Annotated in this window: 52 protein-coding genes, 1 tRNA gene and 1 riboswitch (2 of these 54 cut by a window edge); of the genes, 25 read left to right on the top strand and 28 right to left on the bottom strand. The window is 73.8% G+C overall.

Annotated elements, in window-relative coordinates; all coding sequences use genetic code 11:
• From arc to H9624_RS08385, 5 genes are all read right to left on the bottom strand, one after another.
• A protein-coding gene (gene arc, locus H9624_RS08405; protein WP_251839446.1) for a proteasome ATPase crosses the window boundary here: on the bottom strand, positions 1-438 show its 5' end (the start). It extends 1,200 nt beyond the left edge of the window; 438 of the gene's 1,638 nt are visible here — the first part of the coding sequence; it begins with the start codon at positions 436-438; the stop codon falls past the left edge of the window.
• A gap of 68 nt (positions 439-506) precedes the next feature.
• The gene (locus tag H9624_RS08400; protein WP_251839544.1) at positions 507-1,508 is read right to left on the bottom strand and encodes a tRNA (adenine-N1)-methyltransferase; all 1,002 of its coding nucleotides are present in this window, start codon (positions 1,506-1,508) and stop codon (positions 507-509) included.
• A 104-nt stretch (positions 1,509-1,612) separates the two neighbouring features.
• Positions 1,613-1,894: a DUF2277 domain-containing protein gene (locus tag H9624_RS08395; RefSeq protein ID WP_251839445.1), complete on the bottom strand. Its 282-nt coding sequence runs from the start codon at positions 1,892-1,894 to the stop codon at positions 1,613-1,615.
• A gap of 39 nt (positions 1,895-1,933) precedes the next feature.
• Entirely contained in the window at positions 1,934-2,371 is a 438-nt protein-coding gene (locus tag H9624_RS08390) for an MmcQ/YjbR family DNA-binding protein (RefSeq protein WP_504740249.1), read from the bottom strand.
• Between the two features lie 57 nt (positions 2,372-2,428).
• Positions 2,429-3,553 (bottom strand): site-2 protease family protein, encoded by a 1,125-nt coding sequence (locus H9624_RS08385; protein WP_251839443.1) that lies wholly within the window; start codon positions 3,551-3,553, stop codon positions 2,429-2,431.
• Positions 3,554-3,640: 87 nt separating this feature from the next.
• Between H9624_RS08385 and H9624_RS08380 the strand changes: the two genes are divergently transcribed.
• The gene (locus tag H9624_RS08380; protein ID WP_251839442.1) at positions 3,641-4,573 is read left to right on the top strand and encodes a RecB family exonuclease; all 933 of its coding nucleotides are present in this window, start codon (positions 3,641-3,643) and stop codon (positions 4,571-4,573) included.
• Between the two features lie 22 nt (positions 4,574-4,595).
• Here H9624_RS08380 and H9624_RS08375 read toward each other — a convergent pair whose 3' ends face one another.
• The gene (locus tag H9624_RS08375) at positions 4,596-5,429 is read right to left on the bottom strand and encodes an aldo/keto reductase (RefSeq protein ID WP_251839441.1); all 834 of its coding nucleotides are present in this window, start codon (positions 5,427-5,429) and stop codon (positions 4,596-4,598) included.
• A gap of 227 nt (positions 5,430-5,656) precedes the next feature.
• Between H9624_RS08375 and H9624_RS08370 the strand changes: the two genes are divergently transcribed.
• On the top strand, positions 5,657-6,043 hold the full coding sequence (locus H9624_RS08370; protein WP_251839440.1) for a hypothetical protein: 387 nt from the start codon (positions 5,657-5,659) through the stop codon (positions 6,041-6,043).
• 15 nt (positions 6,044-6,058) lie between these two features.
• On the opposite strand, the gene H9624_RS08365 is transcribed toward H9624_RS08370, so the two are convergent.
• Entirely contained in the window at positions 6,059-6,772 is a 714-nt protein-coding gene (locus H9624_RS08365; RefSeq protein ID WP_251839439.1) for an HAD family hydrolase, read from the bottom strand.
• Positions 6,773-6,916: 144 nt separating this feature from the next.
• Complete coding sequence (locus H9624_RS08360) at positions 6,917-7,564, bottom strand: class I SAM-dependent methyltransferase (protein ID WP_251839438.1); 648 nt, start codon at positions 7,562-7,564, stop codon at positions 6,917-6,919.
• A 143-nt stretch (positions 7,565-7,707) separates the two neighbouring features.
• Here H9624_RS08360 and H9624_RS08355 point away from each other — a divergent pair, with 143 nt between their 5' ends.
• Positions 7,708-8,604 carry a PAC2 family protein gene (locus H9624_RS08355; RefSeq protein ID WP_251839437.1) on the top strand — a complete coding sequence of 299 codons (897 nt, stop codon included), beginning with the start codon at positions 7,708-7,710 and terminating at the stop codon, positions 8,602-8,604.
• Here the strand turns inward: H9624_RS08355 and H9624_RS08350 are convergent.
• From H9624_RS08350 to H9624_RS08335, 4 genes are all read right to left on the bottom strand, one after another.
• Complete coding sequence (locus H9624_RS08350) at positions 8,547-9,806, bottom strand: YihY/virulence factor BrkB family protein (RefSeq protein ID WP_251839436.1); 1,260 nt, start codon at positions 9,804-9,806, stop codon at positions 8,547-8,549. The two genes, H9624_RS08355 and H9624_RS08350, sit on opposite strands and share 58 nt — an antisense overlap.
• A gap of 4 nt (positions 9,807-9,810) precedes the next feature.
• Entirely contained in the window at positions 9,811-11,085 is a 1,275-nt protein-coding gene (gene mshC / locus H9624_RS08345; RefSeq protein WP_251839435.1) for a cysteine--1-D-myo-inosityl 2-amino-2-deoxy-alpha-D-glucopyranoside ligase, read from the bottom strand.
• A gap of 17 nt (positions 11,086-11,102) precedes the next feature.
• A complete protein-coding gene (locus H9624_RS08340; protein WP_251839434.1) occupies positions 11,103-12,017 on the bottom strand; it encodes a VOC family protein in 915 nt (304 codons plus the stop codon).
• A 66-nt stretch (positions 12,018-12,083) separates the two neighbouring features.
• Positions 12,084-12,947 (bottom strand): undecaprenyl-diphosphate phosphatase, encoded by an 864-nt coding sequence (locus tag H9624_RS08335; protein ID WP_251839433.1) that lies wholly within the window; start codon positions 12,945-12,947, stop codon positions 12,084-12,086.
• A gap of 43 nt (positions 12,948-12,990) precedes the next feature.
• Between H9624_RS08335 and H9624_RS08330 the strand changes: the two genes are divergently transcribed.
• Positions 12,991-13,929 carry an aldo/keto reductase gene (locus H9624_RS08330; RefSeq protein WP_251839432.1) on the top strand — a complete coding sequence of 313 codons (939 nt, stop codon included), beginning with the start codon at positions 12,991-12,993 and terminating at the stop codon, positions 13,927-13,929.
• Between the two features lie 3 nt (positions 13,930-13,932).
• Here the strand turns inward: H9624_RS08330 and H9624_RS08325 are convergent, their stop codons facing one another.
• A complete protein-coding gene (locus tag H9624_RS08325; RefSeq protein WP_251839431.1) occupies positions 13,933-14,202 on the bottom strand; it encodes a DNA primase in 270 nt (89 codons plus the stop codon).
• A gap of 80 nt (positions 14,203-14,282) precedes the next feature.
• Between H9624_RS08325 and H9624_RS08320 the strand changes: the two genes are divergently transcribed.
• Positions 14,283-14,516 (top strand): DUF5703 family protein, encoded by a 234-nt coding sequence (locus H9624_RS08320; RefSeq protein ID WP_251305346.1) that lies wholly within the window; start codon positions 14,283-14,285, stop codon positions 14,514-14,516.
• 5 nt (positions 14,517-14,521) lie between these two features.
• Here H9624_RS08320 and H9624_RS08315 read toward each other — a convergent pair whose 3' ends face one another.
• The 3 genes from H9624_RS08315 to H9624_RS16875 all read right to left on the bottom strand — a co-directional run bounded on the left by H9624_RS08315 (position 14,522) and on the right by H9624_RS16875 (position 18,787).
• Positions 14,522-15,835: a M20/M25/M40 family metallo-hydrolase gene (locus tag H9624_RS08315; protein ID WP_251839430.1), complete on the bottom strand. Its 1,314-nt coding sequence runs from the start codon at positions 15,833-15,835 to the stop codon at positions 14,522-14,524.
• Between the two features lie 250 nt (positions 15,836-16,085).
• Positions 16,086-18,146, bottom strand: coding sequence for a M3 family metallopeptidase (locus H9624_RS08310; protein WP_251839429.1), 2,061 nt, complete (start codon positions 18,144-18,146; stop codon positions 16,086-16,088).
• Positions 18,143-18,787, bottom strand: a complete 645-nt coding sequence (locus tag H9624_RS16875) for an L-2-amino-thiazoline-4-carboxylic acid hydrolase (protein ID WP_251839428.1) — start codon at positions 18,785-18,787, stop codon at positions 18,143-18,145. The genes H9624_RS08310 and H9624_RS16875 overlap by 4 nt, the downstream gene beginning before the upstream one ends.
• A 184-nt stretch (positions 18,788-18,971) precedes the next feature.
• Between H9624_RS16875 and H9624_RS08300 the strand changes: the two genes are divergently transcribed.
• Positions 18,972-21,071, top strand: coding sequence for an RCC1 domain-containing protein (locus H9624_RS08300; protein ID WP_251839427.1), 2,100 nt, complete (start codon positions 18,972-18,974; stop codon positions 21,069-21,071).
• Between the two features lie 6 nt (positions 21,072-21,077).
• Here the strand turns inward: H9624_RS08300 and H9624_RS16870 are convergent, their stop codons facing one another.
• Positions 21,078-22,136 carry a GNAT family N-acetyltransferase gene (locus tag H9624_RS16870; protein ID WP_307784947.1) on the bottom strand — a complete coding sequence of 353 codons (1,059 nt, stop codon included), beginning with the start codon at positions 22,134-22,136 and terminating at the stop codon, positions 21,078-21,080.
• 110 nt (positions 22,137-22,246) lie between these two features.
• Here H9624_RS16870 and H9624_RS08285 point away from each other — a divergent pair, with 110 nt between their 5' ends.
• From H9624_RS08285 to H9624_RS08275, 3 genes are read left to right on the top strand one after another with little or no spacing between them, the layout of a single operon-like run.
• Positions 22,247-23,113, top strand: a complete 867-nt coding sequence (locus tag H9624_RS08285) for an SDR family oxidoreductase (RefSeq protein WP_251839426.1) — start codon at positions 22,247-22,249, stop codon at positions 23,111-23,113.
• A gap of 1 nt (position 23,114) precedes the next feature.
• Positions 23,115-24,263 (top strand): PQQ-dependent sugar dehydrogenase, encoded by a 1,149-nt coding sequence (locus H9624_RS08280; protein ID WP_251839425.1) that lies wholly within the window; start codon positions 23,115-23,117, stop codon positions 24,261-24,263.
• Between the two features lie 13 nt (positions 24,264-24,276).
• Complete coding sequence (locus H9624_RS08275; protein WP_251839424.1) at positions 24,277-24,987, top strand: NUDIX hydrolase; 711 nt, start codon at positions 24,277-24,279, stop codon at positions 24,985-24,987.
• Between the two features lie 2 nt (positions 24,988-24,989).
• Here H9624_RS08275 and H9624_RS08270 read toward each other — a convergent pair whose 3' ends face one another.
• Positions 24,990-25,472, bottom strand: coding sequence for an NUDIX hydrolase (locus H9624_RS08270; RefSeq protein ID WP_251839423.1), 483 nt, complete (start codon positions 25,470-25,472; stop codon positions 24,990-24,992).
• A 27-nt stretch (positions 25,473-25,499) separates the two neighbouring features.
• Positions 25,500-26,534: an Rv2578c family radical SAM protein gene (locus H9624_RS08265; protein WP_251839422.1), complete on the bottom strand. Its 1,035-nt coding sequence runs from the start codon at positions 26,532-26,534 to the stop codon at positions 25,500-25,502.
• A 143-nt stretch (positions 26,535-26,677) separates the two neighbouring features.
• Between H9624_RS08265 and H9624_RS08260 the strand changes: the two genes are divergently transcribed.
• Both H9624_RS08260 and H9624_RS08255 read left to right on the top strand, forming a co-directional pair.
• Positions 26,678-26,986 (top strand): ArsR/SmtB family transcription factor, encoded by a 309-nt coding sequence (locus H9624_RS08260; protein WP_286010996.1) that lies wholly within the window; start codon positions 26,678-26,680, stop codon positions 26,984-26,986.
• Complete coding sequence (locus H9624_RS08255) at positions 26,983-28,728, top strand: SulP family inorganic anion transporter (RefSeq protein ID WP_251839420.1); 1,746 nt, start codon at positions 26,983-26,985, stop codon at positions 28,726-28,728. The genes H9624_RS08260 and H9624_RS08255 overlap by 4 nt, the downstream gene beginning before the upstream one ends.
• Here the strand turns inward: H9624_RS08255 and hemQ are convergent.
• Both hemQ and H9624_RS08245 read right to left on the bottom strand, forming a co-directional pair.
• Complete coding sequence (gene hemQ, locus H9624_RS08250; protein ID WP_110853095.1) at positions 28,725-29,375, bottom strand: hydrogen peroxide-dependent heme synthase; 651 nt, start codon at positions 29,373-29,375, stop codon at positions 28,725-28,727. The genes H9624_RS08255 and hemQ overlap by 4 nt on opposite strands.
• 64 nt (positions 29,376-29,439) lie before the next feature.
• Complete coding sequence (locus tag H9624_RS08245) at positions 29,440-30,537, bottom strand: ferrochelatase (protein ID WP_251839419.1); 1,098 nt, start codon at positions 30,535-30,537, stop codon at positions 29,440-29,442.
• Positions 30,538-30,705: 168 nt separating this feature from the next.
• Here H9624_RS08245 and H9624_RS08240 point away from each other — a divergent pair, with 168 nt between their 5' ends.
• On the top strand, positions 30,706-31,479 hold the full coding sequence (locus H9624_RS08240) for a FadR/GntR family transcriptional regulator (protein ID WP_251839418.1): 774 nt from the start codon (positions 30,706-30,708) through the stop codon (positions 31,477-31,479).
• 6 nt (positions 31,480-31,485) lie between these two features.
• Here the strand turns inward: H9624_RS08240 and H9624_RS08235 are convergent, their stop codons facing one another.
• The 3 genes from H9624_RS08235 to H9624_RS08225 form a co-directional block, all read right to left on the bottom strand.
• Entirely contained in the window at positions 31,486-32,289 is an 804-nt protein-coding gene (locus H9624_RS08235) for a hypothetical protein (protein WP_251839417.1), read from the bottom strand.
• Between the two features lie 82 nt (positions 32,290-32,371).
• Entirely contained in the window at positions 32,372-33,802 is a 1,431-nt protein-coding gene (locus H9624_RS08230) for an HNH endonuclease (RefSeq protein ID WP_251839416.1), read from the bottom strand.
• Between the two features lie 58 nt (positions 33,803-33,860).
• Positions 33,861-34,688, bottom strand: coding sequence for a DUF429 domain-containing protein (locus tag H9624_RS08225; protein ID WP_251839415.1), 828 nt, complete (start codon positions 34,686-34,688; stop codon positions 33,861-33,863).
• 50 nt (positions 34,689-34,738) lie between these two features.
• Here H9624_RS08225 and H9624_RS08220 point away from each other — a divergent pair, with 50 nt between their 5' ends.
• From H9624_RS08220 to H9624_RS08190, 7 genes are all read left to right on the top strand, one after another.
• Positions 34,739-36,193: a protein adenylyltransferase SelO gene (locus tag H9624_RS08220; RefSeq protein ID WP_251839414.1), complete on the top strand. Its 1,455-nt coding sequence runs from the start codon at positions 34,739-34,741 to the stop codon at positions 36,191-36,193.
• Positions 36,194-36,221: 28 nt separating this feature from the next.
• Entirely contained in the window at positions 36,222-36,953 is a 732-nt protein-coding gene (locus H9624_RS08215) for a TSUP family transporter (RefSeq protein ID WP_251839413.1), read from the top strand.
• A 93-nt stretch (positions 36,954-37,046) separates the two neighbouring features.
• Positions 37,047-38,489, top strand: a complete 1,443-nt coding sequence (locus tag H9624_RS08210; protein WP_251839412.1) for an alanine/glycine:cation symporter family protein — start codon at positions 37,047-37,049, stop codon at positions 38,487-38,489.
• A 51-nt stretch (positions 38,490-38,540) separates the two neighbouring features.
• A riboswitch (TPP riboswitch) is annotated at positions 38,541-38,648 on the top strand.
• Positions 38,649-38,695: 47 nt separating this feature from the next.
• Positions 38,696-39,373 carry a YkoF family thiamine/hydroxymethylpyrimidine-binding protein gene (locus tag H9624_RS08205; RefSeq protein ID WP_251839411.1) on the top strand — a complete coding sequence of 226 codons (678 nt, stop codon included), beginning with the start codon at positions 38,696-38,698 and terminating at the stop codon, positions 39,371-39,373.
• Complete coding sequence (locus tag H9624_RS08200; protein ID WP_307784946.1) at positions 39,370-39,984, top strand: ECF transporter S component; 615 nt, start codon at positions 39,370-39,372, stop codon at positions 39,982-39,984. Before H9624_RS08205 ends, H9624_RS08200 begins: the two co-directional genes overlap by 4 nt.
• Positions 39,977-41,701 carry an ABC transporter ATP-binding protein gene (locus tag H9624_RS08195; RefSeq protein WP_251839410.1) on the top strand — a complete coding sequence of 575 codons (1,725 nt, stop codon included), beginning with the start codon at positions 39,977-39,979 and terminating at the stop codon, positions 41,699-41,701. The genes H9624_RS08200 and H9624_RS08195 overlap by 8 nt, the downstream gene beginning before the upstream one ends.
• Positions 41,698-42,483: an energy-coupling factor transporter transmembrane component T family protein gene (locus H9624_RS08190; protein ID WP_251839409.1), complete on the top strand. Its 786-nt coding sequence runs from the start codon at positions 41,698-41,700 to the stop codon at positions 42,481-42,483. Before H9624_RS08195 ends, H9624_RS08190 begins: the two co-directional genes overlap by 4 nt.
• 2 nt (positions 42,484-42,485) lie before the next feature.
• Here H9624_RS08190 and H9624_RS08185 read toward each other — a convergent pair whose 3' ends face one another.
• Positions 42,486-44,564 carry a peptidoglycan recognition protein family protein gene (locus H9624_RS08185; protein WP_251839408.1) on the bottom strand — a complete coding sequence of 693 codons (2,079 nt, stop codon included), beginning with the start codon at positions 44,562-44,564 and terminating at the stop codon, positions 42,486-42,488.
• A gap of 167 nt (positions 44,565-44,731) precedes the next feature.
• Here H9624_RS08185 and H9624_RS08180 point away from each other — a divergent pair, with 167 nt between their 5' ends.
• Positions 44,732-46,297, top strand: coding sequence for a cation:proton antiporter (locus H9624_RS08180; RefSeq protein WP_251839407.1), 1,566 nt, complete (start codon positions 44,732-44,734; stop codon positions 46,295-46,297).
• A gap of 94 nt (positions 46,298-46,391) precedes the next feature.
• Complete coding sequence (locus H9624_RS08175; protein WP_251839406.1) at positions 46,392-47,243, top strand: MBL fold metallo-hydrolase; 852 nt, start codon at positions 46,392-46,394, stop codon at positions 47,241-47,243.
• Between the two features lie 92 nt (positions 47,244-47,335).
• On the opposite strand, the gene H9624_RS08170 is transcribed toward H9624_RS08175, so the two are convergent.
• Positions 47,336-47,421, bottom strand: a tRNA-Leu gene (locus H9624_RS08170).
• A 326-nt stretch (positions 47,422-47,747) separates the two neighbouring features.
• On the opposite strand from H9624_RS08170, the gene H9624_RS08165 reads away from it, so the two are divergent.
• The gene (locus H9624_RS08165; RefSeq protein ID WP_251839405.1) at positions 47,748-49,013 is read left to right on the top strand and encodes an AI-2E family transporter; all 1,266 of its coding nucleotides are present in this window, start codon (positions 47,748-47,750) and stop codon (positions 49,011-49,013) included.
• 1 nt (position 49,014) lies between these two features.
• Here H9624_RS08165 and H9624_RS08160 read toward each other — a convergent pair whose 3' ends face one another.
• Positions 49,015-52,317, bottom strand: a complete 3,303-nt coding sequence (locus H9624_RS08160) for an error-prone DNA polymerase (RefSeq protein WP_251839404.1) — start codon at positions 52,315-52,317, stop codon at positions 49,015-49,017.
• Positions 52,318-52,400: 83 nt separating this feature from the next.
• On the opposite strand from H9624_RS08160, the gene H9624_RS08155 reads away from it, so the two are divergent.
• Positions 52,401-52,610, top strand: coding sequence for a hypothetical protein (locus H9624_RS08155; RefSeq protein WP_251839403.1), 210 nt, complete (start codon positions 52,401-52,403; stop codon positions 52,608-52,610).
• Between the two features lie 20 nt (positions 52,611-52,630).
• The gene (locus H9624_RS08150; RefSeq protein ID WP_251839402.1) at positions 52,631-53,206 is read left to right on the top strand and encodes a protein-L-isoaspartate O-methyltransferase family protein; all 576 of its coding nucleotides are present in this window, start codon (positions 52,631-52,633) and stop codon (positions 53,204-53,206) included.
• A gap of 59 nt (positions 53,207-53,265) precedes the next feature.
• Here H9624_RS08150 and H9624_RS08145 read toward each other — a convergent pair whose 3' ends face one another.
• On the bottom strand, positions 53,266-55,641 hold the full coding sequence (locus tag H9624_RS08145; RefSeq protein WP_251839401.1) for an alpha/beta hydrolase domain-containing protein: 2,376 nt from the start codon (positions 55,639-55,641) through the stop codon (positions 53,266-53,268).
• A 122-nt stretch (positions 55,642-55,763) separates the two neighbouring features.
• On the opposite strand from H9624_RS08145, the gene H9624_RS08140 reads away from it, so the two are divergent.
• Positions 55,764-55,839, top strand: partial view of an ROK family transcriptional regulator gene (locus tag H9624_RS08140; protein ID WP_251839400.1) — the beginning only. It continues 1,088 nt past the right edge of the window; only the first 76 of its 1,164 coding nucleotides appear in the window; it begins with the start codon at positions 55,764-55,766; its stop codon lies off the right edge, out of view.

Raw genomic sequence — 55,839 nt, 5'->3', positions numbered from 1 at the left:
GAGGCGCAGCACGCGCTCGTCGTCGGAGCGGGCGACGACGAGGACGCGGGTGTCGTCGACGACCTCCTTGATCGCGACGAGCTCGCCGGTGTCCTCGAAGCCGCCCGCCTGGACGGCGACGAGCGACTCGTTGAGGCGCACGTGCTGCCCAGGACGCAGCGCACCCAGCGGCAGGGAGGGTGCGGCGGCCACGCGCAGGCGGCGGCCGGAGGACAGCACCTCGAGCTCACGCTCGGTGACGTGGACCGACAGGACGGTGGCGATGCTGGCGGGCGGGCGGGAGAGGGCGTCGAGCTGCTCCTGCATGGTGGCGAGCTGGTCGCGCGCGCCCTGGAGCGCCGTGGCGAGCCGCTCGTTCTTCGTCGCGAGGCTGATCGCCTGCTGCTCCAGCTCGCGCACGCGGTTCGCGCGGAAGTCGTCCATCCCAGCCTCGGCCATGTCGGCCCCTTCCCTGCTCGGTACGGCCCCCACGGTAGGTCACCCACCGTGGGGGCCGCAGGCGCGGGTCAGAGGGTGGGCGGCGCGGCCTCGTCCTGGCCGAGGTCCTCGACCGGTGCGGTGTCCCCGGGCTGCCCGGAGGCCCGCAGCTGCTCGGCGCGGTCCTGGTCGCGGCGCACGCGGCGCAGCTTCTTGTCCGAGACGGTGCGCTCGCCCAGGTCCTCGGCCCAGTCCTCCTCCACCGGGTAGGAGCCCTTGGCGGGGCGGCGCTTGCGCAGCGGAGGCGTGACGCCCGGGGCCATCCGCCGCGTGGTGACGAGGAAGCCGGTGTGGCCGATCATCCGGTGGTCCGGGCGCACGGCCAGGCCCTCGAGGTGCCAGCCGCGCAGGAGCGTCTCCCACGCGCGCGGCTCGGTGAACTGCTCGGTGGCCTTGGCGTCCTCGACGAAGCGGGAGAGCTGGGTGGTCGTGGCGACGTAGGCGATGAGGACGCCGCCCGGCGCGAGCGCGTCGGCCGCGACGGCGAGGTTCTCCCACGGGGCGAGCATGTCGAGGACGATGCGGTCCACCGACCCGGGCTCGACGGCGGTGGGCAGGACGTCGGCGAGGTCACCGATGACGACCTCCCACGCGGGGTGGTCCTCCCCGAACCAGGCCCGCGCGTTGGACTGGGCGATGTCGGCGAAGTCGGCGCGCCGCTCGATGGACAGCAGCCGCCCCTGCGGGCCCACGGCCTGGAGCAGGGACATGCTCAGCGCACCGGAGCCGACGCCCGCCTCGACGACCCGCGCCCCGGGGAAGATGTCGGCCATCGCGACGATCTGCGACGCGTCCTTGGGGTAGATGACGGCGGCGCCGCGCGGCATCGACAGGACGTGGTCGGCCAGCAGCGGGCGCAGCACGAGGTACTCGACCCCGCCGGTGGTGGCGACGACGACGCCCTCGTCCCCGCCGATGATCGCGTCGTGGCGCAGGTAGCCGCGGTGCGTCTGGAAGGTGGCCTGGGGGTCGAGGGTGATCGTGTGCAGGCGGCCCTTCGGGTCGGTCAGCTGCACCCGCTCCCCGATCATGAGGGGTCCGCGACGGCGTGCGGGGCCGAGCGGGCGGTCGGTGGCGGGTTCGGAAGTCACGGTCGACGAGTCTACGGGCCGTGACCGGAGGGCCTTCCGGGCGGTCAGGCGGTCTGCTGCTCGGGGAAGCGGAGCCGGCTGCGTTCGCGCGCCTTGGCGGCCTCGACCTCCCGGTCCTTGGGCGGGGCGTGGGTGACGAGCGAGTCGAGGAGCTCGCGGGTGGCGGCGGCGACGTGCTCCACCGCGTGCTCGAAGGCCTCGGCGTTGGCCTGCGAGGGCTTGGTCATGCCGGCGACCTTCCGCACGTACTGCAGGGCGGCGGCGTGGACCTCGTCGTCCGTGGCGGGCGGCGCGTAGTTGTGCAGGGGGTGGATGTTGCGGCACATGCCTCCAGGGTGGCACCGCGCGGGTCCACCGGGAAGACCTCAGGCGCCTCCTCTCCCGGCGGGTCCGCCGTCCTCGTCCAGGCGCCGCACGAGGCGCGGCCCGGCGACCTGCCGGTAGGAGCCGTCGAGCAGCTCGGCGACCTCCTGCCAGTCGACCTCCTCCGGCGCGGCGGCAGCGAGGTCGATCCCCACCCAGCCGAAGGGCCCGTAGTACGCGGGCACGAAGGCGCGCGGGTCCTCCTGGAGGGCGGCGAGCTCCTCCTCCCCGTCCGGGACCACGATGAGACCGTGCTCGTACTGCCGGCGGGTGCCGGCCGGCCCCTTCGTGCCGCCGCCGTAGATCGCAAACATCTTGCGCGCCCGGAAGGTGGGCCGCCCGAAGGTCTCGACCTCCGTGGCGGCGGGGAAGCCGAGCGCGAGGGGACGCAGCCGGGCGAGGTAGGGATCGTCGTCGTCGTACATCCGCGGGTGCGGCACTGTCACCACCTCCTCATGACGGGAGAGTAGGACCGGCCACCGACATCGCGGGCCGGTTCACCGCGGGGCGTGGCGCAGGGCCTCCTCGAGGCGGTCGACGGTGAGGACGCCGACGATCCCGGCCGGCCCGTCGGCGAGGACGACGACGGGGCTCGTGCGGGCGGCCCGGGCGGCGGCGCCCACGCCGTCGGCCCCCAGGAGCTCGGTGACGACGCTCTCGGCCGGGAGCACGGACGCGACGGCCGACAGCGGCGTCGTCGGGCGGGCGTGCGGCGGGACCTGGGAGAGGACCGAGGGGTCGACGAGCCCACTGACCCGCCCGCCGTCGTCGAGCAGGACGATGCGCCGCTGTCTGACCGTGTCGGCGGCCGCGACGGGGGCGGAGGCGGGCAGGGCGAGGGCGGGCTCGGCGATGAGACGCAGGTCGATGTGCGCGGCGTTGCGGCGGGCGCGCGCGAGGTTGACGGCCTGGCTGGAGGCGGTCCACAGGTAGCCGGCGAGCAGCACCACCCACAGGACGGTGAAGATCGTCGGGCGCAGACCCACCATGAGGGGGCGTCCCAGCCCGACGACGACGACGAGGACGGCGACGACGCGCCCGCCCCAGCCGGCGACGCTCGTCCCGGTGAGGCGGTCCCCCGTCACCTTCCAGACGATCGCCTCGAGGATGCGGCCGCCGTCGAGCGGGTAGCCGGGCAGGAGGTTGAAGATCGCGACGACGGCGTTGCTCAGCGCGGCGATCTGCCACACGACGGAGGCGAGCGGGGAGTCCACCTGGAGGACAGCGATCCACGAGAGGCCCGCGAGGACCGCGTTGGCGAGGGGACCGACGACGGAGACGAGCGCGGAGGCGCCGGGGCTGCGCATGTCGGAGGTGAACTGGGTGTGCCCGCCCCACAGCGTGAGGACGTACTCGCGCGGCGGCGAGCCGACGGCGTGGCCGGCCATGCCGTGGGCGAGCTCGTGGGCGAGCACGCCGAGCAGGAGCATGAGCGGGACGCTGGCGGCCGCCAGCACGGTGGCTGCGGTCCCGGCGCCCGGGACGACGCGGGTGATCGTCGGCGCGACGAGCGCGCCGAGGACGATCGCCATGACGAACCAGGACGGGGCGAAGACGACCGGGACGCGGCGGACGTGCCCGATCACCCAGCCCGAGGATGTGCGCTGCCCCAGCCGTGCCATTCCTGCACCTTATGTCCCCACGCGACCTTCCCCACAGCGTGGGCGGGGCTTCCCGGCCGTGTCGGACCCTCGACATACAGTGGCGCCATGGCAGTGAGCAGCACCGAGTCCCCCGCCCAGGCCGCCCCCGCGGCGGAGCCGGCGGCGCTGCGCCCGGTGGCCCTGTCGCCCTCGCGCGCCAAGGACTTCATGCAGTGCCCCCTGCTCTTCCGCTTCCGGCTGGTCGACCGTCTGCCCGAGCCGCCGAGCCCCGCCGCGGTCAAGGGCACCCTCGTCCACAGCGTCCTCGAGCGGCTCTACGACCTGCCCGCCGCGCAGCGGGACCCGGCCGCCGGCGTCGAGCTCCTCGCCCCGGCGTGGGAGGAGCTGCGCGCCGAGCGGCCCGAGGTCGAGGAGATGTTCGGGACGCCGGAGGAGCTCCAGGCGTGGCTCGTCTCGGCGCGCGAGCTCGTCGAGCGGTACTTCCAGGTGGAGAACCCGCAGCGGCTGGAGCCGGCGGAGCGGGAGAAGCTCCTCGAGGTCGAGCTCGGCTCGGGCATCATGCTGCGCGGCTTCGTCGACCGGATGGACGTCGCGCCGAACGGCGCGGTGCGGGTGGTCGACTACAAGACCGGCCGCTCCCCGCGGCCGCAGTACGCCGCGGACGCCCTGTTCCAGATGCGCTTCTACGGCCTCATGCTGTGGCGCCTCACCGGCACCCCGCCGCGGCGCCTCCAGCTCGTCTACCTGGCCGACGGTCAGGTCCTCACGCTCGACCCCACCGAGAACGAGCTCCTCGCCACCGAGGACCAGGTCGAGTCGATCTGGGGTGCCATCACCCGCGCCGCGCAGACCGGTGACTTCCGCCCGCGCGTCTCGCGGCTGTGCGACTGGTGCAGCTTCCGGGACAAGTGCCCGTCCTTCGGCGGCACGCCCCCGCAGCCGCCCGAGGAGGGCATGGACCGCCTGCTCGCCGCCGTCGGGCGGACGGCGGCCGGCGCGACGGCCGTCCCTGCCGGCGCGGGCGCGACGACGGCGTAGCGCCGCCGCCGCGAGCCGCCGCTCAGGCCTGCGGCAGGTCCATCGTCGCGGGGTCCCAGCCGGTGCGCTCACCGGCGTCGAGGGCGTCGATCGCCGCGAGCTGGTCCTCGTCGAGCTCGAAGCCGAAGAGGTCGATGTTCTGCTGGATCCGCTCGGGCGTGGCCGACTTGGGGATGACGATGCGCCCACGCTGCAGGTGCCACCGCAGCACCACCTGGGCGGGCGTGACACCGAGGCCCTTCGCCGTGCGCGTGACCTCCGGCTTGTCCAGCGCGGCGCCCCGGCCCAGCGGCGAGTACGCCTCCACGGCGATGCCGGCCCGCTCGGACGCCTCGGTCACGGCGCGGTTCTGGAACCCGGGGTGCACCTCGACCTGGTTGACGGCAGGGAGCACGTCGGTCTCCGCACCCAGCCGCTCCAGGTGCTCGGGCAGGAAGTTGGAGACGCCGATCGCCCGGACGGCGCCGTCGGCGTGGAGCTTCTCGAGGGCGCGCCAGGTCTCGACGTAGCGGTCCTGGCTCGGCACCGGCCAGTGGATGAGGTAGAGGTCGACGACGTCGAGCCCGAGCGCGCGGCTGGAGGCGTCGAAGGCGGCGAGGGTCTCCTCCAGGCCGTGGTCCTTGTTGCGGACCTTGGTCGTGACGAAGACGTCCTCACGGGGCAGTCCGACCGCACGCAGCGCGGCTCCCACGCCCTCCTCGTTGCGGTACGCCGCAGCGGTGTCGATGTGGCGGTAGCCCGCCTCGAGGGCGGTCTCGACGGCCCGCTGCGTCTCCTCGGACGGCACCTGGAACACGCCGAAGCCGACCTGGGGGATCTGGACGCCGTTGTCGAGGGTGAGGGCGGGAACGGTCATGGGTCCTCCTGGACTGTCGGGGAGCGGATCTCAGGCCACGACGGTGGCACGCCCCGTCAGTGTCGGCCCCGCGAGTGTCCTCGGCATGCCGGGACCAGGTCCGGAACGCTCTCGGCGCGGAGCGCCTCAGCTCGTCGAAAACCGTCCCTCTCCTCACCCCTCGCCCATAGCCTTGGCCCACTTCCCCGGGGTCGCGAGGACGACGGGGCCTCGTGAGGGGGTCGGGCATGGACAGAAGGCACTGGTTGGTGGCCGTTGGTGCTGCATCCGTCGTCGTCGTCGGCGCAGGTGCCGCGATCGCGGTGGGAGGCGGTGACGTTCCCCGCGATCTCTCTCGCGATGTCCCGCGCGACGATGACTTCGTTTTCATGGACGACCTTTCCCCGGAGGAGCAGGTCGCCTACCGCCGCATCGAGATCGAGAACCTCATGATCCAGGGTGGCGAGCCGTACACCCAGGAGGACGTCGACAGGGAGCTGGCCGCGTTGCTCGAGGCCGAGCGAATGTTCCCGCAGGGGGTACACGACATCCCGCTCCCAGAGGTTCCGAACATCCCCCTCGAGGACACCGGCGACGCCGACATCACCAACATCATCGTCGACGACGGCCGGTGAGACGCGCGACCGCTGCTACCGGACGAGCGGCTCGCCGGACGCGACGGTCGCGAGCTCGCTGAGAGTGAGCCCCTCGAGCGTCCTCAGCATGCTGAGCCCGGGCTCCGGCGCGATCTCGACCATGAGCGGCACCGCGATCGTCGCGGCGCCCGAGGCCAGCGCCGAGGCGACGCCCGGCACGGAGTCCTCGACGGCCACGCACTCGCGGATGTCGACGCCGAGCATGTCGGCGGCCCGCAGGTAGGGCTCGGGGTGCGGCTTGCTGTGGGTGACCTCGTCCCCGGTGACGACGGCGGAGAAGGTGCCGGCCGGCAGCATCTCGATGACGGCCTCGGCCATCGACCGGTAGGACATCGTCACGAGCGCGCAGGGCACGCCGGCCTCGACCAGGGCCGTGAGGATCTCGCGGGCACCGGGCCGCCACGGCGGGCCGTCGGTGCGGATGTGCTGGGTGACGCGGCGGACGAGCTCGGCCGCGACCTCGTCGTCGGTGCCCGGCACCCCCAGCTCACGGAGCTTCGCCGCGGTGTGGGTGATCGGCTTGCCGACCATCGCCAGGCCCTGCTCGTGGGTCCAGGTCCCACCGTGCTCCGCGGCCAGCGCGGTCTCGGTGGCGATCCAGTACGGCTCGGTGTCCACGAGGGTGCCGTCCATGTCCCACAGGACGGCGGCCGGGAGCCGCAGCGCGTGCTCGGGGCGTGCGGACGTGGCTGAGTTCGCGAGGGTCAAGCGAGGCTCCATCGGTCAGCGACGGCACCACGACCGACCGGTCGTCGGCGCTGCGTCGCACGGCAGGTCTTCGTCCAGGCTACCTGGGCTGACCATGTCGGCCAGGAGGCCGGGCCACATCGCATGAGCGCACGGATGTGGGGCTCAGGCTCGGTGGAGCTCGGCACGCCACGACGGGCGCCCGTCGGCGACGATCTCCTCGACCGCGACGGTCGTGAGTCCCTGCGTCCCGAAGGACTCGAGCTCGGCCCGGGTCAGCGGCCAGGGCGGGCCCTCGTCGTCGGGCTCCTCCACGGCGGCCTGGACGACGAAGAGGGTGCCGCCCGGCGCGACGAGCGAACGCACGCCGTCGACCATCGGGCGGCGGACGTCGCGACTCACCGCCTGGACGGTGTAGATCTCCACGACAAGGTCGAAGGCGCCGGCCCAGGCGGGCGGCAGGTCGAGGAGGTCGGCGACGGCGTACGTCACCGGCGAGCCGACGTTCCTCGTCCGCGCGGCGGCGACGGCGGACGGGGAGACGTCGAAGGCCGTCGTCGCGTACCCGAGCCGCGCGAGGTGCTCGGCGTCCGCCCCCAGGCCACAGCCCACGACGACGGCGGCGCGGCCGGGACCGTCAGGCGGCCTCGCCCAGGAGGCGAGGGCGGGGTGTGGATCGGTCCGGTCCCACGGCGTCGTCACCTCCCCGCGCCGCGCGGCTGACCAGAGCCGCTCGAACCAGGCCGTCGGGTGGGCGGGGTCGGCGTTGCCGAGCAGGTCCGCCTCTCCCTGCCACGCGCGTCGGTCGGACATCCCAGTCTCCCGAGGGTCAGTGCGGAACGGGCGTGCCCGTGGGAACACTGTCCCGGAGGCCTGCGGCCCGGACAAGACCCCAGCACGCGCGCGTGGACGGACCGTGCACCACCCCTGCCCTGCCGCGCGCATAGGCTGAGGGGATGACCGAGCAGCCCGAGCCCAGCACGGCGCCCGAGAAGGACGCCGAGCGCACCCCTGCCATCCTCCTCGCCGCGTTCGAGGGCTGGAACGACGCCGGCTCCTCCGCGAGCCAGACGCTGCAGGTGGTCGCCGAGGCGTGGGGCGCGCACGACGTGCACGACCTCGACCCGCAGGACTTCCACGACTTCCAGGTCAACCGCCCGATGAGCGTGCGTGACGAGGACGGCGTGCGCGTCCTCAAGTGGCCGACGACGACGATCTCCGTGGCCCGCACCCCGGTGGCCGGCCGCACGGTGGTGCTCGTCCAGGGCATCGAGCCGTCCTTCCGCTGGCTCGACTTCTGCGAGGAGATCCTCGACATCGCCGAGGAGTGGAAGGTCGGCAGCGTCGTGAGCATCGGCGCCCTCCTCGCCGACGTCCCGCACACCCGGCCGGTCCCCTGCCAGGTGACGAGCGACGACCCCGGCGTCCAGGCCCTCCTCGGCGTGGAGAGCTCGGAGTACGAGGGGGCCGCCGGCATCGTCAGCGTCCTCGCCCAGCTCGCCCAGGAGCGCGGGATGCACGCGATGTCGCTGTGGGCCGCCGTGCCCCACTACGTCGCCCAGCCGCCGTCCCCGAAGGCCACGCTCGCGCTCCTCGGTGCGCTGGAGGAGCTCGTCGGCGAGCCCCTCCCCCTCGGTGACCTCGTCGAGGAGGCGCGCGCCTGGCAGGCGGGCGTCGACGAGCTGGCCGAGCAGGACCCGGAGGTCGCCGAGTACGTCCGCCAGCTCGAGGAGGCCAAGGACACGGCCGAGCTCCCCGAGGCCACCGGCGAGGCGATCGCCCGCGAGTTCGAGCGCTACCTGCGCCGCAGGGAGGACAAGGGCGGGGGCACCCCTCCCCCGCCCGTGCGCTGAGCTGCCGCCAGCTCGGCGTTGACCACGCCGCCGGCCAGCGTGACGATGCTGCTCAGCCACAGCCACACCACCCCGGCGAGCACGAGCCCGATCGTCTGCGCCGCGGCGGTCACCGCCGCGCCCTCGACGTTCTCGCCGCCCGGCGCGCCAGGACCTGCGAGACGGAGGTAGGCGCTAAAGCCGACCGACACGAGCACGAGCCCCACCGTGCCGACGGCCGCGCCCGGCAGGCAGCGCCGCCACGTCGTCGTGATGTTCGGGCCGTAGCGGTAGACGATGGTGAGGTACGTCGTCGTCACGACCGCCAGCGCGGGCCAGCGCAGCACCGACCAGGACACCTGGAAGAAGGCGCCGAGCCCGAGCTGGTCGGCGATCTGCTGCCCGTCGCCGAGCAGCGGGCCGATGACGACGAGCGCGAGGATGACGAGCAGCGTGAAGACGGCGCCCAGCGCGAGGGCGATGCCGAGCGCGTACTGGCCGACGAGGCCGCGCCGCTCGGGCACCCGGTAGGCGTCGTCCAGCGCCCGGATCGCCGCGCGGAACATGCGGCTGGCGAGCCACAGGGCCACGAGCACGCTCCCGAGGGCGACGCCGGCGCGCTCCTCGCGCAGCAGCCCCTCGATGAGCGGGGCGAGCACGTCGGAGGCCACCTGCTCGGCGAAGACGGTGGAGACGGCGTCGACGAGGGAGTCCTCGATCCGCGTCACGGCCTCGGCGCCGACGAGCCGCTCGAGGAAGCCGAGGCTCGCCCCCAGCGCGGTGAGGAGCGGCACGAGGGAGATGAGCCCGTAGTACGTCATCTCCGCGGCGAGCCCGGTCACCCGCACGTCGATCGCGCGCGTCGACGCGCCGACGACGACGGCGAGCAGGTTGGTCCCGCGCGGCCCGACGTGGTGCCGCCCGGCCCAGGCCTCGGCCCGTTCGGCCAGGGTCGGTCCCTCGGCCGACCGTTCGTGCAGCGGCGCGAGCCAGCGCCCGTTGACGACCGAGCCGAGTGCGACGAGGGCGGCCGTGCCGGCCGCGGCGGGCACGAGCACCCACCATCCGCCACCGCCGGCGAGCAGCGGCAGGCCGGCGACAGCCGCGCCGAGGAGGGCGAGGATCGTCGTTGACGCCGTGCTCAGCCGCGCGCGGATCGCGTCCAGCTGGCGCGCGAGCACCGCGCCGCCCAGCCCGACGAGGAGGACCGCGACGGGCAGCACGGGATCAGGGGGTGACGGCCACGCCGAGGAGGGCGTCGACGGTCCGGGCGGCGAGCGCGGGGCCGCGGTCGGGGCCGGTGTGGGCGGCGCCGTCGTCGTACTCGGACGCCGCCACCCACGCGTCGACGGCGTGGAGGGCGGTGGGCGCGTCGAGGTCGTTGGCGAGGGCCGTGCGGACCTGCTCGAGCATCCCGGTGGCGTCGAAGCCGCGCTCGGCGCTCATCGCCCGGCGCCACAGCGCCAGGCGCTCGGTGGCGGTCTCGAGCTGGGCGTGGGTGTACTCCCAGTCCTCGCGGTAGTGGTGGGCGAGCATGACCAGACGCACGGCCATCGGGTCCACGCCCGAGGCGACGAGCTGGGAGACGAGGACGAGGTTGCCCAACGACTTGCTGATCTTGGCGCCGTCGTAGGCGACCATGCCGCCGTGCGCGTGGACGCCCACGGCGCTGTCGCGGCCGGTGAGCATCCGCAGGTGGGACTCGCTGCACGCGTGGTGCGGGAAGACGAGGTCGCTGCCGCCGGCCTGGACCTCGACGGGGACCCCGAGGTACTCCCGGACGATGCTCGCGCACTCGATGTGCCAGCCGGGACGGCCGGCGCCCAGGCTCGCACCGTCCCACTGCGGCTCGCCTGGACGGGCGGTGCGCCACAGCAGCGGGTCGAGGGGCTGACGCTTGCCGGCGCGGTCGGGGTCACCGCCGCGCTCGGCGAAGAACTCGGCCATCTCGGCGGCGCCCAGGCCGCTCTCGGTGGCGAAGAGCGGGTCGGCTGCGGTGTCGGCGTAGACGTCGCCCACGCCGTGGCCCTGCGCGTCGGGCTGCTCCACGCGGTAGGCGGCGCCGCTCGCGAGCAGCTGCTTCACGGCGTCGACGACGAGCGGGATCGTCTCGACCGCGCCGACGTAGTGGGCCGGCGGGACGATGCGCAGCGCCGTCATGTCGCCGCGGAAGAGCTCGGTCTGCTCGGCGGCGAGGTCACGCCAGTCGACGCCGGTGGCCGTGGCCCGCTCGAGGAGCGGGTCGTCGACGTCCGTGACGTTCTGCACGTACCGGACCTCGCGCCCCGCGTCGCGCCAGGCGCGGACGAGGAGGTCGAAGGCGAGGTAGGTGTTCGCGTGCCCCATGTGCGTCGAGTCGTAGGGGGTGATCCCGCAGACGTAGAGGCTCGCGGGTCCCTCCGCCGCCGTCGCGACGAGCTCACCGCTGCCGGAGTCGGTGAGGTGGACCTGGTGGCCACGTCCGGGGAGATCGGGAAGGTCAGGGGCGGGCCAGGAGTGCACGAGGGGCAGCCTAACCGTCAGCGCGCGGCGGCCACGACTCGGACGAGGTTGCGCCACGGGTCCTCGACCTCGAGGGTGCGACCGTCGTCACGGAAGGACCACTTCCGGGAGCGCAGCCGGTCGGTGAGCGCACCGATGTCCTCGGCGTCGGGCACGACGATGTCGACGACGCCCAGCCCGAGCGCGGGGACCCGCGGGCCTGCACCGGCGCTGTTCCAGGTGTTCATCGCCATGTGGTGGTGGTAGCCGCCGGCCGAGACGAACAGGGCGCTGGGCATCTCGAAGGTCGGTTCGAAGCCGAGCGTGTCGACGTAGAACTGCTTCGCCGTCGTCGTGTCCCCCACCTGGAGGTGCACGTGCCCGACGACGGCGGGGTCCGCCGTCGCCGTGGACAGGCGGCCGGCGTCGAGGTGCTCGCCGAGGTAGGCGTTGGGGTCCAGGGCGATGGTGTCCATCGCCACCTGGCCGTCGGTCCAGCGCCACGTGTCGCGGGGGCGGTCGAGGTAGAGCTCGATGCCGTTGCCCTCGGGGTCGGTGAAGTAGAAGGCCTCGGAGACGAGGTGGTCCGAGCTCCCGACGAAGCTCTGCGGGGCCAGGCGCGCGAGGGAGGCGACGGCGGAGGCGAGGGCGGCGGGGTCCTCGAAGAGGATCGCGGTGTGGAACAGGCCGGCGTCGCGGCGGCTGCCGCGCGGCAGGCTGGGGTCGTGACGGAGCACGACGATGGGGCGCGTGCCGCGGCCGAGCACGGTCTCGTTGCCCTCCGCGCTGATGACGGTGAGGGCCAGACCCTCGACGTAGTAGCGGGTGAGCAGGTCGAGGTCACCGACGAGCAGGGTGACGGGACCCATCTCTGTGTCGGCGGCGAGCAGGTCGCGGTTGGCGGCTGCACGCGTGTTGGTGCCGGGCAGGGAGGGCGTCGCGGTGTTCTTCATGCCCCCATCATAGTTGATGCGTCAACTATTGGCGGGAGAGGTCGGTCACGTCGCCCGTCCGAGCCCCTACTCGGCGCCGGCCGCGGCCCCCAGCGGGTCGAGGACGCCGGCGGCCACGCCCGCGACGACGAGGGCCGCCAGGACGATCCGGTAGACGACGAAGGGCATGTAGGAGTACGTCGAGACGATCTTGAGGAAGGCGATGATGACGAGGAAGCCGACGCCGAAGGCGACGACGGTGGCGATCGCCGTCGCCCCGGCTCCGGGTGCGCCCGGGGCGGGGTCGGCGCCGAGCAGCTGGTAGAAGCCCGAGCCGAAGACGGCCGGGATCGCCAGGAGGAAGGAGTAGCGCGCAGCGGCCTCACGCGTGTAGCCGAGCAGCAGCCCCATGGTGATCGTGCCGCCGGAGCGCGAGACCCCGGGCACGAGGGCGAGGGACTGCGCGAGACCGAAGAGCAGGCCGTCGCGCAGGGTGAGCTCGCGCAGCTCCTTGCGCTTGCGGCCCAGCCGGTCGGCAACGCCGAGGAGGATCGCGAAGCCCGCGAGCATGGCGGCGGTGATGTAGAGGTGGCGCAGCGAGGTCTCGATCGCGTCCTGGAAGAGCAGGCCGAAGACGACGATCGGCACCGAGCCGATGATGATGTACCAGCCCATCCGGGCGTCGGGGTCGTTGCGCGGCACCGTGCCGCGCCACGGGCCCACCGGCAAGGCCCCGAACCAGGCGCGGATGATGCGCCAGATGTCCTTGCGGAAGTAGATGAGCACCGCCGTCTCGGTGCCGAGCTGCGTGATCGCCGTGAAGGCCGCCCCGGGATCACCCCCACCGGGCACCAGGTCCCCCACGATGCGCAGGTGCGCACTGGAGGAGATGGGGAGGAACTCCGTGAGTCCCTGGACCACGCCGAGCACGATTGCTTCCCACCACGTCACGAGGGATCACCTTACGTGCCGCGGGCGCCGGTAGCGTGAGCGCATGGAACTTCGTAGGGCCGGGCGCAGCGGGCTGCTCGTGTCGTCACTCGGGCTGGGCACGTTGACCTGGGGGCGGGACACCGACGAGCACGAGGCGGCCGAACAGCTCTCGCTGTTCCTCGACGCCGGCGGCACGCTCATCGACACCGCCGCGTCCTACGGCGACGGCGCTGCCGAGGCCCTACTCGGGAGCCTCCTCGCGGAGGTGGACCGCCGCGACGTCGTCCTGTGCTCCAAGGCGGGCGTGCGGCGCACCTCACGCGGCAACCGGCTCGACGCCTCGCGCACCACGCTCCTGGACACCCTCGACGAGACGCTCGCCGCCCTGGGCACCGACCACCTCGACCTGTGGCTCGTCCAGTCCCACGACCCCGAGGTCCCCGTCGAGGAAACGCTCTCGGCGCTGCGGCACGCCGTCGCGACCGGGCGCACCCGGTACGCCGGCCTGTCGAACCACCCCGCCTGGTACCTCGGCTACGCCGCCGCGAGCCTGGACGCGGACGCGACCGGGCTGGCCGCCGTCGAGGTCGAGTACTCGCTCCTCGAGCGCGGCGTCGAGCACGAGGTGCTCCCTGGCGCGGAGGCGCTGGGGACGGGGGTGCTCGCGTGGTCGCCGCTGGGCCGCGGGGTGCTCACGGGCAAGTACCGCAGCACGATCCCGGCGGACTCGCGTGCGGCGTCGCCGCACCTGCGCGGCTTCGTCGAGCCCTACCTCACCGACCGCTCACGCGGCATCGTCGAGGCCGTCGCGACGGCGGCCGACGGGCTGGGACGCACGCCGCTGGAGGTCGCCCTCGCCTGGGTGCGTGACGCGCCGGGGGTGAGCTCGGCGATCGTCGGGGCGCGGACCGCCACGCAGCTGCGCGGGGTGCTCGCGGGCACCGACCTCGAGCTGCCCGGCGCGATCCGCCGGGCGCTCGACGACGTCAGTGCCGAGTGAGCCCTACTCCTCCTCGGCCTCGTCGAGGCTGAAGTCCTCGAGGTCGTCGTCCTCGTCGAGGTCGTCGTCGTCGTCGCCGTACGCCTCGAGGGGAACCTCGACCTGGTAGGCGGTGTACAGGGCGTCGTCGTAGGTGAAGAACGCGTCCTCCACCGTGGCGGCGGCGTCCTCGATGGCGGGGGACTCAGGGTCCTGCGCACTGCTGGCGAGCTCGAAGTGCGCTTCGAGCGCGGCGATGAAGCGATCCAGAGCGGCGCGCGGGTCGATTGACATGGGATGACCGTATCGCGCCTGGTAGGAATGGGCACAGCCCGCCCGGGCGGCGGTGACGATGGGAGACAATGGGTTACGACATGGTCTGGTACACCCCTGAAACTTCGCCGCGTCCCGATGTCCGCAGCGCCTCCCAGTACGAGTTCCGCGTGCTGTCGCTGCCGCCGACAGCCAGCCGCTCGCAGGTGCGGCAGCTCCTCACCGAGGAGGCCGAGTACGGCCGCTGGGAGCTCGCCCGCACCCGCCTCTACATCGGCGGCAGCCGCAAGGTGTGGCTGCGCCGCAAGATCATCAAGGTCCGCAGCACCCTGTAGCCGCGTCAGGCGGTGCGCAGCAGCCGCTCGAGCACGCGCACGCCGAAGCGCAGGGCGTCCACCGGCACGCGCTCGTCCACGCCGTGGAACATCCCGGCGAAGTCGAGCTCGGGCGGGAGCTGGAGCGGCGCGAAGCCGTAACCGGTGATGCCCAGGCGCGCGAGGGACTTGTTGTCGGTGCCGCCGGAGAGCATGTACGGCAGGACGACGGCGCCCGGGTCCTCGGCGTCGATGGCCGCGACCATGTGGTCGACGAGCTCGCCCTCGAAGGGCACCTCGAGCGCGCGGTCGCCGTGGATCGGCTCGATGCGCACGCCCGGCCCGGCGAGCTCGCTGAGCGTCGCGCGCACCGCCTCCTCCTCCCCGGGCAGGAAGCGGACGTCGACGGCCGCCTCCGCGCTTCCGGGGATGACGTTCGCCTTGTACCCGGCGCTCAGCTGGGTGGGGTTCGCGCCGGTGCGCAGCGTGGCCCCGACGAACTTCTGCGCCGGACCGAGCGCCCGGACGAGGCGGTCGATGCCCTCGGGGTCCTCGGGGTCGAAAGTGGTGCCGGTGAGGTCGGCGACGCCGCTGAGCAGCTGGCGCACCGTGCCGGTGAGGTGCAGGGGCCAGGAGTGCGCGCCGATCCGGGCGACGGCGCCGGCGAGCCGGGTGACGGCGTTGTCGGTGTTGACCTGGGAGCCGTGGCCCGCGGTGCCCCCGGCGATCAGCTTGAGCCAGGCGATGCCCTTCTCCGCGGTCTGGAGGAGGTAGACGCGGCGGCCGTCGATCTCCACCGAGTAGCCACCCACCTCGCTGATCGCCTCGGTGGCCCCCTCGAAGAGCTCGGGGCGGTGGTCGACGAGCCAGCGCGCGCCCTTGGCGCCGCCGGCCTCCTCGTCGGCGAAGAGGGCGACGACGACGTCGCGCCGGGGCCGCCAGCCGGTGCGGGCCATGTCGCGGACGACCGCGAGGATCATCGCGTCCATGTCCTTCATGTCGACGGCGCCGCGGCCCCAGATCATGCCGTCGCGCACCTCGGCCCCGAAGGGGTCGACCTGCCAGTCCTCGGCCTGCGCGGGGACGACGTCGGTGTGTCCGTGGAGGACGAGGGCGGGCAGGGAGGGGTCGGTGCCCTCGATGCGCAGGACGACCGACGCGCGGCCGGGCTCGGACTCGATGAGCTCGGGCTCCCAGCCGACCTCGGTGAGGAGCTCGGCGACGTACTCCGCGGCCTTCCGCTCCCCCGGCCCCGAGCCGTCGCCGTAGTTCGACGTGTCGATCCGGATGAGCCGCCGGCAGATCTCGACGACCTCGTCAGTGGGAGCGGGAGCAGTCATGCCCCGACCCTAACGCGGGTACCGGACCCACCCCCTCTCGCGCCGAGCGCTGAGTTGTGACGGGCGTCCCCTCGCGCCGAGCGCTGAGTTGTTACGGCGTCCTCGCGCCGAGCGCCGAGTTGTTACGGGCGTCGCCTCCTCCTGCGCCGAGCGCTGAGTTGTTACGGGTAACAACTCAGCGCTCGGCGCACGAGTGAGTGAGGGCGCGGGCGAGATCCAGCTGTCGGCGTGAGAAGGAAGGCGACGGCGGTCAGGTGGTGAGGCCGCGACGCTCGAGGAGCGGGCGGATGTCGGCGTCGCGACCGCGGAGCTCCCGGTAGAAGCTCAGCGGGTCGGCGCTGTGGCCGCGCGACAGGAGCACCTCGCGGAAGCGCTGGCCGGCGGCGCGACCGGGCAGGCCGCCGTCGTCCTTGGGTGCGTCCGCCTCGAACCACCGCACGGTGTCGGCGTCGAGGACCTCGCTCCAGATGTAGGAGTAGTAGCCCGCGTCGTAGCCGCCGCCGAAGGTGTGGTTGAAGTAGGTCGAGCGGTAGCGCGGCGGCACGAGCCGCACCGACGCGCCGGCGCGCTCCAGCGCCCGGGTGGAGAAGTCCTCGACATCCGCAGGGTCGGTGGGGACGTCGTCGGGGCCCACCTGGTGCCAGGCCTGGTCGAGGAGCGCGGCGCCGAGGTACTCGGTGGTCGCAAAGCCCTCGCCGTACTGGGCGGAGGCGAGCAGCGCGTCGAGCAGCTCGGTGGGCATGGGCTCGCCGGTCTCGTGGTGGCGGGCGTAGCGGGCCAGCACCTCCGGGTCGCGCGCCCACATCTCGTTGACCTGGGAGGGGTACTCGACGAAGTCGCGGGGCACGTTGGCGCCGGACAGCGAGGGGTGGTGGACGTCGGAGAAGAGCCCGTGCAGGGCGTGACCGAACTCGTGGAACGCAGTGATGACCTCGTCCCAGGTGAGCAGCGTGGGCTCCCCCGGCGCCGGGCGGGTGATGTTGAGGTTGTTGACGACGACGGGGCGCTGGCCGAGCAGGTGGGACTGGTCGACGAGGTTGTGCATCCACGCCCCGCCCCGCTTGCCCTCCCGGGCGTAGTAGTCCCCGACGAAGAGGCCCAGCGGGCTGCCGTCCTCCTCGGTCACCTCCCACACCCGCACGCCGTCGGCGTAGCCGGCCAGCCCGGGCCGCTCGGTGAGCGTGATCCCGAAGAGCCGGTGGGCGGCGTGGAAGACGCCGTCGCGCAGGACGCGCTCGAGCTCGAGGTAGGGGCGCAGGACGGAGTCGTCGATGCTGAAGCGCTCCTGGCGCACCTTCTCGGCGAGGAAGGACCAGTCCCAGGGCTCGACCGGCGCGCCGTGGGCCCGGGCCAGCTCCTCGGCCTCCGCCGCGGCGTTGGCGACGGCGGGCGGGGCGAGGCGCGCGAGCATCTCGTTGACGGCGGCGGTGGTGCCGGCCGTGCCGTCCTCGGCGACGTAGGCGGCGTGGTGCTCGTAGCCGAGCAGCCGGGCGCGCTCGGCGCGCAGCCGCGTGATCTCGAGGAGCGTCGCGCGCGTGTCGCTGGCCTCGTCGACGCCGGTGCCGCGCAGCGCGGAGGCGGTGAAGAGCTCCTCGCGCAGGGCGCGCTCCTCGGCCTGCGCGAGCAGGGCCTGCTGGGTCGGCAGCTGGAGGGTGATGAGGTGGCCCTCGCGGCCGCGGTCGGCGGCGGCCTGGGCGAGGCCGGCGACGGTGCCCTCGTCCAGTCCGGCGAGGCGGGAGGCGTCGGTGACGTGGACGGCGCCCGCGTCCATCGCCTTGACCACGCGCTGGGAGAACTCCGTCTCCAGGGTGGTGAGGCGCGAGTTGAGCTCGCGCAGGCGGGTCTGGCTCTCGTCGTCGAGCTGGACGCCGGCGCGGACGAAGTCCTTGCGGTAGGTCCGGAGCAGCCACGCGGTCTCGGCGTCGAGGTCCTGCGCGGTGAGCGCCTCGAGCCGGTCGAAGATCCGGCGGTCGAGGTAGAGGGCGTCCCAGTGCGCCGACTGGAGCGGGGCGAGCTCGGCCTCGAGCTCGCGCAGCTCGTCGTTCGCGCAGGAGGAGACGAGGGTGCTGAGGACCGGACCCACGCGGCGCAGCAGGCTGCCGGACAGCTCGAGCGCCTCGAGGGTGTTGGCGACGTCGGGCTCGGCCGGGTCGGAGGCGATGGCCTCCCACTCGGCCCGCTGCTCCGCGAGCCCGGCGAGCATGGCGGGACGCAGGTGCTCGTGGCGTACGGCGGCGAAGTCGGGAAGCTCGAAGGGCAGGTCCGAAGGGCCCGCGAAGGGGTTGTCCGCGGCGAGGGTGGTGTCGGTCATGGGGCCATTGTCTCCCTGCCCGCAGGCCGCGCGGGCTGCAGGAGGAAGTCGCAGCGAGCGGCACCGGTCGCCAGGGTGCCGGCCCGGGTGAGGCGCACGCTGCGTGGCATCTGCTCGAGGACCACCTGATCGCCGTAGCAGAACACCCCCGTCAGCTCGGGGGCGCCGTAGTGACGCAGCACCCGGAGGTAGAAGCAGGAGGTGACGTCGAACCGCAGGCCGGCGTCGTCGTCCTTGCCCCAGCCGATGGTGAACCCCGCCGGCGGGAACGCACGCGGGACCAGCCACCGCGTCACGCGGCGCAGCCGCCCGAAGGGCACACCGACCCGGTCGAGGAGACGGACGACCCGCAGCACCGGCAGCAGCTGCGCCGTCATGAGGTCGCGCACCACTCCCCTGGCCACCGCGGCGTCACCGCGCTCACGGCTCAGCACCCGGTAGGCCGCGAGGTCCGGGAGGATCGCCTGCCGGACGTGGAAGCGCAGCGCCCGGCTGCCCTCAGCCCACGGTGGACGCGTCGCAAGGAGCGCGCCGTACTCGGCGTCGACCGCCCGGGCGAGCTCGCGGCCACGCGCGCCGTACCGGGCGACGAGGGCGCGGCGCCACCAGCGGCGTCGCGGCACGTGAACTGATGAGGGCACAGGGGGCTCCCCTCGCCGACGGGACGCCGGCCGCGGGACGGTGCGGCCGCCTGCGGCCAGGCTACGTCTCGGGCACATCTGGCCGTTCCGGGACCGCGGGCGGCCGCCTATCCGGGCGGGCCACGCCGGCACGGCAGGAGTACCGTCGAGGTGTCGGGCTCGTGCGGGACGGGAGATCCACGGCATGCGAGCGATCATCGGCAGGTCCCTGGTAGTCCTGGGGCTCCTCACGGCCACGACGGCCGTCGGTGGCCCGCCCGTCCCAGCCGACGGCGCGCCCGCAGCTCCGTCGATCAGCGCGGGCGGTCTGCACACCTGTGCGGTGACGGCTGCCGGCGCCGCCACGTGCTGGGGACTCAACGAGGACGGGCAGGTCGGTGACGGCACGACCCGCGACCGTCACGAGCCGAGCGACGTCGTCGGGCGGGCCACCGGGACCGCCGCCGTCACCGCCGGCGACAGGCACACGTGCGCCCTCGCCGACGACGGCGGCGTGCAGTGCTGGGGCGGCAACGAGACCGGGGAGCTCGGCACCGGCGTCACCGGGTACGGCACCGGCTCCACCGTGCCGGTGGACGTGGTCGGGCTGGGCGAGGGTGTCGCCGCCGTCAGTTCCGGCCACGGGTTCACCTGCGTGGTCACCGTCGACGGCGGGGCGCAGTGCTGGGGCAGCAACAGCCGCGGACAGCTGGGCAACGGGGTCGACGTCGAGATCCCCGCAAACCCGAGCTCCCCCGTCCCGGGGGACGTCGTCGGGCTCGACCGCGGGGTGGCGGCCCTCAGCACCGGCCAGGCCCACGCCTGCGCCCTGACCGACGGCGGCGCGGTGCTGTGCTGGGGCGGCAACGCGGACGGCCAGCTGGGCGACGGCGGCACCGACGGATCCTCGGTGCCCGTGCACGTCGTCGGGCTCGACCGAGGCGTCGCCGCGGTCAGCGCCGGCGGTCAGCACACGTGCGCCCTCACGGAGGACGGCGCGGTGCTGTGCTGGGGACGCAACGGTGAGGGTCAGCTCGGGACCGGCAGCAGGAGCAGCAGCAACGTCCCGGTGCCGGTGACGGGGCTCGACGGCGGGATCACCGCCACCAGCGCCGGGCAGCACCACACGTGCGCGCTGACGGACGCGGGCGACGTCGTCTGCTGGGGGTCGAACACCTTCGGCGAGCTGGGCAACGGCTACGAGGACCAGGACCCCAGCGAGACCCCGGAGGACCATGTGCTGACCCCCGTGCCGGTGCTCGGGCTGGACGGTGACGTTGCGGCCGTCAGCGCGGGCGGCGGCCACACGGTCGCGCTCACCACGTCGGGTGAGGTGTGGGCGTGGGGGGACAGCTACTACGGCCAGCTGGGCGACCGCACGCTGCAGAACCGCAACGTGCCGAGCCGGGTGCACGCGCTCGACCTCGACGGGCCCCTCGTGGCGACCCCCGGGCGAGGCGGGCAGTGCGTCGCAGCCGGCGCCACCGTGGCCCTCACGGTGGCCGGTGCCACCGGGCAGGACGTCGTTCTCTCGGCGACGTCCTCGGATGAGTCCGTCGTCCCCGCCCGGAGCATCAGGTTCGGCGGTGAGGACGCGAACCGGACGGTCTCCCTGAGCGTCTCCCCCGGCGCAGGGGTACGAGAAGCGACGGTGGAGGTGACCGCCGAGGCGCCGTCGGGGACGTCCACACTCACCGTGAGCGTCCGCGCGGGCGCGAGCGGCCCGGACGCCCTCAGGGGCACGCCCGGCGCGGACCTCCTGCTGGGCGGGCGCGGGGACGACACCCTCACCGGGCGTGACGGCGCGGACACGCTGTGCGGCGGCCTCGGCGACGACCGGATCGTGGGCGGCGGCGGGGAGGACACCCTGGTCGGTGGCGACGGTCGCGACGACCTCCGCGGAGGCGACGACGGCGACCTCGTGGCCGGCGGCGACGGGGACGACGTCCTGCGCGGCCAGGACGGTGAGGACACACTCGCCGCCGGCAACGGTGACGACGACCTCCGGGCTGGCGACGGGAACGACGTGCTGCGCGGCGAGAGAGGGCGTGACCGGCTCGCGGGCAACGACGGCGACGACCACCTCGACGGCGGGCGCCACGACGACGAGCTCCGGGGCGGGAACGGCAACGACCAGCTGGGCGGCGGCCCGGGCGAGGACGGTCTCGACGGCGGTCGCGGCGCCGACGTCCTCTACGGCGACACGGGCGCGGACCACTTCCGTGGCGGCCCCGGCGTCGACGCCGCCTACGACTTCGGCACGGAGGAGGGCGACACCAAGGACCGGACGGTCGAGAACACCTGAGACCGGTCAGGAGGTCGTGGCGTCGCTGCCCGTGAGGCGGTCGGCCGCCCGTCGCGCGAGGACGGCGGCCACGTCCGGGGGCCGGTAGCCGGCCGCCTTGAGGACCTTCCCGTCCGCCCGCAGCAGCGGACGGCCGTCCGCGCCGAGCTTGGACAGGTTGGCGGCGTGGACCTCGGCGAGCACCTCGGGCAGCGGGACCCCGCACTCCTGGGCCATGCCGTAGAGGACGTAGACGAGGTCGGCCAGCGCGTCGGCGGCCGCCACGGTGTCGCGGGAACCGTCGTCGGCGGCGACGGCGCGGGTGAAGGCCGCCTCCATCTCCTGTCCCGCCGCGTCGCCGTAGACGGCGGTGACGAGCTCGGCGAGCTCCTCGGCGACGAGCGCCATGCGCAGGTGGACGCGGTCGCGGTCGACCGACGGCGCGTCGTCGGCGACCGGGACGCCGAAGTGCGCGTGGAACTGGCGCACGAGCGCGTCCGGGTCGCGCGGGTCCGCGGGGACGACGCCCGCAACCGGCCCGTCCCACGGGTGGGCGGGCTCGCGCGGGTCCTCGCGCAGGAGCGTGCCGATCCACTGGTCCACGCGGCGCTCGCCGTGCATGCCCATCCCCCGCACCTGGCCCTCGCGGCGGAAGCCGTGGCGCCACACCACCTTCCAGGACGGCCAGTTGCCGACGTCGGCGCGCCACTCCACCCGCTCCATCCCGAGCGGGCCGAAGGCCGCGTCGAGGACGAGACCGACGGCCCGGTCCATGAGGCCCAGGCCGCGGCCCTCGGGGGCGAGCCAGTAGCCGATCTCCCCCGAGCCCTCGGTCCGCGTCACCCCGACCATGCCGACGAGCCGACCGCCGTGGCGCAGCGCCCAGGTGTGGTTGTCCCCGCGCGCCCACCCGTCGATGACGAAGCGCTCGACGAAGCCCACCGCGTGCTCACGGTGGTAGGGCGAGGGGACGGTGGTCCAGCGCTGCACCTCGGGGTCCTGACAGGCCTCGGTGATGCGGTCGACGTCCGCGAGGGTGGGCGCCTCGAGCGTGAGCTCGCCGTCGTGCAGGGTGAAGGGCTCCATGACCGCGCAGGCTACGCGACGGCGTGTCGGTGCCCGGCCCTGATTTGCTTGGCGGCCGCCTGAGCCCGGCACCGGATGCGGCCGGGCAGCGTGGGTCGAAGGATGGGGGCATGGACATCGACACGAACGCCATGAAGGACTTCCCCGAGCAGAGCCAGCCCTGGCCGGGGTGGACGAACCGTCTTGACCCCGTGCCCGACCACGGCGAGACGAGCTACGTCGGCCGTGGGCGGCTCGAGGGCAAGCGTGCCCTCATCACCGGCGGTGACTCCGGCATCGGGCGCGCGACGGCGATCGCCTTCGCCAAGGAGGGCGCCGACGTCGCGATCTCCTACCTCGAGCAGGAGCAGGAGGACGCGGAGGAGACGAAGAAGCACGTCGAGGCCGCCGGGCGACGCTGCGTGCTCATCCCCACCGACCAGCGCACCGAGGAGGCGAACATCGCCCTCGCGCGCGCGGCGGTCGAGGGACTCGGCGGGATCGACGTCCTCGTCAACAACGCGGGCTACCAGATGGCCCAGGACTCCCTCGCCGACATCAGCGACGAGCAGCTGCGCCAGACCTTCGAGACGAACATCTTCGCGATCTTCTGGCTGACCAAGGCCCTGCTCGACGACCTCAAGCCGGGCGCGAGCGTCATCAACTGCACGTCGATCCAGGCCTTCCAGCCCTCGGAGACGCTGCTCGACTACGCCTCGACGAAGGCCGCGATTAACAACCTCACCGTCAACCTCGCCGCCGAGCTCGGCCCCAAGGGTATCCGGGTCAACGCCGTGGCGCCGGGCCCGGTCTGGACCCCGCTCCAGCCGGCCACCAAGCCCGCGGAGTCGATGCCGGAGTTCGGCAAGAACGCACCGCTCGGCCGGGCCGGCCACCCGATCGAGGTCGCCACGGCCTTCGTCTTCCTCGCCACCGACGACGCGAGCTACGTCTCCGGCACCGTCCTCGGTGTCACGGGCGGCAAGCCCGTCTTCTGACATGACCCGCACCGCGAGGACGACGACGGCGGGACTGCTCGCCGTCGTCGTCCTCGCGGCGTGCGGGGGCGGGGAAGACAAGGAGCAGGCCACCGCCCCGCCACCCAGCCCGACGACGACGGCGCCGACGCCGACGCCGACGACCGAGCCGACGACGACGGAGCCCGCTCCCCAGGAGCCGGAGGTGCTCGCCACCGGGCTCGACGTGCCCTGGGGCCTGGCGTTCCTGCCCGACGGCACCGCCCTGGTCACCGAACGGGACACGGCGCGGGTCCTCGAGCTGGTCGCCGGGCAGGAGCCGCGCGAGCTGGCGACCGTGCCCGGGGTGGCCGCGGAGAACGAGACCGGCCTGCTCGGGATCGCCGTCTCGCCGGACTTTGCCGACAACGGCCACGTCTTCGTCTACCTCACCACCGCGACCGACAACCGGGTGCTGCGGATGGTGCACGACGGCGAGCAGCTCGCGCCCGACGTCGTCGTCCTCGAGGGGATCCCGCGCGAGACGTACCACTCGGGCGGGCGCCTCGAGTTCGGACCGGACGGCTTCCTCTACGTCGCGACCGGGGACGCCGCGGTCCCCTCGACGTCCCAGGACCCGGGCTCGCTCGGCGGGAAGGTCCTGCGGGTCGACGAGGACGGTGAGCCGGCGCCCGGCAACCCGGACCCGGGCTCGCCAGTGTGGTCGTTGGGGCACCGCAACGTCCAGGGTCTGGGCTGGGGCGCCGAGGGGCGGATGTACGCCTCGGAGTTCGGGCAGGACACCTGGGACGAGCTCAACGCGATCGAGCCGGGCGCCAACTACGGCTGGCCGGAGGTCGAGGGGACCGCGGGCGCCGCGGACTACGTCGACCCGCTCGTCACGTGGCGGCCGGCCGACGCCTCCCCCAGCGGCCTCGCCGTCACCGAGGACGCGGTGTACGTCGCCGCGCTGCGCGGGGAGTCGCTGTGGCGCGTGCCGCTGGAGGCCGACGGCGCGGCGGGCGAGCCGCAGCGGCTGCTCGAGAGTGAGTACGGGCGGCTGCGGACCGTGACGGTCGCGCCGGACGGGCGGCTGTGGCTCCTCACGTCCAACACCTTCCGCGGGGAGCCGGGTCCGGAGGACGACCGCGTCGTCGCCGTCGACGAGGAGTGGCTCGCGTCCCAGGGGTGACTATGGTGGCGCGGTGGACCGGCACCTGGCGCAGGCGCGCAGCGACCTCGAACGTCTCGTCGCGAGGGGCGCGGCGGGCGATCTGGGGCAGCCTCCCGAGGTCCACCGCGTCGACGCCGTCGCCCGCGCCGAGTACCGGCCGGCGGCCGTGCTCCTTCTCTTCACCCCGACCCTCGCGCGGCCCGACGTCTTCCCCGGGCTCGACCTCTACCTCGTCCAGCGCTCCCCGCTGCTGCGCCACCACCCCGGGCAGATCGCGCTGCCCGGCGGTCGCGCCGACGACGGCGACGCCGGGCCGGCTGCCACCGCCCTGCGGGAGACCCACGAGGAGATCGGCCTCGCGCCCGAGCGCGTCGAGGTCATCGGCACGCTGCCGCAGGTGGCCGTGCCCATCAGCCGCTTCCTCGTCACGCCCGTGGTCGGGTGGGCGACTGACCCCGGCGGGCTCGAGGACGTCGAGGTGGGCGAGGTGCTCCACACGCTGCGGCTGCCGGTCAGCGACCTCCTCGACCCCGCCGGGCGCTCCACGGTGACGATCCACGGGCACGGCAGCGCCGGGTTCGCCGTCCAGGGCGGCTGGGTGTGGGGCTTCACCGGCAACCTCCTCGACGGCGTCTTCGACGAGCTCGGCTGGACGCGCCCGTGGGACCGCTCACGCGAGTACGCGATGTCGATGGCCGAGGCCCGCGGCGACACGCTCCCGCCGGCGACGCCGGAGGGTTGAGCTCAGCGCACGAAACGCGGACCGGCGGCCGGGTCGGCCCGGACGGCGAGGGCGTCGGCGATGCGCGTGGCCGACGTCGGCGCGAGCGGCCGCGGCAGCGCGTCGAGCGGGAACCAGCCGACGGCGAGAGACTCGTCGTCGGCGACGTGCGCCTCCCCGGACACGTACTCGCAGAGGAATGCGAGGGAGAGGTACTGGGCCCGGTCGCCGTTGGGGTAGGTGACGACGTCGCCGCTGTCGACCGAGGCGAGCGCGAGGACGCGGGCGACGACGCCCGTCTCCTCGAGCACCTCGCGCACGGCGGCGCGGGCGGGCTGCTCACCAGGGTCGAGGATGCCGCTGATGGCGGCCCACATGCCGTTGTCGGTGCGCCGCCCGAGGAGCACCCGGTCCCCGTCGAGGACGACGGCGGTGACGCCGGAGAGCCACAGCGGTGCCGTCCCGACGTGGGCACGCAGGGCGGTGACGAAGTCCGGGACGGGCACGGGGCCAGTGTGCCAGTGTGCCAGCCCTCAGAAGAGGGCGGCCTGCATGACGGCGTCCGGGGCCTGAGCCGGCGCCTCCGGCTCCCGTGGCTGCTGGGTGCGCAGCCCGGCGCCGCGGGAGAGGCCGTGGCGGCGCAGCAGCGGCGCCACCCGCTCGGCCAGCCACGTGCGGTACGCGTCCGGGGCGTAGGCCCCGCGCCCGTACAGGCGCTGGTACTCGGGCACGAGCGCTGGCCGGTGCGTCTGGAGCCACTGCAGGTACCAGTCCTTGACGCCCGGGCGCAGGTGGGCGGCCATGACCGAGGCCGAGGTGGCGCCGGCATCGGCGATGGCGGCGAGGAGCGCGTCGAGGTGCTCGCGGGAGTCGGTGACCCAGGGCAGGACCGGGGCGACCATGACGTGGCAGTCCAGCCCGGTCTCGCGGATGGCGCGGACGAGGTCGAGGCGGGCACGCGGGCTGGGCGTGCCCGGCTCGAGGAGGTGCTGGAGGTCGGGGTCGAGGACGGCGAGGGAGATGCCGAGCGACACGGGCACGTGGGCGGCGCCCTCCCCCAGCAGCGGCAGGTCGCGGCGCAGGAGGGTGCCCTTGGTGAGGACCGACAGCGGCGTGCCGGACTCGACGAGCGCGCCGATGATCCCGGGCATGAGCCGGTAGCGGCCCTCGGCGCGCTGGTAGGGGTCGGTGTTCGTGCCCAGCGCCACCTGCTCCCGCCCCCAGGAGGGCTTGCTCAGATCCCGGGCGAGCACCTCGGGGGCGTTGACCTTGACGACGATCTGGCTGTCGAAGTCCGCGCCGGCGTCCATGTCGAGGTAGGTGTGGGTGGAGCGGGCGTAGCAGTACACGCAGGCGTGGCTGCAGCCGCGGAAGGGGTTGACCGTCCAGCGGAAGGGCATCCGCGAGGCGGCGGGCACCTTGTTGAGGACCGAGCGCGCCGTCACCTCGTGGAAGACGATGCCGGCGAACTCGGGCGTGCGGACGGTGCGGACCAGGCCCGCCATCTTCTGCAGCCCGGGGAGCGCGGCGCCGTCCTCCGTGCCGATCTGCTGCCCGTCCCACCTCATGGACATAGTCGAACACGTGTACGAGTCGACGTCAACCACTCGCACAGGCGCGGATTGACGACTTGATAGAGTCGTCAAGCCACCGCCCGCCTCGACCTGGAGGACACGTGCTCGACCGCGCCATAGACACGCCCGTCTACGTCATGAAGGCGGAGCTCTTCAAGGCACTCGGGCACCCGGTCCGGATCAGGGCCCTCGAGCTCCTGAGCGACGGCGACCGGCCGGTGAGCACCCTGCTCGCGGAGATCGGCATCGAGGCCTCCCACCTGTCGCAGCACCTGGCGGTCCTGCGCCGTGCCGGGGTGGTGGCCAAGTCCCGGCAGGGCAACACCGTCACCTACACGCTCGTCGACGACTCGCTCGCCACCATGCTCGACGCCGCACGCACCTTCCTCCTCGGATCGCACGGCCGGACCACCGAGGCCCTCGGCTCGAACGGGCAGGCACGATGAGCGGCCCCACTCCCCTCGCCCCGCGCCCGACCTGGCGCTCGGCCCTCGGCCACGTCGCCTCCCTCACGCTCCCCCGCCGCTCGGACTACACGGGCCTGTCGCGCTCCTGGCGCGGGGACCTCGTCGCCGGCGTGACGGTGGGCGTCGTCGCGCTCCCGCTGGCGCTGGGCTTCGGCGTCGCGTCCGGCGTCGGCCCTGCGGCCGGGCTCATCACCGCGATCGTCGCCGGCTTCGTCGCCGCCGTCCTCGGCGGCTCCCACCTGCAGGTGTCCGGACCGACCGGCGCGATGACCGTCGTCCTCATCCCCGTGGTGGCGCGCTACGGGACGGAGGCGGTCTTCGCGCTGTCGATCCTCGCCGGCGTCCTCGTCATCGTCATGGGGCTCGTGGGGATGGGGCGCCTCGTGTCCGTCATCCCGTGGCCGGTGGTCGAGGGCTTCACCCTCGGCATCGGCGTCATCATCTTCCTCCAGCAGGTCCCCCTCGCCCTGGACACCGCGCGCCCCCAGGTGGAGAACGCGACGGCGGCGGCCGTGGAGACCCTGCGCGTCACCGACTGGGCGCGCGCCGTGACTCCCCTAGCCGTGACCGGCGGCGTCGTCGTCCTCATGGTCCTGCTCACCCGGCTGCGGCGGTCGCTGCCGGCCTCGCTCATCGCCGTCGCCGTCGCCACTGTCGTCGCCGAGCTCGTCTCCCTCGACGTCGAGCGGATCGGTGCGCTGCCCGACGCGCTGCCCTCCTTCCAGGTGCCCGCCTGGGACTCCTCCGCACTGGCGGCCATGCTCCCCTCGGCCATGGCGATCGCCGCCCTCGCGGCGCTGGAGAGCCTGCTCTCGGCGCGGGTGGCGGACGGCATGGTCGAGACCGTGCCGGACACCGACGCCAACCGCGAGCTCGTCGGTCAGGGCATGGCGAACGTCGCCAGCGGCCTCTTCGGCGGCATGCCCGCGACCGGCGCGATCGCCCGCACCGCCGTCAACGTCCGTGCCGGTGCGCGCACCCGCGTGGCCGGCGCGAGCCACGCCGTCGTGCTCGTCCTCATCGTCCTGGCACTCACGCCGGTGGTCGCGCTCATCCCGATGTCCGCCCTGGCCGGTGTCCTCATCGTCACGGCGTTCCGGATGATCGACCTGCGCACGGGCCGCGCGATCCTGCGGGCTACCCGGGCCGACGCCGTCGTCTACCTCTCGACCGTCGTCGTGACGATCGTCTTCGACCTCATCGTCGCGGTCCAGGTCGGCGTCGCGGTCGCCGCCCTGCTCGCGCTGCGGGCGATGGCGCGCGTCTCGGGCCTCACCCGGTGCGATCTCCCGCCGGACCTCGCCCCGGAGGAGGAGGACGCGCTCCTCGACGAGCACGTCGCCGTCTACCACTTCCGCGGTGCGCTCTTCTTCGGCGGGACGAAGCGCTTCCTCGACGAGATGACGGCGGTCAAGGACGTGCGCGTCGTCGTCCTCGCGCTGCGGGAGGTCCGCGTCATGGACGCCTCCGGTGCCCATGCGCTCGGCGAGATCATCACCGATCTGCGCCGCCGCGGGATCACCGTGCTGCTCAAGGGCCTGGACGCGCAGCAGCTGCGGATGTCGGCCGCCGTCGGCGTCCTCGACGCGCTCGGGGACGAGGGCCACTACTTCGACGACCTGCCGGCCGCCGTCGCCCACGCGCGCAACCACGTGCGCTTCGAGGTGCGCGGCGGCGCCGTGCTCGAGTGCGGCACGGGCGCCGCCGCGCGGGCTCGCTAGCCGCGGGGCAGCTTCTCCACGATCTCACCGAGCTCGCGGCGCGGGCCGGTGAAGAAGGGGACCTCCTCGCGGACGTGGCGGCGGGCCTCGGTGGCGCGCAGGTCACGCATGAGGTCGACGATGCGGCCGAGGTCGTCGGCCTCGAAGCCGAGCAGCCACTCGTAGTCACCCAGCGCGAAGGCCGCGATCGTGTTGGCGCGCACGTCGCCGTAGTCGCGGGCCGCCAGGCCGTGGTCACGGAGCATGGTGCTGCGCTCCTCCGGGGGCAGCAGGTACCACTCGTAGCTGCGGACGAAGGGGTAGACACAGAGGAAGCCGCGCGGCTCCTCGCCCATGATGAAGGAGGGCAGGTGCCCGCGGTTGAACTCCGCCGGGCGGTGGGTGCCCACCTGGGACCACACCGGCTCCAGCGCACCGCCGAGGTTGCTCGCGAGGAGCCGGTGGTAGGCCTCCTGCACGGCCTCGACGTCCTCGGCCCACCACCACACCATGAGGTCGGCGTCGGCCCGGAAGCCCGCGACGTCGTACCAGCCGCGCACGGTCAGGCCCGGGACGTCCGCCAGGTCCGCGAGGACGTCGCGGACGAGGCCGGCGCGCACGTCGTCCTCCTCGGGCAGCGGCTGGATCGCCCGGAACACGGAGTACATGACGTAGGCGGACTGGGGCTGGGCGGAGCTCACGGGCTCTTCCTCCTGGTGTGGTGGGACAGGGTCAGTCGGCGGTGCCGGCGAGGACCGGGATGCCGGTGACCTCACCGTGGCGCATCCGGCAGCTGCCGGGAGGGGCGACGTCGGGGAAGGCCGGGAGCTGCCCGCGCACGGTCACCTGCGGCTCCTCGCCCCGCTCGCGCGCGGCGCGCTCGAGGACGAGGTCGACGAGCCCGGAGACGAAGACCGGCGCGATGCCCGCCGTCGCGGCGCGGGCCGCGTCCATGCCGAGCTCGCGGGCCGTCTCCATCGCCTCGGTGTCCAGGTCCCAGGCCACCTCCATGTGGTCGGAGATGAAGCCGATCGGGGCGATGACGACGCGCGTGACACCGTCCTCGGCGAGCTGGGCGAGGTGGTCGTTGACGTCCGGCTCGAGCCACGGCGTACGCGGGTCGCCCGAGCGCGAGCAGTAGGACAGGGAGGAGGTGACGCTCAGGCCGCGCTCGCGCAGGGTGGCGTCGATGGCAGCCCGGACGTCCTCGTGCTGCTCGCGGTAGCCGGGGCCGGTGGCGGCCGACGCGTCCTGCATGGTGTCGGGGATCGAGTGGGTGACGTAGGCGATGTGGACGCCCTCGCCCGCGGGCAGCTGCTCCACGGCCGCGAGGACGGCATCGGTGTTGGCGTCGACAAAGCCCGGGTCGTTGAAGAAGGGGCGCAGGACATCGATCTCGAGGCCCTCGGCGTCGACGCCGAGCTCGCTCACAGCCGCGGCGAGGTGCTCGCGGTACTGGCGGCTGCCGGAGTAGGAGGCGTAGGCGCTCGTGACGAGGACGAGGATGCGACGGGCACCGAAGGCGACGGCGTCCCGGAGGGTGTCGACGGTGTAGGGGTGCCAGTTGCGGTTGCCCCACAGGACCGGGAGCTCGACGCCCCGCTCGCGCAGCTCGGCCGCGAGGGCAGCGCGCAGGGCGAGGTTCTGCTCGTTGATCGGGCTCTTGCCGTCGAAGGCGAAGTAGTGCTCACCGACCTCCTCGAGCCGCTCGTCGGGGATCCCCTTGCCGCGCACGACGTTGCGCAGGAAGGGCACGACGTCCTCCGTCCTGTTCGGACCACCGAAGGAGCACAGCAGGAGGGCGTCGTAGGGCGCAGCGGGGTGGGACATGGTGGCGGGCTCCTCGGGACGGCGTCGCAAACGGGCTCACCGTAACATCAGATGAAGTCGCACCACGGTGGCCGAGCACGCCGACTGAGGTGTCCGCCATGACGCGTGCCGTGGAGGGGTGCGCCGCGGCTCGCCGGCTGAGCGGTCACCCCTTCCTATACTCGCGGGATGGTCACCAGCAGCGGCACCGAGCGCGCCCGGAACACGCTGGCCTACCTGCGCCGGCAGATCACCACCGGCGCGTGGGAGGTCGGCTCGCGCATCCCGATCGAGCCGGAGCTCGCCGAGACCCTCGGCGTGGGCCGCTCGACGATTCGCGAGGCCGTCCGCTCGCTCGCGAGCATCGGCATGCTCGAGACGCTGCCGGGACGCGGCACCTTCGTCCGCTCCAGCGCACCGACGAGTGCGGTGCTCTCGGAGTTCCTCACGGCCTACACGCTCGAGGAGCTGCTCAGCTACCGCCGCGCGCTGGAGGTGGAGGCCGCCCAGCAGGCGGCGCTGCACCGGACGCCCGAGGACATCGCGGCGCTCGAGGCCTCGGTCGCGCAGTCGCTGCGCGGCGGGCAGTGCCCGGCCGTCGGACCGCGGGACACGAGCGTGGAGCTCGCCTCCCGCTTCCACTACCTCCTCTTCGACGCCGCGAAGAACCGGCTGCTCGCCTCGCTGTACGCCGGGATCACCGAGAAGCTCTCGGCGCCGGGGCACGTCGAGCGCCTCACCCACGGGAGTGACGCGCAGACCATGCAGGTGGAGCACGAGCGCATCGTCGACGCCGTCCGGCGCGGTGACTTCATCGACGCGGTGCACGCCATGGCCGACCACATGGACAACGACCTCGTCATCATCACGCCCGACGACGAGATCATCCCGCCGCTGCAGCGCTCGCCGGTGGACGTCGAGCGGATCGCGGCGGCTCGCGCCCAGGAGCGCGAGCGCGCCTGACGTCCCTCAGTCCGCGGCGGTGAAGAAGACGGTGTTGCCGCCCCAGCCGGTGCTGAGCGTCCACAGACCGTCGGCGCCCTCGGGGACGGCGACGCAGACGTTGCCCTCGGCGACGCCGCCCTCGTAGAGCTCGTCGACGTCCATGAGGTCACCGGGGATGACGCCGCAGCTGTCGGTGTAGGTGCGGGCGTCGCTCCCGACGAACTGGACGGACAGGTCCATCCACGGCAGCCCGGTCTCGTCGCCGAGGTAGGTGGCGGTCACCGGGACGAGGTAGAACTCGGTGCCCTCGGCCGGCGCCTCGTTGAACTGGTTCTCCGCCTGGATCTCCGACCAGCCTTCGCGGGGCTCGCCGAGCGTCACCTCCCACTCGCCGTCGGTGACGGGGGTGCCGACGGGGTAGGGGTTCGAGCGGGTGCCCTCCTCGTCGTCCGCAGGGGCTCCCTCGGCGGCCTCGTCGTCCGCGGCCTCGGTCGCGCCGTCCTCGGCCGGCTCGGCGCTCGGCTCCTCGGTCCGGGCGATGGGGGTGGGGGTCGCAGCCGGGGCGTCGTCGTCGCCCGCGCTCCCGATGCCGATGCCAACGGCGAGGCCGAGCACGCCGGTGGTCGTGGCGATCGCCGCGACCTGCCAGCCCTTCAGACCGCGCCGCGGCGGTTGCGGGGCACCGGGGAAGGACGGCTGGTACCCGGGGCCGCCGACCGGGTCCCCGTACGACGGGACCGGTGCGGCACCGTAGGGAGGAGGCACCGAACCCGGCGGCGGGACCGGGGCGTAAGGGTTGGTCGGGTGGCCCTCGGGGGGTGTGGTCACGATGTCTCCTCGCCGCTCGGTCGGTCTCCCCGGTCCCATCGGCCCGACGGGACCGGATGTGAGGGATCGCTCAGTTCCAGGCTCAGGCGACACGGTGGAGGTCGAGGAGGTAGCGCTCGGCGGCACTGTCCCGGTCGGTGTCCGCCGGCTCTCGCTCGTCCGGTGGGGGTTGGCCGGGGAGGGCAGGCGCCCTGGAGCGGTAGCGGTGCCCGGTGGGGCTGGTGGTCTCGACGACGTGGCCGCTCTCACCGTCGGGCGGTCCGGCGCGGGTGCGCCAGCCGGGCGCCTGCTTGTCGTAGTTGCAAGCCTCGCAGTAGCCCTCGAGGCCGCCCGCCTCGGTCTTCCCGCCCTCACTCCACGGGACGACGTGGTCGACGTGCCGGACGGGCGCATCGCACCACGGGGTGCGGCACGTCTGGTCGCGGGCGGCGACGAAGCGGGCGAGGCCGGGTGGGACGGTGCGCCGGCGTGAGTCCATCTGGACGAGCTGCCCGGTGGTCGGTGAGGTGAAGAGGCGGCGCAGCCACACCCGGGTGGACCGGCTGACGCCGTGAAGGCCCGGCGTCCCGAGCCGGCGGGCCACCAGGCGCCGCGCCCAGCCGCCCGGCACGGTCCCGTACCCGGGGATGTGGGCGGGCTCGTCGTCGCCGGCGAGGAGGGTGCGCTCGGTCATGACGACTTGCACCTCGACCGGGACGGCGTCTGCCGTCTCCTGGCCGGTGACCCGCTCGACGAGGGTGTCGGCCATGACCTGCCCCCTGCTGCGGGGGTCCCCCTGGGCGCGCGCGGAGTCTGCGGCCTTGGTGAGTGCAGCGAGAACCGCCACCCCCTGCGCGACGGGCAGCAGTCCGGTCAGGTAGCTCATCGTGTCCGGGGCGGGCCGCAGGCTCACGCAGCGCTCCCCCTCGGCCTTGCGGGCCCGGCGCACCACAGAGGCGGCGTCGAGGCGGTAGGCGACCTTCTTGGCCCGGGCCACCAGCTGCCGGTCACCGAGTCCCTCGAGCTGCGCCGGGTCCCCTGCCATCTCGGCGTCGAAGGCGGTGCGGTCCGGGACGGACAGGCAGGCCGACTCACGGACGAGCAGGGTGGCTCGCCACTCGCTGAGCAGCCCCTCCTGCAGGGCCCGGTAGGTGTGCGGCATCTCGACGACGAGCGCCTTGGCCAGCCCGAGGAGCCGCCCGCCACGGTGCGGGGACTCGCGGCGTGCCAACGCGACCTGCGCACCGATCCCAGCGCCGCGCCGGGACAGCGGCACACCGGCCCGCGCCTGCGCCGCGCGCTGTGAGGCGTCGAGGTCCACCGACAGCCGCGCCTGCGCCGCGCACGCCGCCGACTTCAGCTCCTCCAGCGCCCGGAGCTGGTCGACGCGCTCCGCGTCGGAGAGCGACCGGCCGACCTCGGCGAGCGTCGTGCGCCAGGACTCGAGCACCGCCACGGTGAGCGGGCCCGCCGGCACGCTGCCGGCGGCGGAGGCGACCCTCCCACCGCCCGGTGCCGCACCGTCGTCGTCCATGTGATCGACGTTACAGACGGGGTCTGACATTCGAGCGCGGCGGGCACGGACCCCACGGTCAACCGCGGTCCGGCGACAGCCGTGGCGCATTCTCGGAGACGGGCAGGCCGGCCACGGCCACGACCGCGTCCTCGTCCGCGGGAGCTCCGGCCCTCGTACGAGGGATCGGCAGGTGGCTGGGAGCCGGCGGCGCGACGATGCAGCCCGTCTCCCCGTCGCCGAACACGTGCAGGGACTGCGGAACCCGGTGCCACAGCCAGGCCAGGTGGGCGCACATGACGGCGTCGACCTCGTCCTCGACCCGGTCCAGGTGCATGGGCCGCGTGGCCTCTTCGACCGCCAGCCGGACCTCGCGCCACCGGGCGTTCCCGGACAGCCCGAGCACCGCGATGCCCTCCATCCGCTCCAGCAGCTCGACCAGCGCCGCCCGCCGCGCGAGCACCGGACCGCTCTTGTACTTGAGGATCCGGCCGAGCCCGAACAGCCCCACCATCGCGGCGTGCGGGTACACCTCGACCGCCGCGGGACGCTCCGCGCTCCCCCGGTGCGAGGGGTCGGTCACCCACCCGTGCTGCTCGGCCAGGGTCCACGCACGCGGCGGGTCGAAGTACGGGATCGAGCGGTTGCTCGCGTGGCAGCTCGCGTCGTAGCGGCCGTAGGCCTTGCCCACCTGCTTCTCGCACTCACGCATGCCCGTGGCGTTGGTGACGACGAGCGGCGCGTCGATCGCGACGGTGACGACAGGAAAGGACAGGGCACCGAGCCAGTCGTCGATCTCCGCGTCGCTCACCGCGCTCCCGGACGAGACGAGCGCACCGGCGTCGCCCACCGCCGCCAGGCCGGTGCGACGACGGGTGCTCCAGGCCAGGTCGATGCCGATGTACACGTGACGAACCGTACCGAGCAGCCTCGCGGCCACCGACGTATCGTCGAACGATGAGCACCACCGCTCCCACCAGCCACGTCCTCGGTGACCGCTACGCCCGCGAGCTGCCCGAGCTGGCCGTCCCGTGGCAGGCAGCGGGCGTGCCGACCCCCACGCTGCTCCTCCTCAACGAGACGCTCGCCGCCGAGCTCGGGCTCGACCCCGAGGCGCTGCGGACCCCCGACGGCATGGGCCTGCTCGTCGGCACCACCGTGCCCGACGGCGCCACCCCCGTCGCCATGGCCTACGCGGGCCACCAGTTCGGCTCCTACTCCCCCCGCCTCGGCGACGGCCGTGCCCTCCTGCTCGGCGAGCTCACCGACACGAGCGGCACGGTCCGCGACCTCCACCTCAAGGGCTCGGGCCCCACGCCCTTCGCCCGCGGCGGTGACGGTCTGGCCGCCGTCGGCCCGATGCTGCGCGAGTACGTCGTCAGCGAGGCGATGCACGCGCTGGGTGTGCCGACCACCCGCTCCCTCGCCGTCGTCGCCACCGGCGCCTCGGTGCGGCGCGAGACGCTGCTGCCGGGCGCGGTCCTCGCCCGCGTCGCCGCCAGCCACCTGCGCGTGGGCACCTTCCAGTACGCGCGCGCCACCGGCGACCTCGAGCTGCTGCGGCGCCTCGCCGACCACGCGATCGCCCGCCACCACCCGCACGCCGCCACGGCGGACAACCCCTACCTCGCGCTCCTCGAGGCGGTCCTCGACGCACAGGCCTCGCTCGTGGCGCAGTGGATGCTCGTCGGCTTCGTCCACGGCGTGATGAACACCGACAACATGACGATCTCCGGGGAAACCATCGACTACGGGCCGTGCGCCTTCATGGAGGCCGTCGACCCGGACACCGTCTTCAGCTCCATCGACGCCCGCGGACGCTACGCCTACGGCAACCAGCCGGTCATCGCGCAGTGGAACCTCGCCCGCCTCGCCGAGGCGCTCCTCCCCCTCGTGCACACCGACGAGGACGAGGCCGTGCGGGTCCTCACCGACCTCGTCAACACCTTCCCCGCCCGGTACAGCGCCGCGTGGACGGCCGGCATGCGGGCCAAGCTCGGGCTCTCGGAGGACGACGACGGCGCGGACCGGCTGGTCGCCGACGTCACCGCACTCCTCGTCGCCGCCCGTCCCGACCACACGACGTTCTTCCGTGCCCTCACCTTCGCGGCGCACGGGGACACGGCCGCGGTGCGCGCGCTGCCCGGCTTCGACGCCCGGCTCGGCCGGTGGCTCGAGCAGTGGCGGGCGGTGGACCCCGACCCCGCGCTCATGGAGCGCCACAACCCCGTCTACATCCCGCGCAACCACCTCCTCGAGGAGGCGCTCGACGCCGCCACCGCCGGGGACCTCGGCCCGGTGCGCGAGCTGCTCGACGTCGTCACGCGGCCCTACGAGGAGCGGCCCGGCCTGGAGCGCTACACCCTCCCGGCGCCTCCCGAGACGCCGTTCGTCACCTACTGCGGCACCTGACGGCCCGGACGGGGACGTGGAGGTCTGGGTGCTCGCTGCCGTGCTGGGCGCCGTCGTGCTCGGCGCGGTGCTCCAGCGCACGAGCGGCATGGGCACCGGCCTCGTCGTCTCCCCCACCTTCGTGCTGCTCATCGGCCCGGTGGCCGGGGTGGTCCTCACCAACATCACGACGGTCGTCTCGGCGCTCGCCCTCACCGTGGTCATGCGCGCCGACATCGACTGGCCGCGCTTCCTCCGCATCGCCCCGACGATCGTCGTCGGCTCGGTGCCGGCGGCGCTGCTCGTCCGCGCCGCCGACGCCGGCTGGCTGGAGGTGGTCATCGGTGCCGCGCTCCTCGTCGCCCTCGCCCCGATGGCGCTGTCCTGGCAGCTGCCCGACCTCGGCCGCGCCGCGGCACCCGTCGCAGGGCTCACCGGTGGCTTCCTCAACACCGCGGTGGGCGTCGGCGGGCCCGCCGTCCTCATCTACGCCCAGGCCACCAGCTGGCCGCAGCGGGCCTTCGCCGCCACGCTCCAACCGATCTTCCTCACCATGGGTCTGGTCTCGCTGCTGACGAAGACGGTGACCGGCGCCGCCGCGGGCGGGCTGCCCGGGTGGCCGCTCGTCGTCGCCGCGGTCGCCGCCGTGCCGGTGGGCGTCCTCGTCGGGGGCCGGGTGGCCCGCCACGTGCCCGCGGCGACGGCGCGACGGGTCGCCGTCGCCGTCGTCGTCCTCGGGGCGACGGCGACCCTCGTCCGCGGGGTCCTCGCCGTCACCTGACGCAACTCGCCCGGGCAAGATCACCACCGATGTCTGTGACCCGTGGCACAGTGGCGCCCAGCCACCTGCCGCACGACGTCCCGGGGAGATCACATGGACCAGCTCGGCGCCGACCTCAGCGAGTTCTTCGGAGAGGTCTCCGGAGTGGTCTGGGGCCCCTTCGTCCTCATCCCGCTGCTCTTCGGCGTCGGTCTCTTCCTCTCGATCCGACTGCGCGGCCTGCAGTTCCGCAAGCTCGGCGCCGCGCTCCGCCTCGGCATCATCAAGCGCCGCGACGTGGGCGCCGACGACGGCGACGTCTCCCAGTTCCAGGCGCTCACCACCGCCCTGGCCGCGACCGTCGGGACCGGCAACATCGTCGGCGTCGCCACGGCCATCGCCATCGGTGGCCCCGGGGCGCTCTTCTGGATGTGGATCACCGGCCTCGTGGGCATGGCCTCGAAGTACACCGAGGCCTTCCTGGGCGTCTACTACCGCCGCACCGACGCGGCCGGGGAGAAGTCCGGTGGCCCGCAGTACTACCTCGAGCGCGGCATCCGCGGCCCGCTGGGCAAGGTGCTCGGCCTCGCGTTCACCGTCGCCGCCATCATCGCCTCCTTCGGCATCGGCAACATGACCCAGGGCAACTCGGTGGCGAGCAACCTCGACCGCTCCTTCGGCGTCCCGCCGTGGGTCACGGGCGTCGTGCTCAGCGTCTTCGCGCTCATCGTCCTCGTCGGGGGCATCAAGTCGATCGGGCGCGTCACGGCCGGCTTCGTGCCGATCATGATCGTCTCCTACGTCCTCGGTGCGCTGTTCATCCTCATCGTCAACGTCACCGACCTGCCCGCCGCGATCGCCCTCATCTTCACCGACGCGTTCAGCGGTACCGCCGCCACCGGCGGCTTCGTGGGCTCGACGATCATCATCGCCGTCCAGATGGGCGCCGCCCGCGGCATGTTCTCCAACGAGTCCGGCATGGGGTCGGCCGCGATCGCGGCAGCGGCGGCCAAGACCTCCCACCCCGTGCGCCAGGCGCTCGTGTCGATGACCCAGACCTTCATCGACACGATCGTCGTCGTCACCTTCACGGGCCTGGTCATCGTCACGACCGGGGTGTGGGACACCGGTGAGGACGGCGCGGCCACGATGACGGGCGAGGCCTTCTCCCACGGCTTGCCCGGCGACTGGGGCCACTACATCGTGACGGTCGCCCTGGCGATGTTCGCCTTCTCGACGGTGCTCGGCTGGGCCTACTACGGGGAGCGCTGCATCGAGCGGCTCGTCGGGCGCCGCGGCGTCATGCCCTACCGCGTGGTCTTCTCCCTCGTCGTCTACGTCGGCTGCACCGTGTCCCTCGAGGCGGTGTGGAACTTCTCCGACGTCATGAACGGCCTCATGGCCATCCCCAACCTCATCGGCCTCGTCATCCTCTCCGGCCTGGTGGTGCGGGAGACGAAGAACTACCTCGCCAACGACCCGGCGCTCACCGCCACCACCGAGGAGGTCCGGGTCTTCTCCCCGCACCCCTTCGCCGGCGAGGTCGCCACCCGGTGACCGGGCGTGGGACGAGGTGGACACCGCTGCTGCGCGCTGTCTACGCTCGGGCCACAACCCCCGGGGAGCGCCAGCAGGCGCTGAGAGTGCGGAAGGTCCGCAGACCCGTCAACCTGATCCGGTTCGTACCGGCGTAGGGAGCAGGGCACCCGCCGACATGTCGTCGGTGGGGCTTCGAGGTACCCCTGGGGCCTGAGAGGGCCCAGATGAGCACCACCCAGCAGACCGCCACCACCCACGACACCGCCCGTGTGCCAAGCCCGCAGGAGCACGGCATCGGGGCGCGCGTGAGCATCCACCCCCACTGCGACGACTTCGTCGAGGTGATCGTCGGGGCGCTCGACGACGTCGAAACGGCCGGCCTCACCGACGGCCTGACGATCGAGACCGACGAGGTCAGCACCTACGTGGGTGTCCGTGAGACTCCCGCCGAGGAGCGCCTGGCGCGCTACCTCACCGGAGTGATCGCGGCAGCCACCCGCCGCAGCGACGGCGGGCACGTCGTCGCCCACATCCTGCTCTCACGGGGCTGCCCGTGCGTGCGCAGCTGCGACGTCACCACCACCGAGCTGCCGAGCGCGGCGCCGGTGGACGTCGAGGCGACGGGGATCCCCGCCGTCGCGCACTGGGCGCTGTACCCGCTGCTGGAGGGCACGTCGGACGGTGCCGACCACATGCCGCTCATCAAGGCCGCCATCGAGGCCGCCCAGCGGCGCGGGACGGCCACCTCCGCCACGCACTACGCCACGCGCCTCAACGGGGATGTGGCCGAGGTGCTGGCCACCGCCATCAGTGCGTGGGCCCTGGTCGGCACCGAGATCCCCCACGTCGTCTCGCACCTCACCGTGTCGGTCGGCTCCCCGACCGCGGGGGCGGCCCAGTGAGCGGCGCGCTGCCGGCACCGAGCCGTGCCCGCGCCCCGTTCTGGGAGCTCAAGGACCTCATGCTCATGGTCGTCCTCGGGGTGGTCTTCGGCTTCGTGTACTGGGTCCTCGTCCAGGCGTGGAACGGGCTGGCGATCCTCATGGGGCCGGCCGGCGACCTCGCCCAGCACGTCCTCTTCGGGGGCTGGCTGATCGTCGCGCCCATCGTCCTCGCGATCGTCCGACGTCCGGGCGCCGGCGTGGCGGCCGAGGTCATCGCCTCGGTCGTCGAGGTGGTCTTCCTCGGCTCCCCGGTCGGCCCGAGCCTGGTGATCGCCGCGGCGATCCAGGGCGCGGGCAGCGAGCTCGCATTCGCCCTGACCCGGTACCGCCGGTTCGGGTGGGCGGTCTTCGCGGCCTCCGGGCTGTTCGGCGCCGGTCTCGTCTTCTTCTACGTCGCGTTCTCCGCCGGCTGGTACGGCCAGGACGTCTTCGCCCTGCGTCTGGTGCTCCAGCTCCTCTCCGGCGCCGTGCTCGGCGGGCTGCTCGCCAAGGTGGTCGTCGACGCCCTCGCGCGGACCGGCGTCGTCGACAACTTCGCGATCGGGCGGGAGGCGAGCGCCCGTGCCTGAGCACCCCGCCGACCCGGTGGTGCTCGACGGCGTGTCCGTCACGGTCCCGCGCCGTGCGGCCCCGGTCCTCAGCGACATCGACCTGCGGCTGCGAGCCGGCGAGCACCTCCTGCTGCTCGGGCCGTCGGGCTCGGGCAAGTCGACCGTCCTGCACTGCCTCACCGGCGTCGTGCCGCACACCGTGGCGGCGCGGCTGGACGGTGAGGTGACCGTCGCCGGCACCCGCACGACCGACGCGGCCGTCGTGGAGCTGTCCCGCCACGTCGCGGTCGTCGCCCAGGACCCGGCCGCGGCGGTCTGCCTGCCGACGGTCGACCAGGAGCTGGCCCTGCCCCTGGAGAACCGCGCGACCGACCCGGCGGAGATCGGGCCGCGGCTCGACTCCGCGCTCGCGGCCGTGGGCGCCGTGCACCTGCGGGAGCGGGTCACCGGCGAGCTCTCCGGCGGGGAGGCGCAGCGGGTGGCGCTGGCGGCAGCCCTCGTCACCGATCCCGACGTCCTGCTCCTCGACGAGCCGACCTCGATGCTCGACCCGGCCGGGGTGGCGGACGTGCGGCGCGCCCTCGGCGCGGCGTGGACCCGGCCGGGCACGACAGTCGTCCTCGTGGAGCACCGGCTCGACGAGCTCGCCGGTGACGGCGGGGCGGGTGCGCTGCCGGGGCGCGCCGTCGTGCTCGACGAGGGCGGACGCGTCCTCGCCGACGGCGCCACCGGGCAGATCCTGCGCGAGCACGCGGGAGCGCTGCTGAGAGCGGGGTGCTGGCTCCCGCTGGACGCCGAGCTGCGCGCCCTCAGCGGGGGCGACGGCGGTCTCGCCTCCCCGGCGGCCCAGGACCTGCTCCGACAGCTCGCGCAGGCACCCGACGGCGGGGTGCCGGCCGACCCACCGGTCGGCGACGTCGTGCTCCGCACGCGTGGGCTCGCCGTCTCGCGGCACCCCCCGCTCCGCCGACGGCGCCGCGCGCCCGGACCCGCCGGCCCGCCCCCGCCGCTGGCCGGCATCGACCTCGAGCTGCGCGCCGGCGAGGTGGTCGCGCTGCTCGGCCGCAACGGGGTGGGCAAGACCTCCTTGCTCCTCACGCTCGCCGGTCTCCTGGCGCCGGCGGCCGGGAGCGTGGAGGGCGAGCGGGCGGGGATGGTGTTCCAGAACGCCGAGCACCAGTTCGTCGCGCACACCGTCGCCGAGGAGGTCGCCCACGGCCTCACCGGCGCGGTGGACGAGGTGGACGAGGTGGTGCGCCGGCAGCTGCGCGCGCACCGCCTCGAGCACCTCGCCGCGCAGAGCCCCTTCCGGCTCTCCGGCGGGGAGAAGCGCCGCCTCAGCCTCGCGGCGATGCTCGCCCACGAGCGGCCCTGCCTCCTCGCCGACGAGCCGACGCTCGGTCTGGACCGCCGGGACACCATCGCGACGACGACGGCGCTGCGGGCCGCTGCCGACGGGGGCCGCGCCGTCGTCGTCTCGAGCCACGACCTGCGGACCGTGGTGACGGTGGCGGACCGCGTCGTCGTCCTCGGCGACGGCGGCGTGGTCGCCGACGGCCCCACGGTCCCCGTGCTCGGGGACGCCGAGGTCCGGCGCCGCGGCGGCCTCACCCTGCCGCCGCTGGTCGCCTGGTTGCTGGAGGAGGTCGGCGAGCCGGCGGCGGTCCGCCGCGCCCTGCTCGCCCTCGACGCCGCGGTGGGGGCGCCGTCCCCGCGCACCGAGGCCGTGCGATGAGCGCGGCCGCTCCCCCGCTCGACCGGCGCAACCCGACGGTCAAGCTCGGGATCGTCTTCGTCGTCTCACTCGTGGTGATGTTCGTCCTCGACCCGCTGACGCCGGCCGTCCTCTACCTGCTCGCCGTCATCGGTGTCGCGACGACGACGAGCGCGACGCCCCGGACGCTGCTGCTCGCGCACGTGCCCTTCGCGGCCTTCGCCCTCGGGGTCCTCGTCGTCAACGTGCTCAGCCGTCCCGGTGAGGTGCTGTGGCAGGCGGGGGTGCTGCGGGTGACGGCCGAGGGCCTGTCGGTGGGTGGCGCGCTGGCGATCCGCACCCTGCTCATCGGGGTGCTCGCGGCCGGCTTCCTCCTGTCGACCGACGCCGTGGCCCTCATGCACAGCCTGCGGCAGAACGCCCGGCTCAGCCCCCGGGTCGCCTACGCCGTGCTCGCCGGGTACCGCCTGCTCCAGGACATGCCCCGCGAGTGGTCGACCATCCAGCACGCCCACGCCGTACGGGCGCCGCTCGGACGCGGCGGCCGCCCACCACGCGGCCCACGCCACGTGGGCCGCGTGATCTTCACGCTGCTCGTCGTCACCGTGCGGCGCGGGGAGCGGATGGCGCAGTCACTGGAGTCGCGCGGTCTCGGGCTCAGTCCCCGCACGACGTGGCGGCCGGTCACCGTCACCCGCGCCGACTGGGCGCTGGCGGCCGGCGTGCTCGGCGTCGTCGGCGCCGTCCTGCTCGCCAGCGCGTGGCTGGGGGTGCTGCGCGGCCCGGCCGCCCTGCTCGGCTGAGGTCAGGGCCGGTGGACCCCGAGCGTGTCGGTGCCGTCGCCGTTCCAGTCCCCGACGAGGACGACGTCGTTGCGCCGCCCGTAGTTGAGGACGAGGTCCGCCGGCCCGCCGGTGATGCGGTTCTTCACGTGGTAGGCGATGCCGCGCCGGACGGCGAAGGTGTCCACGCCGTCGCCGTCCCAGTCGCCCACGAGGACGCGGTCGCCGGCGCGGCCGTAGGTGATGACCGTGTCGGCCGGCCCGCCGGTGATGCGGTTCTTCACGTGGAAGACGTTCTGGCGGCGCACCGCGAAAGTGTCCTCGCCGTCGGTGTCCCAGTCCCCCACGAGCACCTCGTCGCCGGTGCGCCCGTAGACGAAGACGTGGTCTGCGTCGCCGGAGGAGACCGTGTTCTTCACGTGGAAGGTCTTGCCACGGCGCACCGCGAAGGTGTCGGTGCCGTCGCCGTCCCAGTCGCCCACGAGCACCTCGTCGTTCGCGCGGCCGTACTGGACCACCGACTGGAGGGAGCCGGCGGCGTTGCGGCCGTAGACGTAGAAGGTGTTGCCCTTGCGGATGGCGAGCGTGTCGGTGCCGTCACCGTCCCAGTCGCCGACGAAGACCTCCGAGCGCTTGTCCCCGAGGGCGAAGTGGACGCTCGACCACGGGGTCCAGTCGTTGTTGAGGTAGACCATGGCGGTGTGCTTGAGCGGGTCCGTGATCGTCGCGGGCGGCGCGGGCTTGGCCGGGGTCGTCGGCGCGGGGGTCGGCGTCGGCTTCGGGGCCGGGGCGGGGGTGGCGGAGTCGACGCGCTGGTCGGCGGCCCGGGCCAGCCAGCCCATGCGGGAGTAGATGTCGTTGCCGGGGCAGGCGGTGGCGGAGACGTCGCGGTGGGCGAAGACCCGGCCCAGGGTCTGGCCCTTGGGACGCGCCGAGGTGCCCGGCGAGACCATGCCGGAGCTCGCCGTCGCCGTGAGGCCCGCGCGTCCGAACTGCCACGCGAGGATGTCGGCCATGGCGTTCATCGCGGCGCTCGGGACGCCGACCTTGGTGTAGTCGCCCATGACACTGAGCCCCACGGTGCCCGTGTTGAACGGGGCCGCGTGCGCGCCAACGGGCATCTTCCCGGTGGGCGAGGCCAGCGAGCCGCTCCGGCCCTCGTAGATCCGTCCCCACTTGTCGATAAGGAAGTTGTAGCCGATGTCGCCCCACCCACGGGTGATGGCGTGGTAGCTGTAGATGCCCCGGACGATGCTGGGGCTCTGGGCCTGGGTGTAGTTGTTGGTGCCCGCCGTGTGGTGGATGACGGTGGCGCGCAGGTCGGCGTAGGAGGGGCGCCACGTCATCTGTGACTCGTTCGCCCCCCAGCCGGCGCGGCTGGTGATCGAGGGCCGAGGGACGGACACGGCGGCACGTGTGGTGGTCGCGGCCTGCGCGACGGTGGCCTGGGCGGCCGGGGCCGCGGAGGCGCGCGCGGGCTGCTGCTGGAAGGGCAGGGCCGCCGGCACGGGTGCGAGCGGGTCCGTGGCCGGTGCGAGCTCGGCGACGGGGGCGTCCTCCTCGAGCACGACCTCCTCCTCCCCCGGCCACTCGGGCGTGAGGCTGAGCCGCACGTTCGCGGGCAGCCGCTGCGCGTCCCCGGTGATCTGCACCTGGACGGCCTCGGCACCCGCGGCGATGTAGGGCTCCGTCCCTCCGGTGGCGCCCGGCTCGTCGGCCGCGCTCTCGACCTCGAGCTGGGCCCAGTCCTGCCACGCGCCACCCTCCATCACGCGGATGAAGACGGCGGCGTCCTGCGGGAGGGCGTCCGCGCCGTCCCAGGTGACGCCCGCGACGTAGAACTCGTCGGTAGCGATGGGGGCGGTGAGGACGGCGACGCCGTCGGGGTTTGGCACCGACTGCGCGCGCATGGAGCGGGTGCTCTGCTGGAGCGGCTGCAGGCCCTCGTCGGCGAGGCCCGTGAGGCCGCCGTCCGCGGAGGTCAGGGCGACGACGGTGACCGGCTCCTCCTGGCTGGTGGCGCCGGCCGCGGCGGGGATCGTGCCCGCCAGGACCAGTGAAGTGACGACGAGCGTGGGGCGGACAGCCCTGAACAGTGGCATGGAAAGACGAACTTCCGGGTTGCGGGAGGTGGTGAGCGCACGGAGGCGTCCCCAGCAGTATCGGCAGGTGTCGACCATGTTTTAAGAGTCGGCGGCTGTCACATCCGTCACACCAGTCACACCCGAGCGCGGGCCCCGTCACCCCGCCGGGTCACTAACCTGTGCCGATGGACCTTCTCGTGCTGGTCATCGTCCTCATGCTCGGCGCCATCGTGCTCGTGGGCGTCGGGGAGAAGCTGCGGCTGCCGTGGCCGGCACTCATGGTCGTCATGGCCACGCTCGTGGGCCTCGTCCCCGCGTGGCGCGAGGTGTCCATCGACCCGCACCTCATCCTGCCGCTCTTCCTGCCGCCGCTCCTGTACGCCACGGCGCAGCGCACGTCCTGGTCACTGCTGCGCGGCCGGTGGCGCGCCGTCGTCGGGCTGGCCCTCGTGCTGACGACGATCACGATCGCCGCCGTCGCGGGGACCGCGCTCGCCGTCGTGCCGGGGATGACGGTCGCGGCGGCGATCGCGATCGGTGCCGCCGTCGCGCCGCCCGACCCGGTGGCGGTCGAGGCGATCGCCGGGCCGGTGGGCATCCCCCGGCGGCTCACCACGACGCTCCAGAGCGAGGGGCTGTTCAACGACGCCGTCGCGATCGTCGTCTTCACCGCGGCCATCGGCGCGACGCAGACCGGCCGACCCTTCGGTGTCGACGTCCTCGGTGAGTTCGCCCTGGGACTCGTCCTCGCCGTCGTCATCGGTCTCGCGGCTGCGACGGCCGGCGGATGGCTGTCGGACCACGTCGCCGACGTCGCCGGGCGCAACGCCATCACGCTCGTCCTGCCCTTCGCGGTCTACATCCTCGCCGAGGAGCTGCACGCGTCCGGTGTGGTCGCCGTCGTCGTGGCGGCGGTCCAGACCGCCAGCAGGCGGGGCGGCGACGACGTCGAGGACCGGCTCACCGGACGGGCGTTCTGGGACGTCGTCGAGCTGCTCGTCACGGGGGTGGCCTTCGGCCTCATCGGGGTCGAGCTGTACCAGGTGGTCGCCGAGGCCGGCCCCGAGCTCGGTCGCATGGTCGGTCACGCGGCGATCGTCTGCGCGGTCGTCGTCGGGGTCCGGGCGCTGTGGCTGCTCCTGCTGCTCGCCCTCCACCGCCGGGCGCGCGACCCGTGGGTGGCGCCGCGGACCTGGCAGGAGTCCCTCATCCTCACCTGGGGCGGGATGCGCGGTCTGGCCACCCTCGCCCTCGCGCTCGCCATCCCCACGGTCGGGGCAGACGGACCACTGGAGTCCCGCCCCGAGATCCTCGTCATCGCTGCCGCCGTCGTCCTCGTCACGCTCGTCCTGCCGGCCCTCACCCTGCCGACCCTGGTGCGGGTGCTCGGTGTGCAGGGTGCCCACGAGGCGGAGCAGCGGGCCGAGCGTGAGCTCATCGCGCGAGCCAGCCGGGCGGCCGTGGCACACCTGCGGGCGCAGAGCCGGTCCGGGGAGCTGCCCGAGGAGGCGGCGGCGCGGATCGAGCAGGCGCTCGGTCAGCTCGACGACGCCGTCGCCGGGGAGCTCCCGCACGAGTACAGCGACCGGATCAAGGAGTTCCGGAAGCGGCGCAAGGTCGCCACGGCGCTCCAGGCCGACGCCTTCCGCGTGGCGCGTGACGAGGTCGTGCGCGCGCGCAACGAGGCCGGCGTCGACCCCGAGGTCGCCGACCGGGTGCTGCGTGAGCTCGACCTGCGCAGCCGCCGCTGACGGGTCCGGCGCGTCGCCGAAAGTCGCCCCCCGCGCTCCCGCGGGAGCGCTACCCTCGCCGCACGACACTCATCGAGGAGACGGGGACATCGGTATGAGTGACCGGAGCACCATCCTGCGTGACGCCGCGGACCACGTCGTCTGCGCCACCTGCGCCGTCGAGCACGGACGGGGACCGCTGCCCGACGTGTGCGTCATCTGCGACGACGAGCGGCAGTGGGTGCCGCGCAGCGGTCAGGCATGGACCACCGTGGGCCGGCTCCTCGAGGCCGGGCACCGGACAGTGGTCGAGGAGCTCGAGCCGGGGCTGCTCGGGATCGGGACCGAGCCCTCGGTCGGCATCGGGCAGACCGGCAAGCTCGTCGTCACCGACCACGGCAACGTCCTGTTCGACGTCCCCGGCCTCATCGACGACGGCGCCGTGGCGGCCATCGAGTCCCGCGGTGGACTCGCGGCCATCGTCGCGAGCCACCCACACATGTACGGCGTGCAGTCGCTGTACAGCCGCGCCTTCGCCGACGCGCCGATCCTCGTCGCCCGCGCCGACGCGTCCTTCCTCCCCCTCCACGCGCCGGCGGTGCGGCTGTGGGACGAGGCCCACGACGTCCTGCCGGGCGTCCGTCTCGAGCAGATCGGTGGCCACTTCCCCGGCAGCACGGTCGCGCTGTTCACCGGCGCCGACGGGAGTGGCGTCCTGCTCTCGGGCGACGGCATCTTCCCCGGCCCCGAGGGACGGACCGTCAGCTTCCTGCGCAGCTACCCCAACCGCATCCCGCTGTCTGCGGCCGTCGTCCGGCGGATCGCCGACCAGGTGGCGCAGCTCGACTTCGACCGGCTCTACAACAACTTCCGCGGGGTCGTCCCCGCGGGAGCCGGTGAGGTGGTCGAGCGCTCTGCGCAGCGGTACGTCGAGTGGGTCAGCGGCGAGCACGACGACCTGACCTGAGGGGCCGCCCGGCGCCTGGCCCGATGGCCCGTCGTCGCGCACGCCGCATGCAGAAAGGCCCGCTGGATCAGAGATCCTGCGGGCCTTGCCTGTGTCCGAGGGGGGACTTGAACCCCCACGCCCTAATACGGGCACTAGCACCTCAAGCTAGCGCGTCTACCTATTCCGCCACCCGGACGAGTGGTGTCCTCCAGCAACCGCGGCCGCTGGCGACGTCCCAAAAGATAGCACGGCCGCGAGGGCCGTTTCGAACCCGGGCGGCCGTTCCGGGCGGAGTGTGGCGAGCGCCACGACCGGCGACCTGCGCGCCCCCACCGAGGGTTGGCCGTGTCGTCGGGCTGAGGGGCGCGCGGTGCGCCACACTGGGCACGTCGAGCACACGAGGAGGCCGCCCGGATGAGGCTTTTCGGCAAGGTCCGCACCCGCCGACCGGAGCCAGGTGGCCCGCCCGCGAGCGGCCGCGCACCGTCGCCGGTCGACCGGAGCCTGGCACGTGCCGCACGGATGCCTCGCGCGTCGTCGTCGGCGGCGCGGGTGTCGGTGCGCCGCATGCCGGAACGGGCGATGCACGCCGAGCGCGACCCCTTCGACGTCCCCAGGTGGCTGCGCCGCTACGGCCTCATGGCGTGGCTGCTCATCGGGATCGTCATCGTCGTGGCGATGGCCGTCTTCGCGACGACGCGCATCCAGGCGGTGTTCATCGCCGTCTTCGTGGCTCTCGTCATCACCTCCGTCCTCTACCCGGTGGTGAGCGCTCTCGCTCGCGTGATGCCACGCGCCCTGGCCACCGCCGTCGCCATGCTGGGCTCACTGGCCGTCGTCGCCGGCATCTTCACCTACGTCATCACCTCGGTGGCCGGGCAGTGGGAGGACCTCGCCGACCAGTTCGGCCAGGGCATCGACGACATCTTCGAGTTCCTCGAGACGGGGCCGCTGCCCATCCACTTCACCCAGGCCGAGATCTACGACTGGATCAACGGGCTCGTCGCGGAGGCCCAGGACTACGTGTCGCAGAACGCCGGCACGCTCGCCGGCCAGGTGCTGAGCAACGCCGGCGCCGTCGCCCTCATCTTCACCGTGCTCGCGCTGAGCATCTTCGTCACGGTGTTCTTCCTCCTGCGCGGCGGGGACATGTGGCGCTGGTTCATCAACCAGCTGCCGGCCCGGTCCCGGGAGAACGTCCACCGGGCCGCGAGCTCGGGCTGGTACACCTTCGCCGGCTACGCGCGCGGCACGGTCATCATCGCCTTCGCCGACGGCGTGCTCGCCTTCATCCTCCTCGCCATCGTCGGGGTGCCGCTCGCCGCCCCCCTCGCGGTGCTCGTCTTCATCGGCGCCTTCATCCCGCTCATCGGGGCCCCGGCCGCGATGGTCATCGCGGCCGTCGTCGCGCTGGCCGCCGGCGGCATCGTCGACGCGCTCGTCGTGACGATCGGCATCGCGCTCATCGGGCAGATCGAGGGCCACCTCCTCCAGCCGCTCGTCATGGGCCGGCAGGTCTCGCTGCACCCGGTCGTCGTCGCGCTCGGCGTCACGGCGGGCACCTTCCTGGCGGGCCTGCTCGGCGCCATCATCGCCATCCCGATCCTGGCCGTCCTCTGGGCGGTCTACTCCGCGCTGCACGAACCCGACCCGCCCGTCGAGGGCGACATGCCCGACCCTCGCGGCATCGCCGAGGGCGTCCAGCGCCGTCGCCAGCGGCACAACGAGCGCGGCGCCGACGACGAGGTCGCCGAGGGCCGGCCGAGCGTCGGCGGCGTGCGGGGCTGACTCAGCGGAAGTCGCGGGAGCGCGAGGCCACCCGGAGCGGGAGGTCGCGCACGTGGTCGGCGACGAGGTTGAGCACGCCGTCGCCCCGCTCCACCGTCCCGCGCACCACGAGTGCCGCGCTCGTGCGGGCGACCTGCCGGTAGCGCGCCCACAGCCCGGGGCTGCACACGACGTTGAGCAGGCCCGTCTCGTCCTCCAGGGACAGGAAGGTGACGCCGCCCGCCGTCCCGGGCCGCTGCCGGTGGGTGACGACGCCGGCCACCTCCACCCTGCTGCCCACCTCGGCGGTGGCCAGCCCGCCGATGCTCGCGATCCCCTGGGCGGTGAGCTCGGGGCGCAGGAACTGGGTGGGGAAGCTGTCGGTGGACACCCCGGTGGCCCACACGTCGGCGACGGCGGTCTCCAGCTCGTCCATCCCCGGCAGCATCGGGGCCTCGAACCCGACGGCGGTGTGCGGCAGGGTGGCGTGCTCCCCCGCCAGCACCCCCGCGGCCCACAGCGCCGCACGCCGCTCCAGGCCGAAGCAGTCCAGCGCGCCGGCCGTGGCCAGGGCCTCGAGCTGGGCGGCGGTGAGCCGCACCCGCCGGGCGAGGTCGGCGATGTCGGCGAAGGGTCCGTTCGCGTCCCGCTCGGCCACGACCCGCTCGGCGGTCCTCTCCCCGATGCCGCGGACCGGGGCCAGCCCCAGCCGGACGGCCAGGTGCGGGTGCGGGTCGACCAGCCGCCGCCCACTGCCCACGTCCCGTGGCACGTCCTCGGGCGGGCGTGATCCAGCTGTCGGCGCGGGGCCCGCCCCCTCCTCACCGAGAGCTGAGTTGTTACTCCGCTCGACCACGGCCTGGGCCTGGGAGGTCTGCACGTCCGCCCGCAGCACCCGGACGCCGTGGCGGCGGGCGTCGGCGACAAGCGTCTGCGGGGAGTAGAAGCCCATCGGCTGCGCGGCGAGGAGCGCCGCGTAGAAGGCCTCGGGGTGGTGGACCTTGAGCCACGCGCTGGCGTAGACGAGGTAGGCGAAGGAGAAGGCGTGGGACTCGGGGAAGCCGAAGTCCGCGAAGGCCTTGAGCTTGTCGTAGATCTGGTCCGCGACGGCGCCGGTGACGCCCTTGCGGGCCATGCCCTCGAGGAGCCGCCCGCGCAGCGCCTCCATCCGCTCGGTGGAGCGCTTGGAGCCCATCGCCTTGCGCAGCTGGTCGGCCTCCCCCGGGCTGAAGTCCGCGACGTCGATGGCGATCTGCATGAGCTGCTCCTGGAACAGCGGCACGCCGAGGGTCTTGGACAGCGCCGGCTCGAGCAGCGGGTGGAGGTAGGTGACCTTCTCCCGGCCCCGGCGGCGGTTGATGTACGGGTTGACCGAGTCGCCCTGGATCGGGCCGGGGCGGATGAGCGCGACCTCGACGACGATGTCGTAGAAGTTCCGCGGCCGCAGGCGCGGCAGGGTGGCCATCTGGGCGCGGGACTCGACCTGGAACAGGCCGACGGTGTCCGCCGCGCACAGGAGGTCGTAGACGCGGGGGTCCTCCTGCGGCAGGGAGTGCAGGCCCACCGGCGGGGTGCCGGGCGCCGCGTGCGCGTTGACCTCGGCGAAGGCCAGGCGCAGGGCGGTGAGCATGCCCAGGCCGAGGAGGTCGAACTTCACCAGGCCGGCGTCGGCGCAGTCGTCCTTGTCCCACTGCAGGACGGTGCGCCCGGGCATCGTGGCCCACTCCACCGGGCAGACCTCGACGACGGGACGGTCGCACAGCACCATCCCCCCGGAGTGGATGCCCAGGTGGCGGGGCAGGCGCAGCATCTGCTCGGCGATGTCGACGACGTCGTCGGGGATGCCGGCGACGTCGTCGGCGGGTGAGGGGCCGCGACCGTCACGGGCGCCGCGTGCGTCGCCGCCGTCGTCGGGGTTGCGCAGGCTGCGCCACCGCTCGATCGACTTGCTCCACGCGTCCTGCTGCCCGAGGTCGTAGCCGAGGGCACGGGCGGCGTCGCGGACCGCCGAGCGGGGCCGGTAGGAGATGACGTTGGCGACCTGCGCGGCGTGGGTGCGCCCGTAGCGCTCGTAGACGAACTGGATGACCTCCTCGCGGCGTCCGGACTCGATGTCGAGGTCGATGTCGGGCGGGCCGGAGCGGCCCGGGGAGAGGAAGCGCTCGAAGAGCAGCCGGTGCTGGACGGCGTCGACGGCGGTGATCCCCAGCGCGAAGCACACCGCGGAGTTGGCCGCCGAGCCGCGGCCCTGGCACAGGATGCCCTGCTCGCGGCAGAAGTCGACGATCTCGTGGACGATGAGGAAGTAGCCGGGGAAGTCGAGGTCGATGATGACCTGCAGCTCGTGCTCGATCATCGCGTAGGCGCCGGGGATGCGTTCGGCCCCGCGCGGCCCGTAGCGCTCGGCCGCGCCGCGGTAGGTGAGCTCGCGCAGCCAGGTGGCCTCGGTGTGCCCGGCCGGGACCGGGTGCGGCGGCAGGTTGGGGGCCACGAGCGCGAGGTCGAAGGCGCACTCGGCGCCGAGGTCCGCGGCCGTCGTCACCGCCTGCGGGTGCCGCGCGTGGATCGCGGCCATCTCCGCCGCCGAGCGCAGGTGGGCGGCGGTGGGCGGGCGCCAACCGTCGATCTCCTCCAGGGTGGCGCGGGCGCGGACCGCGGCGAGGACGTCGGCGAGCGGCTGGTCGGCGGGGCGGGCACAGTGGACGGCGCCGGTGGCGACGAGCGGCAGGCGCGCCGCGGCGGCGAGCTCGGCGAGGGCGTCGTTGCGGGCGGAGTCGAGCGGGTCCCCGGTGTCGGTGATCTCGACGGCGACGTTGTCCCGCCCGAAGAGCGAGGTGAGCTCGTCGAGGGCGGCGCGCGCGGCCCCCGGTCCGCCGGTCTCCAGGGCGCGGCGCACCGCACCCTTGCGGCAGCCGGTGAGGACGAGCCACTGCCCGTCCGCGGCCTCCGCGAGCGCCGGCAGGCGGTAGTCGCTGCGGCCCTTCTCCCCCGTGGCGAGGTGCGCCTCGGCGATGGCGCGGGACAGGCTGCGGTAGCCCTGCGGTCCCCGGGCCAGGGCGAGGAGGTGGTTGCCGGGCGGGTCCATCTGGCCGGTGGCGCGCTCGGCGGAGCCGAGGGTGAGCTCGGCACCGATGACGGCGGGCAGCCCGATCCGGCGGGCGGCCTCGGCGAAGCGGACGACGCCGTAGAGGCCGTCGTGGTCGGTGACGGCCAGGGCCGACAGCCCGAGGCGGTGCGCCTCGACCGCGAGCTCCTCGGGCTGGTTGGCGCCGTCGAGGAAGCTGAAGGCCGAGTGCGCGTGCAGCTCGGCGTAGCGCGGGGTCACCTCAGCCTCCTGTCGTACATGTGTTCGATTCTAGGCCGTGCTCGCGGGTGCCCCCAACCCGTGCCGCGGAGTACCGTCGACTCATGAGCACCGACGACGTCGTCGACCGCGACCTGCCCCGCCTGACCGAGGCCGACCGGGATACCCTCCTGTCGCCGGAGCTGGAGACGCTCCGCCTCGCCGGCACCGGGGGTGACGGCCTCGGCGTGCCGGTCCTCGAGACCTGGCAGGAGGTGCCCGTCCCCGGCAGCGAGCATCTCGACCTGGCCGCCCCGTACGACGGCAGCGACTGACAGGACACCCGAGGGCGCAGATGGACGACGACGGCGACGCGCGGGTCCGGGAGGTGATGGCGGCCCTTGACCGGCGCACGTTCCTCCCGCCGGACCAGCACCGCTTCGCCGACGCCGACCAGCCCCTGAGCATCGGCCACCACGCCACCTGCTCCCAGCCGAGCACCGTGGCGCGGATGCTCACCCTGCTCGACGCGCGCCCCGGGCACCGCGTGCTCGACGTCGGCTCAGGGTCCGGGTGGACGACGGCGATCCTCGCCCGGCTCGTGGCGCCGGACGGCGAGGTGCGCGGCGTCGAGCTCGAGCCGGCACTCGTGGAGACGGGGCGCGCGAACCTCGCGGCCGCCGGTGTCGCGGCAGCCATCGAGCCGGCCGTCCCCGGCGCGCTCGGCCTGCCCGGCCACGCCCCCTTCGACCGGGTCCTCGTGTCCGCCGAGGCGCGCCGCCTCCCCCGCGCCCTGGTCGACCAGCTCGCCGACGGCGGGCGCATGGTCGTCCCCGTCCGCGGCGAGCTCGTCGTCGTCGACCGCTCCGGTGACGAGGTGACGACGCGCGCCTTCGGCAGCTACCGCTTCGTCCCGCTGCGCAGGCCCTAGGACGCGGCGAGGCCCGCACCCCGGCGCGCGGGGGGCGGGCCTCAGTGCGTCCCACCCGGTCAGGGGGTGCGGCGCACGCCCAGGGTGTCGGTGCCGTTGCCGTCCCAGTCACCGACGAGGACCGCGTCACCGGCGCGGCCGTAGGTGAGGACGCGGTCGGCGTCCCCGCCCGTCAGGGAGTTCCTCACGTGGTACGTCGCCCCCCGGCGGACCGCGAAGGTGTCGCGGCCGTCGCCGTCCCAGTCGCCCGCCAGGGTCACGTCACCCGCGCGGCCGTAGGTGAGCACGACGTCGGCGTCGCCACCGGCGATGACGTTCCGCACGTGGTACCGCGCGCCGCGGCGGACGGCCAGCGTGTCGGAACCGTCGCCGTCCCAGTCGGCGACGACGACCTCGTCGCCCGCGCGGCCGTACCGGACCACGACGTCCGCCTCGCCCGACGCCATCGTGTTGCGGACGTGGTACTCCGCCCCGCGACGCACCGCGAAGGTGTCGCGCCCGTCGCCGTCCCAGTCGCCGACGAGGACCGTGTCCCCTGGCCGGCCGTAGACGACGACGCGCTCGGCGTCCCCGCCCCGGGCGGCGTTGTTGACGTAGAACCGGTTCCCGCGGCGCACCGTGAGGGTGTCCGTGCCGTCACCGTCCCAGTCGCCCACGAGGACCTCGTCGGTGTGCCGGCCGTACTGGAAGGCGACGTCGGCCCGCCCGTCCCAGTTGTTGTTGAGGAAGAAGCCGTACCGCTGAGCGCCGGGCTGAGGCTCGGGCTCGGGCTCCGGCTCGGGGAGCAGGGCGAGGGCGGCCATCGCCTGGCGCAGCACGGCCGCCTGCGCCGCGTCGTCGACGTCGGAGCCGCTCACCTGGGCGACGACGAGCTCGAGCTGCTCGACGGCGAGGTCCAGCTCGCCGTCGTCGGCGTGCCGCAGGGCCTGTCCGGCCGCGGTGGCGAGCTCGTTGGCGAGCGCCTCGGGGATCCGGCCCTCCGTGGCGAGGTCGCCCACGAGGTAGGCCAGGTCGGAGTACCACGCCTGGTCGACGGCGACGTCGGCCGGCACGTACCCCTGCTCCACCGCGTGCTCGGTCGCGACGGCGACCCGCTCGGCGTACGCCTCGGGCGTGGGGTAGAGCTCGCCGAGCACGTCCTCGGCCAGCGGCGTCGAGCTGCCGTCGAGGAAGCAGAAACCGGGACCGGAGTTGACGCCGCTGTTGACGCGCACGGGCACGTCCTGCGCGGCCAGGCGGATGCCGCCCTGGGCGAGGCCGAGCTCGTCACGGACGATCTCGCCCTCGTCGTCCAGCTCGATCGGCTCCGCGGTCGGCGGCTGGACGCCGTGGGCGACCCACGCGACGGTGTGGTCGTACACGGCGGCCTGCACCTGGTGCTGGGGCACCCGCGAGAGGGAGGGCAGGTCGCAGGTCTGCGGGAGGTCCGGGTGCCCACCGGGCAGCGTGCCGATGTCGCGCAGGCGCAGCGGCCCGTAGTCGGTGATGAGCTTCCAGTCACCGTGCGAGGCGCCCGCCACCTCCCAGGTGCGCAGGACGTCCGAGTCGGGCTGGCGCTCGGCTGCCCCGAGGAGGTTGATCGCGACGTCACCCTCGGAGTTCAGCTTGAACAGCGGGGTGTCGAGGTCCGTGCGCACCTGTCCCCCGCCGCCGTGGAGGACGACCGCGTCCACGACGTCGGCGAGCGGGTGGATGCTGTTGTAGTAGGTGTGCAGGCGGCCCGCGGACTGCGAGTGGCCCGTGGCGATGACGTACTCCGGGTCGAGCGGTCCGAGCGGGTCGGTGCCGGCCGGGTCGCGCAGCGCCTTCACGGCCTGGCTGAAGACGTCGTAGGACAGGGAGTCGTCCTCGACGGTTCCGCCGTCGGTGAGGTCGAGCGTCCCGTAGCGCTCCGGGCTCCACGCCTTGAGCCCGGTGGCCGAGTGCACGCCGGCACGCTGGGCGGAGACACCCACCCACGTGTAGCCCTCGCGCATGAGGTGCTCGTGCGTCTGGAACCAGTCGACCTCCTGGTCCCACTGGTTGGAGACGTTGAGCCACTCGGCGACGACGACGCCGTTGGAGTCGGCCTCCTCCGCCGGGCGGCGGACGACGAGGCGCGTGGTGTACGGGTGACCGGTGCTGGTGACGACGGCGTCGGACAGCCCCTGCGTGGCGTACCGGGTGGCCTCGCCGGAGACGAGGAACTCCTCCTCGACGTAGCCGGCGGCGTCCAGGTCGACGTCGGTGGCGAGAAAGGGGTAGCCGTGCGCGGGGTCCCCGACCTCGCTGGTCGCGGGGACCGGCCCCGTGACGGTGGGCGCGGGGACGTTCTCGCCGGCGGCCTGGGAGTCGAACCCCTCGGGGCCCGGTGGTGCGGCGGCGGCGGACGGACCGAGCAGGGCGGGGATGGTGAGGGCGGATGCGGCGACGAGCGCCGTGAGTGTGCGCGCCATGGGTGCTCCCGGGATCGACGGTGGCCGGGTGGCCAGGCCTGAGTACGGACGCTCCAGAACCTAGGAGGGGGTTCTGGTGGTGTCAATGGTTCAGTTCCGGCCGAAAGGAGTACCGTCTGCCCATGGCCGATCTCCGGGACGCCACCTCGCGCGCCGTCACCGCCCTGCGCTCGTTCGGGCCGATGACCCGCGCGGAGC

This window comes from Oceanitalea stevensii (assembly GCF_014837105.1).
In the GTDB taxonomy this organism is placed as follows: domain Bacteria; phylum Actinomycetota; class Actinomycetes; order Actinomycetales; family Actinomycetaceae; genus Oceanitalea; species Oceanitalea stevensii.
The sequence above is the reverse complement of the archived record's forward strand: the minus strand, read 5'-3'. Positions and strand labels throughout refer to the sequence as shown.

Bases quoted from the DNA above. Each gene is read 5' to 3' on its own strand.
- H9624_RS08400 (WP_251839544.1), bottom strand. From the start codon at position 1,508: ATGATCGGGGAGCGGGTGCAGCTGACCGACCCGAAGGGCCGCCTGCAC.
- H9624_RS08395 (WP_251839445.1), bottom strand. From the start codon at position 1,894: ATGTGCCGCAACATCCACCCCCTGCACAACTACGCGCCGCCCGCCACG.
- H9624_RS08385 (WP_251839443.1), bottom strand. From the start codon at position 3,553: ATGGCACGGCTGGGGCAGCGCACATCCTCGGGCTGGGTGATCGGGCAC.
- H9624_RS08380 (WP_251839442.1), top strand. From the start codon at position 3,641: ATGGCAGTGAGCAGCACCGAGTCCCCCGCCCAGGCCGCCCCCGCGGCG.
- H9624_RS08375 (WP_251839441.1), bottom strand. From the start codon at position 5,429: ATGACCGTTCCCGCCCTCACCCTCGACAACGGCGTCCAGATCCCCCAG.
- H9624_RS08370 (WP_251839440.1), top strand. From the start codon at position 5,657: ATGGACAGAAGGCACTGGTTGGTGGCCGTTGGTGCTGCATCCGTCGTC.
- H9624_RS08360 (WP_251839438.1), bottom strand. From the start codon at position 7,564: ATGTCCGACCGACGCGCGTGGCAGGGAGAGGCGGACCTGCTCGGCAAC.
- H9624_RS08355 (WP_251839437.1), top strand. From the start codon at position 7,708: ATGACCGAGCAGCCCGAGCCCAGCACGGCGCCCGAGAAGGACGCCGAG.
- H9624_RS08340 (WP_251839434.1), bottom strand. From the start codon at position 12,017: ATGAAGAACACCGCGACGCCCTCCCTGCCCGGCACCAACACGCGTGCA.
- H9624_RS08330 (WP_251839432.1), top strand. From the start codon at position 12,991: ATGGAACTTCGTAGGGCCGGGCGCAGCGGGCTGCTCGTGTCGTCACTC.
- H9624_RS08325 (WP_251839431.1), bottom strand. From the start codon at position 14,202: ATGTCAATCGACCCGCGCGCCGCTCTGGATCGCTTCATCGCCGCGCTC.
- H9624_RS08320 (WP_251305346.1), top strand. From the start codon at position 14,283: ATGGTCTGGTACACCCCTGAAACTTCGCCGCGTCCCGATGTCCGCAGC.
- H9624_RS08315 (WP_251839430.1), bottom strand. From the start codon at position 15,835: ATGACTGCTCCCGCTCCCACTGACGAGGTCGTCGAGATCTGCCGGCGG.
- H9624_RS08310 (WP_251839429.1), bottom strand. From the start codon at position 18,146: ATGACCGACACCACCCTCGCCGCGGACAACCCCTTCGCGGGCCCTTCG.
- H9624_RS08300 (WP_251839427.1), top strand. From the start codon at position 18,972: ATGCGAGCGATCATCGGCAGGTCCCTGGTAGTCCTGGGGCTCCTCACG.
- H9624_RS16870 (WP_307784947.1), bottom strand. From the start codon at position 22,136: ATGGAGCCCTTCACCCTGCACGACGGCGAGCTCACGCTCGAGGCGCCC.
- H9624_RS08285 (WP_251839426.1), top strand. From the start codon at position 22,247: ATGGACATCGACACGAACGCCATGAAGGACTTCCCCGAGCAGAGCCAG.
- H9624_RS08280 (WP_251839425.1), top strand. From the start codon at position 23,115: ATGACCCGCACCGCGAGGACGACGACGGCGGGACTGCTCGCCGTCGTC.
- H9624_RS08265 (WP_251839422.1), bottom strand. From the start codon at position 26,534: ATGAGGTGGGACGGGCAGCAGATCGGCACGGAGGACGGCGCCGCGCTC.
- H9624_RS08260 (WP_286010996.1), top strand. From the start codon at position 26,678: ATGAAGGCGGAGCTCTTCAAGGCACTCGGGCACCCGGTCCGGATCAGG.
- H9624_RS08255 (WP_251839420.1), top strand. From the start codon at position 26,983: ATGAGCGGCCCCACTCCCCTCGCCCCGCGCCCGACCTGGCGCTCGGCC.
- hemQ (WP_110853095.1), bottom strand. From the start codon at position 29,375: ATGTACTCCGTGTTCCGGGCGATCCAGCCGCTGCCCGAGGAGGACGAC.
- H9624_RS08245 (WP_251839419.1), bottom strand. From the start codon at position 30,537: ATGTCCCACCCCGCTGCGCCCTACGACGCCCTCCTGCTGTGCTCCTTC.
- H9624_RS08240 (WP_251839418.1), top strand. From the start codon at position 30,706: ATGGTCACCAGCAGCGGCACCGAGCGCGCCCGGAACACGCTGGCCTAC.
- H9624_RS08230 (WP_251839416.1), bottom strand. From the start codon at position 33,802: ATGGACGACGACGGTGCGGCACCGGGCGGTGGGAGGGTCGCCTCCGCC.
- H9624_RS08220 (WP_251839414.1), top strand. From the start codon at position 34,739: ATGAGCACCACCGCTCCCACCAGCCACGTCCTCGGTGACCGCTACGCC.
- H9624_RS08210 (WP_251839412.1), top strand. From the start codon at position 37,047: ATGGACCAGCTCGGCGCCGACCTCAGCGAGTTCTTCGGAGAGGTCTCC.
- H9624_RS08205 (WP_251839411.1), top strand. From the start codon at position 38,696: ATGAGCACCACCCAGCAGACCGCCACCACCCACGACACCGCCCGTGTG.
- H9624_RS08190 (WP_251839409.1), top strand. From the start codon at position 41,698: ATGAGCGCGGCCGCTCCCCCGCTCGACCGGCGCAACCCGACGGTCAAG.
- H9624_RS08185 (WP_251839408.1), bottom strand. From the start codon at position 44,564: ATGCCACTGTTCAGGGCTGTCCGCCCCACGCTCGTCGTCACTTCACTG.
- H9624_RS08180 (WP_251839407.1), top strand. From the start codon at position 44,732: ATGGACCTTCTCGTGCTGGTCATCGTCCTCATGCTCGGCGCCATCGTG.
- H9624_RS08175 (WP_251839406.1), top strand. From the start codon at position 46,392: ATGAGTGACCGGAGCACCATCCTGCGTGACGCCGCGGACCACGTCGTC.
- H9624_RS08165 (WP_251839405.1), top strand. From the start codon at position 47,748: ATGCCTCGCGCGTCGTCGTCGGCGGCGCGGGTGTCGGTGCGCCGCATG.
- H9624_RS08155 (WP_251839403.1), top strand. From the start codon at position 52,401: ATGAGCACCGACGACGTCGTCGACCGCGACCTGCCCCGCCTGACCGAG.
- H9624_RS08150 (WP_251839402.1), top strand. From the start codon at position 52,631: ATGGACGACGACGGCGACGCGCGGGTCCGGGAGGTGATGGCGGCCCTT.
- H9624_RS08145 (WP_251839401.1), bottom strand. From the start codon at position 55,641: ATGGCGCGCACACTCACGGCGCTCGTCGCCGCATCCGCCCTCACCATC.